The organism is Dendronalium sp. ChiSLP03b (assembly GCF_034531165.2).
GTDB classification, from domain to species: domain Bacteria; phylum Cyanobacteriota; class Cyanobacteriia; order Cyanobacteriales; family Nostocaceae; genus Dendronalium; species Dendronalium minutum.
The window spans coordinates 1-57,671 of sequence record NZ_JAVRBR020000013.1; the positions used below are offsets into that span (position 1 = coordinate 1).

A 57,671-nucleotide genomic window follows, 5' to 3' on the forward strand; every position below is an offset into this window, starting at 1 on the left:
AGGGTGCGTTGTGCTTTGCGACAACGCACCCTACTGGCATGGCAAGGCTAAAATGTTGCATTAAAAATCTCTGAAAAATTGAAGTTTAGACACATAATCGAATTTTTCTATTGCACTACTTTAGCCTTGACACGCCACTACTGGCTAAATTAAAGCAACTACATTATGGTCAAATTTACTATATATAAAGCCAAAATTGGGCATAAATTACCATATTGATTAATTGAGATATACTATTACTTACAATTAACTTTGTTGATAAAAAATTACATTGCGATATGCAATCTCAATTGATTGAAATAAAGCTTGCTAATATAAGTCCTAGTTTTAAGGATACCAATACTCAAATAATTCGTGAGTTTTGGGAAGACGCAATTAAGGTATTGTCGGCATCAAACTTGATTATAATGCCGTACAAGACGGCTCAACAAAATTACTTGATTGAAATTGATGCCTCAGATGTAATTTCGTATCTAAAAGCAGTAGAGGTTTGTGAACACGATCCAGCAGTTTTCTGCCAACGCATGAGCGAGCAAATGGAGCTAGGATATCATATGCTTAACAGCATACTTAAACTTCAATTGAAATATGAGCAAGGCAATGAAACAGAACAAGACAGACTCCATGTTGTTGTGAGCAAATTTTTACAACAGCTTTTTCTTGCAATGAATCTCGCTCTTCCAGGTAGTATTACAGTTCACTCAGCAGAATATTTAGAGCCTAATGCTCTTGAACCCAATTTTTCTTCTTTATTATCTAGTACACCAGGTATCCAGCTTAATGTGCTTAAGCCTCCTGAAATGAGTGGATCTAGCCTAGAGTCTGCATTCATTCATGCTTTAAATAGAGGCTGGCCTCCACTAGCACAAATTCCTTTTCAAACTGTATGGAGTTGGTTATCAGAAGAATTACCATACTCTTTAGATTTAGCAGAAAAACCACATCATAAAGCTCTGTTTACGCTTCTTAGAATTACGAGTACTCAAACAAATGAAACAGACACTATTTTGCTAATTGCACAAGCACTTGAAGCACTTTTTGTTGATGGCAAAGAAGGAATTGGTAGTACTTTAAAACAACGTCTAGAGCTAGTCCTAGGAACACCTAAATCTCATAAAAATTGGTTTAGTAAGTTTTATAGCCGCAGAAGTCAAATTGCTCATGGTAGTATGCCTATTTTGCGCCCTAATAATTTATATGATTGGGATGAGCCATCCATTGAGGAGTTTATTCAAGAATTTTATGAGCCGATAGATGAAGCAGTTGCAGTTCTCCTCGCTGTTTTACAAGATTTGATACGCAATAATGCTAGAGAATACTGCTTTATGCAAGAGGTTTTTAGACCTAATCGATACAACCAACAAGCAGAAGAAACAAAAAATAATGAAATTTGAGAAAGCTTATTATACCCATAGAGGACGATCGCCCCATTTAATCTAAAAAATTGTCATTTAAAATAGTCTTTTGCTTTACAGTTTTTCTTTGAGCAAAATGCGTTTCAAATCTCAAAACTAGACTCAATAAGAGTTATATTATCTGAAGCATCAAAAAAGATTGTTACTGAATAACCCTAAAACTCGCATTTAGGCTAAAAATTGACTCTTTTTTCTACTGCTAGATTAAAAAACTTGCCTGACTTGAGTTTGAAGTGCGATCGCTAGGTTCGGAGTAATCCCAAGAGTGCATTTGACGGAAGGGTAGACCCATCTTTTGGAAGACGTACTTCTCTTTCACACCAGAAGCAATTAAGTCTGGCTTGAGTGCTTTGACAAATTCCTCAAATTCGTAAGCAGTTACGTCGTCGTAAACGATGGTGCCGTTTTCGATGTAGTGGGTGGTACGTTTGTAATCGTCGTTATGAGCGAACTCATAACCTGTACCAACCATCTTCATACCCAAATCTTGGAAAGCGGGTACAACGTGACGAGGACGCAGACCACCAACCATCATGGCGACAGTCTTACCTTCCAAACGGGGGCGATACTTAGAAACGATCGCATCCATTGTTGGCTGATACTTAGCGATAATCTTCTCAGCGTTTGCTTGGATTGTCTCGTCAAACTTAGAAGCGATTTCCCGTAAAGACTCAGCAATCTTGGTGGGGCCGAAGAAGTTGTATTCTAACCAGGGAATACCGTAAGCTTCTTCCATGTGACGACTGATGTAATTCATCGAACGGTAGCAGTGAATCAAGTTCATCTTCACGTTCGGTGTCATCAACATTTCGTTGATGGTGCCATCACCAGACCACTGAGCAACTACGCGCAAGCCCAGTTCTTCTAACAGAATCCGGCTAGCCCAAGCATCACCACCGATGTTGTAGTCACCGATGATTGCTACATCGTATGGAGTAGACTCAAATTGTAACTTACCTTCTTTCTTCTCTTTGTCGGCTCTGGTAAACACCCAGTCGCGTACCATATCGTTAGCAATGTGGTGACCCAAGGATTGAGAAACACCCCGGAAGCCTTCGCAACGCACGGGAACAACTGGCTTGCCAATTTCTTTCGATGTGTTCCGAGCTACTGCTTCGATGTCATCCCCGATTAGACCGATGGGACATTCAGATTGAATAGATACACCACGGTTAAGGGGGAAGAGTACTTCCAATTCTTGAATTAGCTTGGTGAGCTTTTTGTCACCACCGAAAACGATGTCCCGTTCTTGGAAGTCAGAGGTGAAGTGCATTGTACCAAAGGTATCAACACCTGTGGTACCAATATAATAGTTACGACGACCCGACCAAGACCAGTAACCGCAACCTACAGGGCCGTGGCTGATGTGGATCATGTCCTTAATAGGACCCCAAACCACACCTTTGGAACCTGCGTAAGCGCAACCACGAGCGGTCATTACACCAGGAAGAGATTTGATATTGGATTTAACGCCGCAATCGCTCTTACCTTCTTCGTATACATTTAGGTGCTTTTCCCGTTTTTTCGCTGCTTTTTCGGGATAAGCACTTAGGACTTCCTTAATTAGTTCTTTTCTTTCTTCGATGATGTTCTGGTTTTCTGGAGGAGTCATTTTGCCTCTCTAGCTCCTAAGGAACGGGGTAGGGAAGGGGAGGGCTATGCAATAGCCCATCGTCCCCTGTAGGGTTGGGGACTTACAGTCCCCGTGGGGGATACAGGTAATCGGTAGAAAGAAGGTAAAAGGTAAATTATGCAATTGTTTCCTTTGCCTTTTCCTACATCAGTGCTTACTTAACAGGTGCTTCAGCAGCAGTCTTACCGATGATTTCTGCGTGCTTGGTATCGTCATCAAGGATACCGAATTCAACCAACAACGCTTCTAGCTCGTCCATTTCGATTGGTGTAGGGATTGTGAGCTTGTCGTTGTTGATGATCTTCTTAGCTAGTGCGCGGTATTCGTTACCTTGATCGCTATCAGGTGCGTACTCGTTAACAGTCATCCGGCGCAATTCTGCGTGTTGCACGATGTTGTCGCGAGGTACGAAGTGAATCATTTGGGTGTTCAAGCGTTCTGCCAGGGTTTCGATCAGTTCGATTTCCCGGTCAACTTTACGGCTGTTACAAATCAAACCACCCAAACGCACACCACCAGAGTGAGCGTACTTGAGAATACCACGAGCGATGTTGTTAGCAGCGTACATCGCCATCATTTCACCAGAGGTAACGATGTAGATTTCTTGTGCTTTACCTTCACGGATAGGCATAGCGAAACCACCGCACACAACGTCACCCAATACGTCGTAAGATACGAAGTCTAGGTCTTGGTAAGCACCAGCTTCTTCCAAGAAGTTGATGGCGGTGATGATACCACGACCGGCGCAACCTACACCAGGTTCTGGACCACCAGACTCCACGCACTTAACACCACGGAAACCGGTGAGCATCACTTCTTCGAGTTCGAGGTCTTCTACTGCACCGCGTTCAGCAGCGAGGTGAAGCACTGTGGTTTGAGCTTTGCTGTGTAGCATCAAACGGGTGGAGTCAGCTTTGGGGTCGCAACCCACAATCATGATGCGCTGACCCATTTCTGCCATAGCTGCCAGGGTGTTTTGGGAGGTGGTAGATTTACCGATACCACCCTTACCGTAAAAAGCTATCTGTCTAATATTTTCGTCAGTCATGGTTCTTGTTTTCCTGCAATTGGTTGGTTGGTTTGGTGGGTCTGTTCGTCTCTCACGCCTGTTGAGCTACGGCAGTGAGCGCATGTAGAACGTCGCTGGTGGCGATCGCTCCACAACAAAATTGGTGAGCATTGGTGTCATAATGATTCGGAGTTAAATTTTTATTTAGCCTTTGTCATTTGTTGTTGATATGGCAAATGACAAAGGAATTACACACTTTACAAATACGCCATAATTTTGGGAAGCTGGAAACACCAAGTAGGACTTGACCTAGTTATTCCTCAACAATCAATGCGTAATACCCAATTGGAATAGATAGTAGTGTTAGATATTCCTGGAAAAGCCTTGGAATCCAAAATCTAAAATCCAAAATTGGTATAAGTCCTATTACTTGTTCAAAATCGCGCCTTTCACATTTGAAACGCGAGCTATTGCAGCGCTAATATCATCAGCTGCAACTCCAATTGTAGCCATTGCTTCACTGAGGTGTTTGGCAACTGCATCGAAGTGTTGGGGCTGTACACTCATACCTGCGTGTGTTTTGTCCATTGGGCGACCTGCGTATTGCTTTGGCCCCTCAAGTAACTGAGATAAGAAAGCAATAAAATGACCGCGCTGCTTTGCCATATCTGTCTTAGCAAAAAACTGATTGACGCTACCGTCTGCTAAGATGCGTTTGTGCAAATCATCAACTACCTTCTCAATTGTCGGCTGTCCGCCAATTTTGTCGTACAATGTTGCGCTCATATCCTCATTCCTTTGAAGCGAGTTGGATTCTGGAATTCGCAATTAGGCGTTTAATACTTGCCTATGTGCTTTGCTGTCTGTTGTTAGTAGGACTGGAGCATTGACTGGAAAACAATTGTGTCGGTCAAATCCTACTTTCTGTTTTTGGCTATTGCACATTAGGGTGTATTTGTGCTGTGCGTAAATCTTTCAGCTATGGCTCAACTGCTTCGACTATCAGGTTTTTGCTGACGCGATCCTGTAACCTGGCTTCAATGGCTATCTTCAGAGTTGCTGTACTGCTGGAGCAGGAACCGCAAGCACCTTGAAGTAAAACTTTCACACGATCGCCATCTACATCATATAGTTCTACGTCTCCCCCGTCGGCAATCAACACGGGTCGAACTTCTTCATCAAGTACTTTTTGAATGAGGGCAATTTTTTGGACGTTGGTCAGCGGTCGTTGCTTAGAGTTAGCTATATCTGTAGCGACTTTTACGCCATAATTGTTGAGGGATGGTGCAGCGGCTTCTTGCTGTACAGATTTAATAATATCATCAATATTTGCCAGACAGGAACCGCATCCACCGCCAGCTTTCACATAGTTTGTTACCTGCTCCGCATCAGTGAGATTATTTTCTACAATCACGCGGCGAATCTTGGACTCGCTGATACCGAAGCAACTGCAAACTAACGCACCTTCATCATCGTCATCATGGCTAGCTAGGGGAATGCCTCGATAATTATAAATAGCAGCTTCTAGTGCTTCTTGCCCCATGACTGAGCAATGCATTTTGGCTTCTGGCAAGCCGCCAAGGTAGTTGGCAATGTCCTTATTGGAGACTTTTAGGGCTTCATCTAAAGTTAAACCTTTAACCATTTCGGTTAATGCACTAGAAGAAGCGATCGCACTGGTACAGCCAAAGGTTTGAAAGCGAGCATCCAATATTTTATCGGATTCTACTTCAACTTTCAGGTGGAGTCTTAAAGCATCACCGCAAGCAATGCTACCTATTTCTCCCGTTGCAACTTTAACTCCAGGTTCGCCCGTTTCTTCAATAGCTCCCTGATTCTTAGGATCGTAAAACAGTTCTAATACTTTATCTGTGTAGTCCCACATGGCATATTTTGGATTTTAGATTTTAGATTTTGGATTGGAATTGGTGATTGGGGAGAATGAAGAAGATTACCTAGTCCCTAATCCCCAGCCTCTAGTCACCAGTCCCTAGCGATGTGCCAGTGCTTGCTCTTGTTCTTGCAGCCAACCTGCATCATCATTTTTGAAGGGTGAAAGAGCGCGCAAACGTTCTACAATACCGGGCATTACTGCTATTACTTGGTCGATTTCGGCTTCTGTGGTGTAGCGACAAAGACTGAAGCGAATGGAACCGTGTAAGGTTGTGTAGGGTAAACCCATTGCCCGTAAGACATGAGAAGGTTCCAGTGAGCCAGAGGTACAAGCAGAACCAGAAGATGCACAGATGCCGTGTTTGTTTAGGGAAAGCAGAATAGCTTCACCTTCAATATATTTGAAGCCAATGTTGGTAGTGTTTGGCAATCTCTGCGTCGGATCGCCGTTAACTTCACAATGGGGAATAGTAGCGAGTAAAGTTTGTTCGAGGCGATCGCGCAACTTTCTTTCTCTCTTAGTCGCCTCTTCTAAATGTAACAGTTCTAGTTCCGCTGCTTTGCCCAGACCAATAATTCCTGACATATTTTCTGTTCCGGCGCGACGACCGCGTTCTTGGTGTCCCCCAATCAATAAGGGACGGAACCTGACACCGCGTCGCACATATAAAGCGCCGATACCTTTGGGTGCGTGGATTTTGTGACCAGACATAGTTAACATGTCTATGGTGCTGGTCTTCATATTCAAGGGGAGTTTACCCACTGCTTGCACCGCATCTACATGAAACAAAGCACCATGTTCTTTGACTCGCAACCCAATTTGTTCGATGGGGAAAATCGTGCCTGTTTCGTTGTTGGCGTACATAATCGTCACCAACGCGGTGTTTCCTGTCAGCGAGGCTTCTAGTTCATTTAAATCTAATTGGCCCTGACTGTTTACCGAAAGATAGGTAACGTTATAACCTTGGGTTTCCAACTGTTTGCAGACATTCAACACCGCTGGATGTTCTACTTGGGTGGTGATGATGTGTCGCTTTTCTGGTTGCGCTAACAATGCGGCGCGAATGGCGGCGTTATCTCCCTCAGTTCCGCAACTAGTGAAAACAATTTCTGATTCATCAGAACCGAGTAAGGCTGCAACTCGTTCTCTGGCTGTTTTCACTCCTTTAGCAAGTTGTCCGCCAAAGGTATGCATACTAGAGGGATTGCCGTAATAATCGGTCAGGTAAGGCAGCATCGCCTCTAAAACTTCTGGGTCTACCTTAGTGGTAGCGTTATTGTCGAGATAGATGCAATTCTTTTGCATAGATTCTAATTTGAAGAATGAAGGATGAAATGTGTAGTGTGAACTGAAGTCTAAGTTTTATCTTTAAATCCTTCAGTCTTTAACCTTCTTTACGCTTCTAATACTTGCTGTTGACGCTTTTGCAACTGTTCAGAAAACTTCTGAGAATAACAGTTAAACCAACGTTCCCAGTAATCTTGTTTATTGGTTAATTTTGCTAATACATGATTATATTTAGTAAACCAGCCTTCCCAATAATCGCTAGGCTGTTTAACGCAACCATCGCAGGTGGGACAACCAGCTTTACACTGAGGTACGGTATAAACAGTTCCAATACAGTTTGTACAAAGTTCCGAGTCAATCCAGTGCTGACCGTCAACTACCTTAACTGCACCTGTGGGGCATATAGATAGACAGAGATTGCAGGAAATACACTGGCTAGTGATTTTGTAAGCCATGATTATTCTCCTTTTTCGAGATTTTGGAAGAGAAAAGTATGAAGGATGATGGATGAAGTGTGAAGTATATATTTCTATCTTCATCCTTCAGCCTTGAGCTTTTATCCTTCAGTAGTCCCTAGTTCTTTTACGTATTGCTCGTAAAACTCTAAAGCAACCTTCTCAATTACGTCGTAAGCTTCGACAGTCTCTATGCCCGCTTCATGCAATTTTTCTTTAGGACAGTTCCCAATCTTGGACACTAAAACTGCTTTGCAATCGGCGATCGCTTTTATGATATTCTCAGAAGTGGCTTCTTCACCGTATCCACCTTGACAATATTGGTCAATCTTACGATGACCGACAAAGCGAGCTTCGATCCCATCAACTTCGTAAATCTGGAATTCTTTCGCATGACCAAAGTGTTGGTTAACTAATCCACTACCTTTGGTTGCGACTGCAACTAAGACCTTAGGATTGTTTTGTGGTAGAGACGCGATTAATCGCGTCTCTACAGCTTTTTGTTTGGCTAGTTTAATTTCTTCTTTGAATTTCTCAATACCTTCGTGAACGCTGGCGCGTTGTTCGAGGTCATATTCGGGAGCCATTTCTAAGAATTTATCTTTGGTAAATTCCTGGCTGCGGTCTTCTCCCAATAATCCGACGGCATCGGCTCGGCACTGGCGGCAATGACGCATCATTTTCATGTTGCCAGCGCAGTTGTCTTGGACTTCTTTGACTTCTTTGGGTGTGGGGCCGCGTTGACCGATTAAGCCAAAGTGTGTGCCGTGTTCTGGTGCAGAAATCAGCGGCATGATGTTGTGCAGGAATGCGCCATTCTCACGAATGAATTTATTCACTTCGACCAAATGCTGGTCGTTAATTCCCGGAATCATCACGGAGTTGACTTTGCACAAGATGTCAGCTTCTTTGAGAGCTTGCAATCCTTCCATCTGCTTTTCGAGCAGAATCTTAGCTCCTTCAATACCTCTGTAACGCCGACGCTTGTAGTGAACCCAAGAATAAATCTGTGCGCCGATTTCTGGGTCAATTGTGTTAAAGGTGACTGTAACGTGATCGATGTTTAATTGTTTGATGCGATCGATGTGTTCGCTCAACATTAAACCGTTGGTTGAGAGGCAAAGCTTGATATCTGGTGCTTTGTCCGCAATCAATTCAAAGGTGCGGAATGTCTTTTCTGGGTTCGCTAAAGGATCGCCAGGCCCAGCAATTCCCACGACTGTCATTTGGGGAATCTTGCCTGCAATCACCAAAGCTTTGTGTGCAGCTTCTTCTGGTGTGAGTAATTCGCTAACTACTCCAGGACGGCTTTCGTTCGCGCAGTCATATTTCCGATTGCAATAGTTGCATTGAATGTTACAAGCTGGTGCAACTGCAACGTGCATCCTGGCGTAATGGTGATGTGCGTCTTCGCTGTAGCAGGGATGTTTAGCAATCCGTTCTTGGAGCTTTTCGTCCATTTCCACGGTGGCGCTGCTTTTGCTATCGCATCCGCAACCACCCGATTTTGCTTGGGTTACTGCTGGTTCCTGATGAGAGTTAAGGATTCCTGTAGCCGGTAGTGTCATTGAATTTCGCAAAAAAGGTCGGTGGACAGGCTGCCGCTGTGGGAGATGCCGTTGCTACTCCCTATGCCTAGGAATTGAAGTCGCTTGTTGTACCCACCCTGCCGACCCTGTAGCGGTAGTGTCAACGCCCCATGAGGGCAGCTGTTTCCAGGGTAAGGCAGGCGATAAAATCCTTGAGTTCGGCTGGTGTGTGTCAACGCTTGGTTCTTGGGTAGAATTTGTGGGTACAGCCGCGACTTCTATTCATAGAGGCATGGTGCTATCTCATCCCTCCACTCACTTTTCGTTTCTCTTTTGTGTAGAACCGTTAAGTGATTGGCGATATAAGATTTATAGCAGCTATCCCCAGGCTAGACGGCGCATCTATCCGGATAGAATTTATTGGATTTATTAAGTTTGTACTCAAATCTTAAAACCCTAATTGCTAGGGCATTATAAAGAATTAAAAATTTTTTTCGGGTAGGGGTTCTAGTATTTTCTGGTTGGGGTTCGGGTATTTAGAAATAGGGGTTCAGGATTTCTTTGTACTCAACCATAACTCAAGACCAGCAAGGACTTTAGCCTATTTTTAACTGGTTTTAGGTTACCAAAATGTGTACTCAAACTTCCCTCAAATTTTGACAAAAGCAGCCAGTACAAGGGATTTGAGGGGAAAAACTGGAGTAGGCTACGTCGTACTACTCCAGATACGTGCGAAATTCAATTCTGTATCCAACATATCATTTTTTTTGAGATAAAAATGCAGTTTATTTTTTTTTAATTTTTGCTTTGCTAAAGATATTCAATTGTGTCTCTAAGTCTTATCTAATAAGCTATAGAGGCTCCTGACAGAAGATGCCTTAATACGGTTTTATTGCAAAAAAATTAACTTTCATAAAAATTTATTTTCCCCATTTCCTACTCCCTCACGCCACTTAACGGCAGTTGCTCCTCCCTACTTCTAACTGCCTATTTTAAGTGAATTGGTATCAGTTCTTGCTACTAATGGCAGACTTTGTGTTTGATGGAAACAACAAACTAAAATCTAACATGTTTGGACGATCGCAATGGATTATCATAATAGTTTATTACGAACCTGGGCGATCGCTACTCTGTAGAAAGTTTCGTAGAAGATAGTTTCAATGACTTGGCGATAGTGGTTCAATTGGGTGCGATCCATTGTTTAAGTCTTAGATTTGGTATTTCTATTTAAGGAAATCTTTCAGAACGCCTATCCTGAACTCTGTCTGCCACAAGTGTTGTAACAACTCTACTAAATGTTATGCGATCGCTACACTGGATTCATGACTAACTATTATGCTGTGTGAGTTTTGTGAGTAAAACAGGGTAGCAGGAGGAATTATGAAAGCAGTCGTTATCCGTGAGTACGGGCCAGCTGAGGTGTTACAGTACGAAGACGTAGAGCAGCCACAAATCAAGCCTGACCAATTACTTATAAAAATCCATGCCAGTAGTGTCAATGGCATTGATTGGAAAATCCGCAAGGGAATGATGAAATTTATCACGGGTAATAAATTCCCAAAGATTCTGGGGTTTGATTTGGCGGGAGAAGTGGTAGAAGTTGGCTCTGGAGTTACCCGCTTTAAACCAGGTGATTCCGTCTATGGCAGTACTAACTTCCCCGGAGGCGCTTATGCAGAGTATGCAGCTGTTCTAGAAAACTTGGTGGCGCTCAAACCAACGAACTTAAGTTATGAAGAAGCCGCCACTGTGCCCCTAGTAGCGCTCACGGCTCTGCAAGCCTTGCGAAATCAGGGTAATATCCAATCAGGACAAGCTGTATTGATTAACGGCGCTTCAGGCGGCGTGGGCAGTTTTGCGGTACAAATCGCTAAGGCTTTAGGCGCAGAAGTCACGGGAGTTTGCAGTACAAAAAACCTAGATTTGGTAAAATCGCTGGGTGCAGACCGTGTTATTGACTATAAGCAACAAGACTTCACCGAAGATACAGCCAAGTACTGGCGTGTCAAGGCTAAAGTAGTGCAATAGAAAAATTCGATTATGTGTCTAAACTTCAATTTTTCAGAGATTTTTAATGCAACATTTTAGCCTTGCCATGCCAGTACGATATTATCTTCGATGCAGTCGGCAAGCGATCGCTCTCTGCCACTAAAAAAGTCCTCAAACCCAAGGGAATTTATGTCACAACGCTTCCCAGTCCTGAAGTTTTGGTGCAGGTTGCCTTAACAGCGTTCCTTCCCGGTCAAAAAGCCAAATTGGTGTTTGAGAAAGCCAACGCCGAAGACTTGGATTACCTGAAAAAATTAATTGAAGCTGGTAAAATCCGCACGGTAATTGACCGCACCTATCCCTTACAAGAACTAGCTGCGGCTCATGCTTATAGCGAAAGCGAACGTGCTGTCGGGAAAATTGCGATCGCGATCGCTAACTGAATAGATTTTGATTCATATTTCTAACGGGTGCGTTAGTCAAAAGTAACGCACCTTATTTACCTATCTAGCAAACTAACATCCAAATTCTTCTCTGAGTCTGCGTTTCAAGTCACCAGAGATAGGCAATCCATTGATTTCTCTGCAAATATTAACCCTAGATTCCCCATTTTGTAGCCGCTGCCTATAAATCGCTATTAGCAAAGCTTCAAGACCAAACTTAGACAGCATATCTGCTGCCAAGCCTGTAATTCCAAGCAAAATTATGCCGCCTATCATGCCTCCAGGCCCCAATAGTGCCAAAGCTGCTGTAATGGCAGCAGCTCCTGTCAAGCCCGTAGTTGCCATTGTAATTAGGAGTATAATCGCTGGCAATCCAACTCCAGCAGCTTTTCTCACGAATTCATCCATATAGTCATCCTGCAAAGAAAAGTATAAATTTACTCAGAGAATACTCATTTGTCTGAATGGATTAAAAGATTCCAAAAGTATCTAAAGTTAGAATTCCCTAAAAGCAAAAAATATACCAATATTGATTTCAGCATTTATCGTAAGGTGCGTTGTGCCCAAAGTTAATGCACCAATATTGCAGCAGTTTGCATGAGTTCAGACGACAATCTCTAGCGTTCTTCTTTGTGAATTTTCGCCTTGACGTGAAACAAAATTCATCCCATAAATTAGCAACGCTCTATTTTATTTTAGGAATGACAGTTCTAATTCCACTTTTAGCACCGACAGCATCCCCTTTATAACGAGGGATGATATGAATACTAGCGTGCATAATATTTTGACCAGCTTCTCGATTGACGTTCATTCCTACATTAAAACCATCAGGTTCAAATTCGGTTTTGAGAATTTCTTGTACTTTATTCACCATAAACCAGCAAGCAGATTGCTCTTTAAATGGCAGTTCAAAATAATTGCTTGTATGACGTTTAGGAATAACTAAAACATGTCCTTTATTTATAGGATAGCCATCGAAAATAGCATATGCAGTAGCTGATTCAGTTAATAATTTTAGATTTTTATGGGGATTGCAAAATATACAATAATTAGATGAATTACGCTGGTGATTATAATGAGTATACTGATAGAGTTCACGACGATCGTCTAAATATATTGAATGAAATGGGAGTTTCACAATACATTGATATGTGGGCTTTTTATGCACATAATGTTCTCTGAAACCTTCTTTTTTAATATCTCTTCTCACAACATAATAAGCTTTACCCCCTGGTTTTAATAAGTGCGATACTTCCATAAGCACATCAGCTTGTTCTTCTGCAAATAAAACATTTAAAACATAAGAGCAAATTATTGTATCGAATTTATCTTGAGGATATTGAGGGAAATAATAAGGGTCATAGCCTGTAATATCACAATTTTTTTGACGCAATAATTTAACATCATTACCAAAGCCACAACCAAAATCTAGTATTTTGCCTTGAAGCAGGTTTTGATTTAATAAAAATTGTGCGGGGAATGACAGGTAAGTTCTTTCAATTGCCGTGAGATGGCTGAATTGATTTTTTTGCTGTTTCATGAAGTTTAGATATTCGTATCTTTCCTGTCTTAGCACAAGCGATCGCAGGCTACTAAACTTTTGATTCTGTATAGACTGCGATTTCAACAATTATTCCGGCGTAACCAGAGAATGGCTTTATTGGTATGATGAATTTGAAAAACGCTATCCTACACCGCAGTTTGAGCAAAACATTGTGCCATCAGGATTCGGCGGATTGTGGCAAGCTGGATTCAGGCAGCAGGTTATAAACTGTGCTTCTGTGTGGAAATGTATTTATTATCGCTTAAGCACAACCCACTCTTTGTAACTCTTGATAACTCAGAGTTACTTATCTTTAACTTTGTAATTAACTCTTATTGTCTTTATCGCGATCGCCTACCTCTAAATATTTCGCATCAATTACTCAAACTACTATCTCTACTTCACAGACTTTTATTCTTTTGTAAACAAAGATGTAACTAATGCATAGCAACAAACATCATATTATCAACACCATTACTGCTACAAAATATTTCTGTGCCTGCTGTTAATTCAATCAAGTTACTAAATTCCATTTAAATCGTTTTACGTAATTTTACTATAACTTCATCATAACTTTATAAAAAGTATTTATATTACTTAAGTAATTATTTAAACTGATTTTTACGGATAACAAATACGTAATGCTAACTGAGTTTTTATGACTATTTCTATAGTTTGGAAAAAGCTATCGATAGCTACTGGCAAAGCAGCATATTTTCTAAAAGGAATAGGCTGTGTATCGGCTACTGGTACTGTTTTAGTCGCATTCAGTACATTAACTGCTCAAGCTGCTGTAATTAGTAACGGTGAGTTAAGCGTCGAGATCCGTAATGATAATGGTGCTATAAACTCTTTATTGTTTGGTAGGAAGGAATTTTATCGAAAAGGTACTTTTGTTTCTGACTTTGGTTTTCAAGTTGGAAGCGATACAAGCACTTTTGTACTCAACAGTGCCTTAAAAAATATAGGTCAACCAGTAACTGTCAGCAAGAATAATAACTCTGTATCTGTTACTGGAAGATATACTCAGGGAGGATCTGCGATTGATTTCACTCGCACTTACTCCTTAGTTCCCAACCATAATGTGTTACGAATTACAACTAATTTTATTAATAGTGGTGCAGATACCCTTTTGAGCTATTTCGACACATTCGATCCCGATCAAGGTATTGCTCAAAGAAATGGCTATGGTACTTATAATGATGTGTTCTCAATTGCGACAGGCAATGGAATAGCAAAAGTAGGTCAAGCTACAGATATTAGTAAATTGTCAGTAGTTATTGCTTCCTTAGATCCTGATGTTACCGTTGCCTCTGGTTTTCCTTTTAAAATCGGTGACGGTAAGACTTTAAATAACTTCTTTAATTCTCCTTTTGATGGAAATGGCAGTTATGTTGATAATGGAACTCATATTGGTTTGCGAAAGCTTTTGACTGCTGGTAACTCATTCAGCTTTACTTTCGATCAAGGATTTGGAAATACATCTATTAAAGCTCAACAAGAGTTTCTGGCAGTAAATGGTGGTGGTACACCTGTTGGTGGCGAAGTTGGGGGTAAACCCGTTCCCGAACCTCTAACTATTTTTGGTTCAGTTACGGCTGTGGGATTTGGGATAATGTTTCGCAAAATGCGCTTAAAGAAATTTCGCAAGAGTCTAACACAAGGCAAAAACTCGTAATCAATGCGTTGCTTGGCTCGATTAATTTCTTCTCTACCACAATAGCTTTGCCAAAAAAACAGGTAGTCTAGCTTTTGCCGAAATAACTTAACACAAGAGCGTGCTTGATTTTTAGGCAAAATGTAAAATCCAGTTCAGACGGACAATTGCCAACCTCAGGCTCCGATTTCAATGATGACGATCGCCATCGACTAGGAGCGCTTGTTTCTATTTCAGATATGGTAAGCTTTTGGCGATCGCACGATCGATGCATCTCCTCCTAGCACAAGCTCTAAAGTCAAAGCTACTCAGTACTCAAGTTGTATTGGCAAATTAGAGGTATTACACCTAGCTGTAATAGACGGTAGGCATTTTTGACCTGGTGGTGCTTCAACTGATGCAAGTCTAAATAAGTTTAATACTCAGCTTGGTTTCAACGCCAGTCAAACAATTTGGGAATTTTTTCAACGCCACAGTTTTTCTTAAGTTGAGAAATTTAGCCAGGATTTCTATATATTTTGAAACGTATACATACATACAGACAGCAAACCCTAAAACAAAATTAAAAAACCTGTTATTTACTCAGCAAAATAATAAGATAGTAATCGTAACTAGAGATACAGATATTTGATTAGTTGCTCTTTTACCCTTCGGGTTCGCAGTCGCCTGCGGAGGGAGACCCTCCCGCAGCGCTGGCTCACCTCATCTTTGCGAGCAGGTGAGTACAACTTAATATATCGCAAAATATCTTGTCTAAATCGCCTGCAAACTCTTACAGGCAAAGTCATTTCTAGTGAGTACAAAAACTCTTAACCCCCCATCTCAAAAACACTAGTACCCCCATCCTGAAACACTAGCACCCCTACCCCAAGATAAATTTTAAATTTCCCTTAAATCTGGGTTTGAGGTGTGTGAGTACAACCTTAATTAATCCAATAAATCCAATCCAACTTAGATGTACTGTCCTGTTGTGAGCTACCTGCTATAAGCATAAAAATAGCACATGGCTCTTTCAACCAGACAGTAACGATGCAACAGTCATTAGACAGTATCAAGAAGATCGAGACTCCAAAAACAACCAATTCTACAAATACATACTTGCTGAAAAATTTACTCTCTGGCGTTTTTTTTGAGCCGTTATTGAGTGATTTTCGCATCATCTTTGAACGCGATCCAGCAGCACGTAATTGGCTAGAAGTAGTGTTTTGCTACCCTGGATTGCACGCACTTTGTTTGCATCGTCTCGCCCACTGGTTGCATTGTCGAGGAATAGGTTTCATCCCTCGGCTAATTTCTCACTGGGGTCGGTTTTTGACAGGGATTGAAATTCATCCAGGCGCAGAGATTGGTAAAGGCGTATTTATCGACCACGGTATGGGCGTTGTCATTGGTGAAACTGCGATCGTGGGAGACTATACATTGATTTACCAGGGTGTCACCCTTGGCGGAACTGGAAAAGACAATGGCAAGCGCCATCCTACCTTGGGCAAAAACGTTGTAGTGGGTGCAGGTGCGAAAGTTTTGGGAAATCTGCAAATCGGCGATCGCGTCCGTATTGGCGCAGGTTCAATAGTCTTGCGCGATGTTCCCAGCGATTGCACAGTTGTAGGCGTTCCCGGTCGAATTATTTCTCGTAAAGGAAGCGCAAACCTTTCTCCCCTAGACCATGGAAAACTTCCCGATGTTGAAGCAAGCGTGATTCGCTCTTTACTTTTCCGCATTGAGCAACTCGAACAAAAACTCAATAATCAACAGTCATTAGTTTTAGACAAAGGACAACAGACAAATGACTAATGACATTTTAGGCGCTCAAGTTTTGCAGATTCCTCTAAGCGATCGCTGGCTAATTTATCATCGTTTACAAGAGTTGATGATTTCCTGTTCCTGTCCCGCTGATGGTTCCTTACGGGTACAAGTAAATAATTTACTAGAAGCAGTTCTAATCCGCAGTACCGTTATGCAATTTCTTGCTTCTCGCCACGAATTAATTGAGTGGCTAGAGCGTTGCTGGGATTACAGTGCTGAGTAAAAAACAAACAAAAAACAAAACAGCCTGTAGCAAGCTGTTTAAAGTGTGTCTTAATTACGAATTACGAATTACGAATTACGAATTACTATGACGACCCGTAAAAGCGAGAAAAAATTTATTAATTTTTTACATAATGAACTCGCACTTTCTAATGCAGATATTGCTGTAGCGCTACGACATCGTGAGTTTGATAATGGGCCGTTACCAATGCTTCTCTGGCAGTATGGACTGGTTAACTTAGAACAGCTAGAGCGGATTTTAGATTGGTTAGATGAGGAATATTCATAGATTCGCCAGACTACTTTGCACTACACATGTTTGTATTCCAACAGACAAACGAATTTTCAATTATACGAGGTTGCCACCATGATTTCTACTTTAATTGCTGGATTTGGGATCTTACTTTCTCTAGGTATTGCTAACAGCTACTTTAGCTATCTACTACTCGAAAAAACTTTACATAGCAATAGTAAAAATGATTCTTAAATTATACCTGTTTTTGGTTTTCTGTCATACAGATGTGATGTTGGTAGTCGGCTAATATTAAAGAATCATGAAGATGAATTATTAGTTGTAATATTTTATAGCATTTACCATTCATCCTTCAGCATTTGTATTAGGTATTCACCACTACCAGGAATTGCAGAAAAATAGGTTCACAATCCAGAAAGGATATTAAGAGAAATTCCTAAGAGGGATGTTTGAGATGAATGAAATCCTAATTAATGACACTACATTACGTGATGGCGAACAAGCGGCAGGTGTTGCTTTTACTTTAGAAGAAAAAGTAGCGATCGCCAAATTTCTGGATGCCATTGGTGTTCCGGAATTAGAAGTCGGAATACCAGCAATGGGTGAGGAAGAAACTCGCGCCATCTCAGCAATTGCTGACTTGGGTTTGCAAGCAAAACTCTTGGGGTGGAACCGTGCTGTCATATCGGATATCAAAGCTTCCATCGCCTGTGGCATGAAGCGAGTGCATATTGCCATTCCCGTTTCTGGAATCCAAATAGCTGCTAAATTTCATGGTCAGTGGCGAGTCAGCTTGCAAAGACTCAAAGATTGTATCAGCTTCGCCAGCGATCGCGGTCTTTGGGTGGCAGTTGGCGGAGAAGATTCCTCTAGAGCAGATGATAACTTTCTTTTAGATGTAGCACTTTATGCTCAAGAATGGGGTGCATCAAGATTTCGCTTTTGTGACACTGTAGGAGTTCTCGACCCCTTCAGCACATTTGCAAAAGTCAAACGGCTGGTTTCAGCTTTGTCAATTCCTGTAGAAATCCACACTCACAATGATTTCGGTTTGGCAACTGCCAACGCTCTTGCTGGTATTAAAGCTGGAGCCTCATCCGTGAATACCACAGTCAACGGCTTAGGTGAAAGGGCTGGAAATGCCGCTTTAGAAGAAGTTGTCATGTCAATCAAACGCATCTATGGCATTGATTTGGGTATTGACACTCCCCGTTTATTGGAACTGTCGCAACTTGTAGCTTCGGCATCAAATTCCAACGTACCGCCTTGGAAAGCAATTGTTGGTGAAAATACCTTTGCTCACGAATCTGGAATTCACGCTCATGGTGTACTGCAAAACCCCATCACTTACGAACCATTTGCTCCCGAAGAAGTAGGTTGGGAACGACGTTTAGTAATAGGTAAACATTCTGGTCGGCATTTAGTTTCAAACTTGCTACAGCAGTACGGTATCTTTCTCAACCCAGAAGAAACTCAGTCTGTTTTAGATGCAGTTCGCCAACAGTCGGTACAGAAAAAACGCAGTCTTACAACCGAAGAACTTTTGAATTTGGTCAGAGAACAGAGGTATTCTCATGCAACGCGATGAATTAGAGCTAGACTTGCCACCCGCTTTTGAAATTGGTGAAAAAGTCAGAGTTCGCAAACTCCTCAAAAACGATGGTACATTTCCCGGTCAAGAAATCGGGGCAGTTTTAGCGAAAAAGGGAGATATTGGCTACGTAGCGAGTATAGGCACTTATTTGCAGAGTTCTTATATTTATGCCGTGCATTTTTTGAATACAGGGTTCGTCGTCGGTTGTAAGAAAAAAGAACTAGAATCTGTTGAGGAAACTAATGAAAGTAATGCTCCGCGTGAATGATGCCGGCAATTTGGTTGTCTACGTTGCTAAAAAAGACTTAGAAGAAGAAGTAGTTAAACAAACAGAAGGCAATGATGGCAAGATTCTCACTCTAGCAAATGGCTGGGAATTGGAATTTCGGGATTTACCCGCTCCAGAAAATTTACCCCAAACTGTAGAAGCTAAACGCCTTACCTAAAAATAGTACTGAGTTTGGAGTAAGGAGTGATGAATTAGCAAAAGTTGTTTATTCAAAACTCCTGCCTCCTGCCCTTCGGGTTCGCCAGTTGCCCCTCTCGGCAGAAGCCAAGATGGGGACTGGACTCACCTCCTGCCTTCTGCCTCCTAACTCCTAACTTTTAATCGAACATGGGTGACAAATTTTTGCAGTTATCAGAAGTAAACCTTGAGGGACAATTCCTGGGTTTTGTTGGTGATGTACCACGTAAATCTAAATACTTGCGATTAGCAATTCCTTCTGGGGATGTGCTAGTCAAAATTCCTAAAGAGTTACGTAATCCCCTAAGTTTATCTTTAGAGCCTGGCGAACAAATTCATGTTTATGGATTTAGTAAGTTAGACAAACACACAGGCAAGATTAAACTTAAAGCTTATCAAGTATCACCAGTTGATGTTTGTCCAAACCACAATATGCCACCTCAAAATCAAGCGAGGATTATGGTATGTCAAAAGTCCGGTTGCCTGAAGCGGGGTGGTAAAGGCTTATTATCAGAGTTAGAAAAGACTTTGTGCGATCGCGGTCTATTAGATAAAGTTCAAATTGAGCATACTGGCTGCCAAAAACGTTGCAGCAGCGCACCCAATTGCGTATTACAGCTTGGTAAAAAGAAATACAAGAAAGTTCATCCAGAAGCGATCGCATCGCTGTTAGAAAGTCACTTAAATAATTTGGGTCTTGGCTAATAAGGCACAAAGTTCATAACAGCCTTCTTTCTCATCCAAAGTTGCGTTCCGAGTATCGTAGGCCAGGTTTTTGCCTGGCCTACTTTTCATGTTTGAATGCAGCTTTCAAAAACCATTAGCCGTCAGGCTCAAATTTTGACTAATTAATAGAACCAATGTACTATTTTCAGTAAGACTCCATAATAGGGAGCGATCGCCACTGAGGTTGGCAAAAATTCGCATATTCACATAAATTTATTGTGAATCCCATTACCAATCTAGAGGTAAGGTGTCATGGCAAGTAATCACAATCAAACTTGGAATCTCCAAGAGCGTTTGCAGAAGTATCCAGGCTATAGAGCTGAACACACAACTTTATTTGCGAATCGGCAAGTAACAGACTATAACCCAGAAATTGGCATCAGCAATCCTGTAGGTACTGCCTACGCCTTGAGATGTGATTATGATGAGGACGAAAAAGCTACAGACAAACTGATGCAGCTGCAACAAGATCCCCAAGTTGACAAGTTAGAAGCTTTAGTTATTGGAACATGGGAAGGAGAGATGGCTGGTGGTAGTTCCAGTTTTCTCATTGAGGCGCTGGTTGGTGCAAAAGATTGGTTTCCCAGTCTGAAAGCGCTATTTATTGGAGATATTCACTACAGTGAATGTGAAATTTCTTGGATTGTGCAGAGTGATATCAGCCCGATTCTAGAAGCTTATCCCAACTTAGAGATATTGCAAGTTCGGGGTGGTGACGGTTTAGCATTCACTCCCTTTGTGGGACACGAGAATTTAAAAGCACTGATTGTCGAGACTGGAGGGTTGAGTAGTGCAACTATTGCTCAAATTTGCGCTCTCGACTTGCCTAAATTACAGCATTTAGAATTGTGGCTGGGTTCAGATAATTACGGCGGAAATTCCTCAATTGCAGACTTTAACCCGATTTTAGTTGAGCGGAAGTTCCCGAATTTGATTTATTTGGGACTACGAAATAGCGAATATTCTGACGATATCGCAGAAGCTGTAGTGCGCTCGCCTCTCCTCAACACTATCAGAATACTCGACTTATCAATGGGAACGCTGAGCGATGCAGGCGCTGAACTTTTGCTCAAAAATCCAGTTGTGCAGCAATTGGATACTTTCAATATTGCCGAAAATTACCTATCTGATGAAATACTTGCATTTGTAGAAGAACAACAGGCTAATTTCCCAGTTCAAATCATCATAGATGGGCAGAAAAAAGATGAGTATGAGGATGAAGAGTATCGTTACTGCTCTGTTGCTGAGTAAATAATGATGCTCAACTTTGTCGTCATTGCCAACCCCGAAAATCGCCGGGTTGGTTTGTTGCAACAGGCGCTCTTCAATTTTGATTTAGCACCTGCAACAGTAGTGGCTTACGCAGACTTAATTGCAGGTAAAGAAACACTGGAAAGATTCAACGCACCGAATACCATTATCCGGTTTGAGTCTCCTGAAAAGAACTTTCGGGTGGAGAAAGCTATTATTGCTGCGGGTGCGGAAGTACCAGATGCAGGTAATCAACAGCGTATTAATGCTAGCGCTACTGCTGAATTAACCTTCGATAAAGGGCGGATTCTTTACCCCCGACAATGGTATTTAGGTTGGCGATATTTACTGCACAGATGGGAAAAGCAACTTCAATGCCCAACCATGAATCATCCGCATGATATCACCGTGATGTTTGATAAGCCATTGTGTTGCGATCGCTTCCTGCGTCACAACATTCCAGTCCCGCGTTCTATCGGTGTGATTTACAACTACGACCACTTAAGAGAACAGATGGAATTGCAGAAGTGCGATCGCGTCTTTATCAAACTCGCCCACAGTTCTGCTGCCTCTGGAATCGTTGCCTACCGTACCAATTCCCACAGAGAATCTGCCATCACCACCGTCGAACGAGTCCGACAAGGCGGGCAAACTTTCCTCTACAACTCCCGTAAAATTCGTCACTATACTAAACGCGAAGAAATTGCTGATATTATTAACCTCTTGACTGCTGAAGGCGTTCAAGTAGAAGAATGGCTTCCCAAAGCCCAAATGCAAGGCTGTCAGTTTGATGTGCGTGTAGTCGTCATCAATGGTGAGGCACAGCACATCGTTATCAGATTAGGAAAAAGTCCTATGACCAATTTACACCTAGGCAACGAGCGAGGAGATACAGAAGAATTCCTAGCAAAAGTTGGATACGAAAACTGGGAAGTAATGAAACAAACCTGCCAAGCCGCAGCAGCCTTATTTCCCAATAGTTTATACTGCGGCATCGATTTACTAATTCTTCCCAATTTCCGCAATCACGTCATCTTGGAAATTAATGCCTTTGGTGATTTATTACCAGGAATTACTTGGAATGGTATAGATACGTATACAAGTGAAGTGCGGGCAGTATTAAAGGGGGAAAAATGCTTGACATGAATCAAATCGTCGGTAAATCCGACATAATCTTCATTACTCTAGATACTTTGCGCTATGACGTAGCCAGAGACTTGCTCGCACAAGGACGCACCCCTAACTTAGCAGCAGTTCTACCAGAAGGCGGCTGGGAAGAACGCCATTCTCCAGGAAACTTCACTTACGCTGCTCATCATGCCTTTTTTGCAGGCTTTCTGCCTACACCTGTTACACCAGGAATACACCCGCGATTATTTGCTTTAGGGTTTGAGGGCAGTACCACCACTACCAAGTATACTTGTGTGTTGAAGGGTTCCAATATTATCCGTGGATTCGCTGCCAAAGGTTACTATACAGTTTGTATTGGTGGTGTCGGCTTTTTTAACAAACGCAACCCTTTAGGCAACGTTTTTCCCTCTCTATTTGCTGAAAGTCATTGGAGTCCAGAGTTAGGTGTGACCAACCCTAACTCTACAGAAAATCAAGTAGCATTAGCCCAAAAAATTCTCACGCAAACCCCCAAGAATCAACGTCTATTCTTATTCATTAATATTTCAGCTTTGCATCAACCCAATTACTTTTATCTCTCTGATGCTAAAACTGACACCTTGGCATCTCACGCCGCAGCTTTGGAGTATGTTGACAAGCAGTTAGCCAAACTCTGGGATGCCTTCCGACAACGCGCTTCAACCTTTTGTATCCTCTGCTCAGACCACGGAACAACCTACGGCGAAGATGGTTATACAGGGCATCGTCTCAGTCATCCTTTAGTCTGGACTGTTCCCTACGCCGAGTTTATTTTGAAGAGTGAGAATTAGAGAAATTTGTCATACTACTGAATTGATGTTAGAACTTCGCTTGGCACGTTTTTGCTGATACATCAACTCATCTGTCTGCAATACCAGTTTTTCCAATGAAACATCTTTATTTATAAGGCATTGTTGAAATCCAACACTCATTGATAGATGATAACTTCTACCTCGATTCTGATTAAAGGAATTAACGTTCGCTTGCAGGCGATCGCTAATTGCATTCGTACGATCTGAACATTCAGGAATGAATATGACAAACTCATCACCCCCCCATCGGGCAACGATGTCAGAATCTCGACAGGTTTGTCTTAGTAGCTCTGCTGTATCAGCAATTACACGATCTCCAACTTCATGTCCAAATGTATCATTGATTTGCTTCAATCCATCTACATCTACAAATAAGAGGCAACAAGACGTTTGTCGCCGATGGGTAAGCTTTAATTGCTGCTCTGCAAGTAGAAAAAAGCCTCGTCGATTGTACAGTCCAGTTAATTCATCCGTTAGAGATAAGCGCCTGACTTCTGCCTCAACTTTTTGACGCTCCTCCATTTCTTTTTCTAGTGCAGAGGTTCGCTCGCGGACTCTTTGTTCTAATTCACTATAAATCTGCACATTTTCTATCGCGACAGCCGTTGTGTCCGCCAATGCCTGTAATAGCTTTACTTCTTCTACCGTTGGCTGATATAACGTTGCCCAATATGTTCCAATTGCACCGATGGGGTTACACATTCGGATTGGCACCATTGCCAAGCTTTTAACAAAAGTCGGTTGGTAAGCTGCAAATGGAATCCGTTCATCTCTATAAATATCGCTAATTACAACAGGCTGACAGTTTTGCATTGTATATCCACTAATGCAAATGCTCATTGGGAAACGTTGCCCTTTCCATAAGGGAGCGATCGCATCTTCATCTGCGTAATAACATTGATCTCCATCTCGTAGCACAAAACTAGCTCCATCTGCCCCAGTCAACTTACGCGCAGACTTTCGCACAATCGCCATGATTTGCTCTAGCGTTCGTGCTAGTGACAATGCTTGAACAACCTCTATTAAATGCTCTATCGCCTGAACATAAAGTATTTCAGCTTTGACATCATTAGAATCAGAAATGATGCCAGGTGAAGCAGAGCTTTGAAAATTCATGCGCTGACACCGAGAAAAAAGATAAAAAATCATTTTAGGCTGCGAGCGGGATCGCAATATCCTGATTCTAAAAAACTTCCTATTTTTTTGTATTAGAGATGTTACGGATTTATTAAATCATATATCTAAAGAATGATTGCAAAGCTGTCTTAATATGTTAAATGGAGAGTCAGCTTGCACAAAATTAATCAAGAAGACGCTACAACGGGAAGTCCGTCCGCTGGGTGTCTTTGCAACGCGCTGCGGCGTTGTTGCAGTTAGTTTTTCTATAACTTTGTGTAATTCCCAGATTAATTTTTAACAAAAATATTTCACATTTTATGATTAGAACTAAACTCACAAATCTCAAATCTTTACTTCAACGATCGCCATACCAAACTTACGTCTACTCATATCCTCATAAGACAGCATATCGTCCTCTGAATCCAACTGTGTCTCTCGCAGATTTGTGGTCAAAGCAGGATAGAAAAGCATTGTTTCTCTACATTCACATTCCATTTTGTGAAATGCGTTGTGGATTTTGTAACCTGTTTACCACCGTTACTCACAATGAGGACTTTGTTAGTCAATATGTCCGCACCGTTCAGCGACAAGCACGACGAGTAAAAGCAGCTTTGGGAGAAGCGTCTTTTGCAAGATTTGCTCTTGGTGGCGGTACACCAACTCAGTTACCTATCCACCAATTGGAAACAATTCTGAATGTGGCTGAAAAGACTATGGGCGCTAGCTTGCAGGATATTCCTGTTTCTGTGGAGATGTCACCAGAAACAGCAGAAAAAGATAAATTACAGCTATTGCGCGATCGCGGCGTTGACCGTGCTAGTATTGGCGTTCAAAGCTTCATTGAATCGGAAGTACTAGCTACGCAACGCCGCCAAGCTACCGCACAAGTGGAAGCTGCACTCACCAGAATGCGAGAAGCTGGCTTTCCCACGATTAATATTGACTTAATTTATGGGCTACCCGGACAGACTGTAAGTAGCTGGTTGCAATCGATACGTGCTGCCCTCAACTTTCAGCCAGAAGAAATTTACCTATATCCATTGTATGTACGACCGCTTACAGGTTTGGGACGTACTGACAAAGAATGGGATGATATTCGTTTGGCATGTTACCGCGAAGGGCGATCGCTCCTGTTATCTTCTGGGTATACTCAAGTTTCCATGCGGATGTTCCGACAGGAAAGACAAGAGGGACAAGGAGGACAAGGGGGACAAGGAAGAATTGCTACCTTGTCTCCTCCTTCTCCCGTCTACTGCTGTCAGGCAGATGGGATGGTTGGTCTAGGCTGTGGCGCACGTTCCTACACAGACACTTTGCACTACTCGAATGAATATGCTGTGGGTTCTAAAGAAATTCGCGATATTCTGCAAGCTTATATCCAGACACCCAATGAAGCTTTCGACTACGCTAGCTATGGTTTTCAACTGGATAACGAAGAACGCCGTCGCCGCTATATTTTGCTATCTCTTCTCTCTGATGAAGGGTTGAATTTTGTTATTTATCGGCATCGATTTGGGACAGATGTAATGGTAGATTTTCCAGAACTCACCGAATTACTATCCCTGAATCTGGCGACGCAAAACGAACAAATTTTATGTTTAACTGATGCAGGTATTGAGCGTTCTGACACAATTGGTGCTTGGTTATTTTCTGATAGGGTGCGGCAACTAAGCCAGACTTATGAGTTGAAATAAGTTTTAGCTACTGAGAAAGAACAAACTAGATTTTTCGCTTTTATTAAAACTCAAAACACTCCATGCACCTCACTATCCTCTATCGCGGGCCAATTATTAGTTGCAACTATGGCTGTGAATACTGTCCCTTTGCCAAACGACAGCAGTCAGCAGCAGAATTAGCAGTTGATAGACAAGCACTAGAACAGTTTGTTAATTGGGTTGCCCAACATTCACAGCACCAATTCTCAATCTTATTTACCCCTTGGGGGGAAGCACTTATCCATAACTGGTATCAACAGGCGCTAGTGCAATTAACCCAAATTCCTCACGTTCATAAAGCGGCAATTCAAACCAATCTTTCTTGTCAACTAGATTGGGTAGAAGAATGCAACAAAGACCGATTAGCCTTGTGGGCAACCTTTCATCCGGAATGGGTATCGCGCGATCGCTTCCTCTCTAAATGCCTCGAATTAGATCGGCGGGGTGTCCGCTTTAGTGCGGGAGTTGTCGGCTTTCCTAAATACAAAGACGAGATTGCTAATTTACGTCAGGAGTTACCAAACCATATCTACTTATGGATTAATGCTGTAAAGAAAGAACTGCCTAATTTATCAAATCAAGACCGAGATTTCTTTCAGTCTATCGACCCATTATATGAATTGAACACTCAGCATTATCCTAGCTTTGGTCGTGCTTGTCGTGCTGGTGAATCGGTGATTTCTGTTGATGGTGACGGTAAAATGCGACGTTGCCATTTTATCAAAGAACCGATTGGGAATATTTACGATCGTGACTGGGAAACTGCTTTGTGCGATCGCCTCTGCACTAACCAAACCTGTCACTGTCATATCGGTTACGTTCACCTCGATTACTTAGAATTAGACAAGGTGTTCGGGTCTGGAATTTTAGAACGCATTCCTAATAATTGGGTATTGCAAAGATTAAGATAAAAAATAAACCTATATACCCTTATTTTTCATGAGCTTCACTACTGCTAAACGCTTCACCATAGCTGAATATCACCGTCTGGCAGAACTCGGCTTTTTTAGGGAAGATGACCGAGTTGAACTAATCAAAGGAGAAATTTACCAGATGGCAGCCAAAGGTACACCGCACTCGGTTTGTAACACCCGCTTGTATCGGGAGTTATTTAAGCTTGTTGCGGAACGGGCGACTCTTAGAGGACAAGAACCGATTATTCTTTCGGAGAACAGCGAACCAGAACCCGATCTAGTCGTTGCACAAAATCGTCCTGATGACTACCTGGCAGTTCATCCTAGTCCAATCGATGTATTGTTAGCAATTGAGATTGCTGATTCCTCTTTGAAATATGACCAAGAGGTAAAATTACTTATTTATGCAGAAGCGGGTATTACTGATTATTGGATATTTAATTTAATAGATAATTATTTGGAGTGCTACAGTGAGCCTTATCAAGATTTGCAAGGTAAATTTGGTTATCGCCACAAGTTGATTTTTCTGCCTCATGAATCTGTTAATTTACCATTCTTCCCTGATTTAGTTCTGGATTTATCTAAGGTGTTTCCAGGGTAATACATCATGTATGATGAATGAAGATGCGATCGCTTAATTTTACATAGCATAACCTTAGACTATATAGCATTTATATAGTCGGTATTGTCCTTGATTTTGAAGACCTATTCAGTACACCACTTCTGTAGTTAATCAACTCGATGGCATAGTGACGCACAATCCTGAAGATTATACAAATGTCACTTTGAGAATTTTCACACCCACAGGTTGATTCAATAACTTGGAATATTACCCTGATAATCAAATCAAACTTTCCATCGCCTGTTGTAAATCATTCGTCAAATCAGCAACAGCTTGCCTTGCTCCTAAGCGACTCTCTTTATAAGCTGGGTAATGCTCCGATACTGATATCGGTTCACCAATGGTAATTTTTACTTGTTGCTTACCCAATTGCGGACGACGAAAAGATTTTTCGCCTCTAATCTTAGCGATCATCTGCCATAAAATTAAAGTTGTTTCAGCAAACCTTTCTACTGTCGGTTTTTCGCGGATATAGTTACCAGAAACTGCTACAAAACTTTCTACTAACCGCATGTGCCACATCCGAGCATTCGCCTCTTCAGCAACGCGATCGCCTAAAGCTTTTTCGACAGCAGATAATCCTTTCACTTCCTTATATTCTTCTCTAAAGATATAGTTCCAACCTGCTTGTTCTACCCGCCGACAGCGGTCATTCAATTGTCCTTTTGGCTGCAAGTCAAAATATTGCTCTGATATTTGTAGTGCTGCATTCAATAAAGCTAGTAAACGCACTGCTAGCGCTTCATTTCTATCTTTAATTTCCTCAGATATCTTTTGGGCATCTGGCAGCTTTTGATGATAAAACCGCGTGTAAAATTGTTCCATCAGGGACAATAAATGTTCTGCCAAAGTCAATAAGCGTGGATAAAGCAACTCCATCGAGGCCACATTAGCTTTTCCTCCTGGATTCACAGGTAAACCACTAGCCGCTTCCAATTCACTTAAAAGTTGAGCGATCGCACCCCAAGGAGCGGCAACATAACTATATTTAATCCCAACTGGTACAATTAGAACCTCCTCGGAGCGTCCTGCCTTGTGCAAATCTTCAGCACACCAAAAGCCTAATTGGGCAATACCTGGTTCTAGTGGGCTGATAATCTCAGATAAACCATTAGTAGCTCCTTCTGGCGCAGCAGCCATTGGGAATTGCCCATTGGCAAATAACTCACGCGCCGAACGCAACCCCGTCCAGTCAGCCTTACCTCGCTGAATGGGAGTCCCACCCAAACGAGAAGCAATCCAGCCGACGTAGGAACCTGCCCATAGAGGAATGCCGCGATCGTAGATAAAATGAGCATGAATTGGAGGTTGTAGTGCTTTGCCCTGCTCTCGTGCTACCCTTGGCACGAGTTGAGAAAACAAATAGGTCAAACAAAATGGATCGTCTGTTTTGGGATGGCGAAATGCCAGTAAAAAACGAATCTTGCCCTCTTGAAATTGGCGATACAGATCCACCAAAACCTCTACATTGTCTGCTTCAATTTGGGTAATAGCTGTTTGCCAATTAATCCAACTTGGTAGCAACAGATGAACGGCTTGTAGCAACAAGGGATTGAACTTTGGGGATATAAATTCTAAGGGTGGCTGCGCTTGATAAATTACATTTGACAAGGTAGTTGTCTCCTTAAAGAGTGAAGTAGGGGAGCAAGAGAGCAGGGGGAGCAGGGGGACAGTAGAGGGGTAGAGGAGCAGAGGGGAGAATAATTCTTAACTTTTGTACAGACGCGATTAATCGCGTCTCTACTCAGCACTACTGACCACTGACCACTGACAAAAGAAATAACACTTTATACTTCATAGTTCATACTTCATCCTTGATACTTCATACTTTATTAGTGATTCTGGAAAGGGAACTAAACGATGCGACTGTCACAAATGTTATTCGTTACACTCCGGGACGATCCAGCTGATGCTGAGATTCCTAGCCATAAATTATTACTCCGTGCAGGTTATATTCGTCGCATCGGTAGTGGTATTTATGCATATCTCCCGTTGATGTGGCGGGTATTGCAAAAAGTTTCCCAAATTGTCCGCCAAGAGATGAATGCTACAGGCGCACAAGAATGTCTTCTCCCGCAATTACAACCAGCCGACTTATGGAAGGAATCAGGACGCTGGGACACCTACACCAAAGCTGAGGGAATTATGTTTTCCCTAATTGACCGCCGCGAGCAACAATTGGGATTAGGCCCAACTCATGAGGAAGTCATAACAACGATCGCTCGTGATATGATTCGCTCTTACCGTCAGCTACCGCTGCATCTCTATCAACTGCAAACTAAATTTCGGGATGAAATTCGTCCCCGCTTTGGTTTGATGCGCGGACGGGAATTCATCATGAAGGACGGTTACTCGTTCCATGTTGATGAAAACAGCCTCAAAGAAACTTACCAAGATATGTACCAAGCCTATAGCAATATGCTGCGGCGTTCCGGTTTAGCTTTTCGGGCAGTAGAGGCTGATTCTGGGGCAATTGGTGGTTCTGGTTCTACAGAATTTATGGTGTTAGCGGAAGCTGGTGAAGACGAAGTTCTGTTCACCGAGGATGGCAAATATGCTGCCAACGTCGAAAAAGCTGTTTCTTTACCAGCTGATGCTGAACCCTCACGGTTTACAACCTATGAGAAACGCGATACACCTGGAACAGAGACGATTGACAAGCTCTGTCAATTCCTCAAGTGTTCTCCCACCCAAGTGGTAAAAAACCTTCTGTATAAGGTGGTTTATGCTAACGATAATACTTTACTCGTTCTAGTGAGTATTCGTGGCGATCAGGAAATAAACGAAGTTAAACTTCTCAACGAATTAACAAAAAAACGAGATCAGTATGGTCGTACTTCAACAGTTTTATCTTTAACTGTTTCTGACATAAGCGATCAGAAGATATGGGCAACCAAATCCTTACCTATTGGCTATATTGCTCCTGATTTATCTAGTGATTATATTGCTACTCGTAACTTTACAAGGCAAGAGCTTCAAGAGGAATTGAAATTGGAAATTGATGAAATTATCAAAGATTTACCATTATCTCCATCCTATAGCTTGCTTGACATAAAAGAAGCGGTTAAGAACAAATGTAATGCTTCTAATCTTTCTCAACAGGAAAATCTATTCAATGCACTTAAAAAAATACGAGAACTGCAATTAAAGTATCCAATTGCTATGGAGCGGTATATTGATAAAACAGCTGTTGAGTTAAAAAATTTTGTTACAGGTGCAAATGAGACTGGCTATCACGTAGTTGGCGCTAATTGGGGCGAGCAATTTCAACTATCAGAAAATGTTGTGGATGTACGGAAAGCTAGACCAGGCGATCGCGCCCTTCATAACCCAGAACAAACTTTACAAAGTGCTAGAGGAATTGAAGTCGGTCATATCTTCCAATTGGGTACTAAATATTCCCTAAGCATGGGAGCAAGTTATACAAATGAACAGGGTGAAGAAAAGCCACTATTCATGGGTTGCTATGGGGTAGGCGTATCACGATTGGCGCAATCAGCGGTAGAGCAATCTTACGACAAAGACGGGATTATTTGGCCGGTAGCGATCGCACCTTATCACGCAATTGTGACAATACCTAACATTAATGATGCTCAACAAGTTGAGATTGCCGAAAAACTTTACACTGAACTCAATCAAGCCGGAATTGAAACTTTACTAGATGACCGCGATGAACGGGCTGGAGTAAAATTCAAAGACGCTGATTTAATTGGCATCCCTTACAGAATTGTCACCGGACGGGCGATCGCTAATGGTAAAGTCGAAGTTGTAGAAAGAGCAACGCGTAAATCTCAAGAAATTGTTATTGATGAGGTTAAATCTACACTCAAACAATGGATTGCAGCAGCAATAGAGGTTAAAAATTAAACGCCAAAACCGCTAATTACTACGCAGAAAAAACTTAACAGTTGTTAAACTTATATGGGTTCGCAGAGAAGCAAATACTTTGCGAATCCATAGCATTTCCGAACAGCATAAGCGGCGCAAGAGACTTTTCTGTGCATTTGTAATTGTTAACAATCTCAAGAAAAGATTGAGATTTACAGATTTACATAATTTGGCAGGTGACGGATTACAAGTGTAAATTCTAGAATTGGAGATGAAATGCCTAGAATAAGCAACTCCACTATTTGGATATATAGCAATCCTAAATGATTTGTAAATATTCTGTTTTGTCAGTCGATCGTTAACCGTCAGCAATCAACAGCCTCCACAAATTTCTCACAACTCACATGGAATTGCTATATAAAGCCTTTAGGTTTTTGGAAACTCTCCACTTGTAAGCATCGTCCTTAACCAGGCTGCTCTGCCACAAAGATCGTCTCAGCCCTTATTCAGGAAGGTTCTAAATATGACAGACCAACAAGGATCTAAACGTATTTCTTCAGGTGTGATTGCAGCCGTCTCAGCAGCGGTTGTAGCGGTAAGTGGTGGCGTGGCTTGGATGACTTGGAATAACAATCCTCCTACACAGTCCACACCGCCGAATACCTCTCAAGGAATCACCAAGTCACAAGGCCCAGTAACTGCACAGCCAGGTAATGAGCAAACCGCTAATATTTATTGGCTCAGACCAAAAGAAAAAACTGTTGATTTGGTTCCCCAACCAGTTCAAATAGCTGCCACACAACCTAACCAAGTTTTAGAAAAAGCTTTTCAAACTTTGTTAGAAGGCCCATCAGAAGGAACAGATTCTACCACTATTCCCAAAGGAACTAAATTGTTGGGACTGAAAGTAGAAAATGATGAGGTTCATGTTAATTTATCTGAGGATTTTACCAAGGGTGGTGGTAGTACTTCAATGGTCGGTCGCGTGGGACAAGTTATTTACACTGCTACAACTTTAAATCCCAATGCCAAGGTGTACATTGACGTGAACGGCAAACAATTAGATGTTTTAGGTGGCGAAGGCGTGGAATTGCAACAGCCACTAACTCGTGAAAGCTTTAAACAAAACTATCCACTTTAGTCAAAAGGAGACAGTGCTGTGGTGTTAGCGAAGCGGTAGCGAGTCATCGAGCGTCGGCAGTCCGATCTTGAGGAGCTACTGCGTTGGACGGGTGTCCCGGCTTGAAGCAAGTGGCGTGGTTTCCCCCATAAGGAACTGCCGATCTTCGCAGCATTAGCGAGTCCTCGCCCAAGGGGAGCCACTGCGGTCTTGGGGTTTCCGTTTCGTTGTAGGCAGAACGCCTTACCGCAGGGTAGGAAGTGTCGTTAGCGCAGCGAAGCGCAAGGAACGAACGTCATCCGAAGGGGGGTTACCCCGTTGAAGCAAGTAGCGTGCAACTGTCGTTCAAAAGTCAACAGTCAATAGTCAAGAATTTCACTTTAGAGTGTGGACTAATGACTCTTGACTCAGAGTTTGGTATTCAACACACGAAAGCTACGGGCTTGCTGTTCTAACCTTGTGGCGAGGCGATCGCAAACCCGATTGCACAATTCAAAAATCATTTGATCCTCCACCCTGTAGTAAGCGCAAGTTCCTTCACTGCGGCGGCTAAGGATTCCTGCTTGCCACATAACCTTCAGGTGTTTGGACACATTTGCCTGTGAAGTCTGTGTTGCCTCTACCAATTCTTGCACGCATTTTTCTTCATCCCGTAGTAAATGCAACAGCCGTAGGCGCATCGGCTCACTTAATAGGCTAAAGTATTCGGCTACTTGTTGCACCACTTCCGGCGGTACAGGCAACGCTTGTTTCATCAGGATTGACCCGCAGAACTGACTGTTTTACCAATGACTCATTTGCTATCAATGATTCACTTGATATATAGATTAATACTTAATCAGGGTTAATTCTCATCAAAGGTTGACCATATTCCACAGGTTCGCCATTTTGGACGAGAATCTCCATAACTTGTCCAGATATCTCAGCCTCAATTTCATTCATCAGCTTCATTGCTTCGATGATACAGACTGTTTGACCGCTGCGGACGCGATCGCCCACTTCCACAAATACTGGTTCACTAGGTGCGGGGGCACGATAAAACGTTCCTACCATTGGAGAAGGCACTTCTACCAATCTCTTATCAATCTTTGGAGGAGAATTTACTGACACTTGCACTCCAGAACTTGCTACAGCAGTTTCCGTGACGCGACTTGTCCCTACTTCCGGCATCAAAGGTGGTGCTGTCTGTGTTCCAATTGGTGGAACTGATGTCAATCCCGAACCAACCACACTACTTAACGCTGCTTGACCAACCGACACAAGATGATTGCTAACGCTAGTGGTTTTACGTACCGTTAGTTCAAAGTTCTCACTTTTGAGTGTTACTTCAGCAATATCTGTTTGTGCGATAGTTGCCAGCAGTTGGCGGATTTCATTAAAGTCCAATGGCACAGTTTTTATTACCTCGACCTGTCCGTAAATTAAGAATTTTCAGTGTGGCAGGGATTTAATCCCTATACAGGGATTGAAATCGGAATTTACTCTGGGATGAGATGAAACCTATTCCCTGCCTAGATATTTATCATCACGTGTATCAATTTTAATGCGTTCTCCTTGGGAAATAAACAAGGGAACCATTACAGTTGCACCAGTTTCCAAAGTAGCTGGTTTAGTCCCACCCGTAGCAGTGTCACCCTTTACACCTGGATCTGTTTGCACTACTTCTAACACTACAGAGTTGGGCAGTTCCACTTCTAGCACTTGTTCGCCCCAACGAATGACGTTCGCTTCCATGCCTTCTTTGAGGTATTTTACGCGATCGCCAATTTGGGCTGCGCTCAATCTGCCTTCTTCATAGGTTTCCATATCCATAAAGACGAACTCATCGCCCTCTTTATAGGTATGCTGCATCGTGCTTTTTTCCAGAGTAGCTTGCGGTACTGTTTCCCCAGCGCGGAACGTTCTTTCCACAACGCTCCCACTCTGGACATTTTTCAGTTTTGTCCGCACAAAAGCGGAACCTTTACCAGGCTTAACGTGGAGGAACTCTACCACTCGCCATACAGACCCATCTAAGACAATTGAGACACCGGGTCGAAAGTCGTTACTGGAGATCATGAAGCTTTCAAATTTTGGAAGACAATCGGCATTTATTGTACCCTTCAAGCGGAGTGTTTAGTCATTAGTCATTAAGTAATTAGTCAAGAGACTGAGTATTGGGTACTGGTGAAGAATCTTTTTAATCCTAATCTCTAGTCCCTAATCCCCAGTCCCTAATACTGTGGGAAGATGATTGATGGGTTACGCCTAGTCAACAATTTGATGCTGCATCTGAGCCATCTCATGTTTAACTTTTTAAGATCCTGGCTGAAGAACAGCCTAATGGCAATACTGTTGGTAACAATATTTTTAGGCATAAATACAGCTGGCTGGACTCCCTCGAGTAACGCCGCCCTGCCATCTGGAAATGCAATTACCGATGGCAAAGCTTTGTTAAGGTATGCACTCCCGATAGATAACAAGCCTGTGCGGGAACTGCAAGCCAGTTTAGAAGATATCTCTAACCAATTGCGGGCAAATAAGCGCTGGGGTGCTATTTCCAAAGACCTCAGCAAAGCATCCCGCGTTCTAGATAAACCTTCCCAAATCCTAGCAGCCGTTCCCGAAGACCGCCAGTCCCAAGCTCAAGCTTGGCTAGATGAATTGAAGTCTGGCGTGGATGCACTACAAGAATCGGTAAAAGTCAAAGACAAAGAACAAATTCTCCAAGGAAGAAACAAACTACTAAATCTCGTTACCCAATTAGAAGAATCAATGGTGAAGGGATTTCCCTTTGAAGTGCCTGCTGAGTATAGTAATCTACCCCAACTTAAAGGTCGTTCTACTATAGCAATTAAAACCAACAAAGGCGACCTAACTGTTGTAGTAGATGGTTACAGTGCCCCAGTTACAGCAGGTAATTTTGTAGATTTGGTGCAACGGGGTTTTTATAACGGTTTGGAATTCACTCGTTCGGAAGAATCTTATGTACTGCAAACTGGAGATCCACCAGGAAAAGATGTAGGTTTTATTGACCCACAAACGGGCAAATACCGCGCTATTCCTTTAGAAGTGTTAGTTGAAGGTGATAAAAAGCCCACTTACGGCATTACACTCGAAGATGCTGGTCGATATCTCGATATGCCAGTTTTGCCATTCTCTGCCTTTGGTGCATTAGCTATGGCACGTCCTGAAACTCAAGTCAATGGAGGTTCATCGCAAGTTTTCTTCTTTCTTTTTGAGCCAGAACTCACCCCCGCAGGACGTAACCTATTAGATGGTCGTTATGCAGTTTTTGGATATCTTACCGAAGGCAAAGAAGTTTTGGATAAACTCAAAGCAGGTGACAAAATTGAATCCGCAACTGTCGTCCAAGGAATAGAGAACTTGGTTGAGCCACAAGCAGCATAATCAATTTTGGATTTTGCAGAAAGTTGCCATAGCGAAGCGCGAGTCTTCTCCCAAGGGGAGACGCTACTCGACCGAGCGTCGGAGGGTTTCCCTCCGCAGCAAACTTTCCAAGACGGATTTTGGATTTTGGATTAATTCTAAAATCTTAAATCTTACTAACCCAGATTACCTGCATCAAACACCCACTCAACAGCGATCGCCAATTCTGGAAAAGTCCGCGATACAATCTTTTGGTTAGCAGTAAACACTGTTTCTTCGTACAATCCTTCTTCCAGCAATAACAGCGAAATCTTATTCTCTATTGGGTCTACAATCCAATACTCAGGCACTTCCAAAGCTGCATATTCAGACCGCTTATAGCGATAATCCCGTTTCACGGACTCTGGACTCACTACCTCTATAATTAATAAGGGAGGTGACTGAAATACAGCAGATAAATTAATCAATTCCCTTGCTTGTTCTAATGTCACCACACACAAATCAGTCAATCGAGACTTATTTCTCCCCGTTCTCACCCCGCTTTCCCGAAAACACAGCCAAGGTAAGCTCAAACGTTTGATTTCTGCATCTAGCGCTTGTTCGAGAAATTTAGCAATCAGGAAATGTTCAATCGTGGGTGGGTTCATTAGTTCTAATCTGCCATCCACCAATTCATAATGAAAACCATTGCCATCATCATAAGTTAAATACTCCTCAAATGTGACGTTAGTTATTGGTGTAGTGAGCATTTTAGCTAACTCCTAAACGATACCCTTATCCTAACTTTAGCTAGTTCTGAGTGAGTCAGAGGAAGCGAGAGACGCGGGGACGTAAAGGCAAAGAGAATAACTTTAGTCTTCTAAACTACTGACCACTGACTAGTGACTACTGACTAATGACTCAACAAGTTAGAGATATTGGAGAACAAGGTCTTTTAGAAAGATTACAGCGTTTTTGTCCCCCTGAAATTATTGGGGATGACGCGGCGGTGCTGATAACCGCACCAGAGCAATCTTTGGTAGTGACAACAGACTTATTGATTGATGGCGTGCATTTTAGTCATGTCACCACTTCCCCAGAAGATGCTGGTTGGCGAGCTGCTGCTGCCAATTTATCAGATTTGGCGGCAATGGGTGCTTTCCCTATTGGCATCACCGTCGGACTGGGACTCCCTGGCGATGTGAGCGTGAACTGGGTGGAGCTTTTATACCAAGGGATGACTGAATGCCTACAAAAATACAATACCCTGATTGTGGGCGGTGATGTAGTGCGATCGCCTGTGACTACTCTGGCAATTACCGCTTTTGGTCAAGCCGATCCTCATCGAATTATCCGCCGTTCGGCTGCTGTTGTGGGGGATGCGATCGTCGTTACAGGTGTTCACGGAAACTCTCACGCTGGCTTACAATTGCTCTTGCATCCAGAATTGAGACAAAACCTCAACGATGCGGAATATAATACTCTCATCAAAGCCCACCAGCGTCCACAACCGCGATTAGATGTCTTACCAATTTTATGGGAAATTGTAGAGACATTACATGTAACGTCTCTTCACCCCGTCGCTGGGATGGACAGCAGCGATGGCTTAGCAGACGCCATTTTACAAATCTGTCGCGCTAGTGGTGTTGGCGCTGTCCTAGAACACAGGCAAATTCCCTTTCCAAAAACTTTTGACAGCTGGCTGACAGAAGAACAAGCGTTGGAATATGCACTTTATGGTGGCGAAGACTTTGAATTAGTCCTATGCTTACCTAAAGAACTTGCAGATGTATTAGTGCAACACCTTGGCCAAGGCGCAGCTATTGTCGGAACTATCACAGTGGGATCAAAAGTACTCTTACACGATAAACATCAAAAATTCCCTGACCGAGTTCTGAGTCTCAGCCAGGGATTTCAACATTTCAGTCAATAGTCCATAGTCAAAAGATTAGTTTTCAGAGCTTAACTATTCTCTATTGACTAATGACCATTGATAAAGGACAAATTATTGCCACTTTTCAGCTACTAGTTCAGCCAAATCCAAGACTCGCTGGCTGTAGCCCCATTCGTTGTCGTACCATGCCATGACTTTCACTAGGTCACTGCCCATAACCAAAGTCAAGCTGGCATCAACAATTGAAGAAGCGTCAGTACCTTGATAATCTGACGATACCAGTTGTAGTTCGCTGTAGTCCAAAATCCCTTTCAGTGGGCCTTCAGAGGCATCTTTGAGAGCTTGATTAACTTCTTCAGTAATAGTACGCTTCTCAACCTGAACCACGAAATCTACCATTGAAACGTTCGGGGTAGGTACGCGCAAGGCAACACCATTCAACTTGCCTTTGAGGTCTGGGATTACCAGCGCCACTGCTTTTGCCGCACCGGTGGAGGTGGGCACAATGTTAATGGCTGCTGCCCTGGCCCGTCGTAAATCCCGGTGAGAAGCGTCTAGCAAGCGCTGGTCACCGGTGTAGCTATGGGTGGTCGTCATCGTGCCTTTGATGATCCCGAATTTATCGTTCAACACCTTGGCGATGGGAGCTAAGCAGTTGGTTGTACAGCTAGCATTGCTAATAATGTGATGTTTGTTGTGGTCATAATCGTGATGATTCACGCCAACCACAAAAGTACCATCCTCATTTTTACCAGGAGCGGTGATTAGAACCTTCTTGGCTCCAGCATTCACGTGCTTTAATGCACCTTCCTTGCTGGTAAACACACCCGTTGCTTCGATAATCAGGTCAATTTCCCAATCTTTCCAGGGCAAGTTTTCTGGATTGCGGTCAGATACGCACTTAACGGTCTTACCGTTAATGATGATAGAGTTATCATCGGCAGTAATGTCAACATCCTTTAACTTCCCTAGCATCGAGTCATACTTCAGGAGGTGAGCATTCGTTCTAGGGTCTGATGTGTCATTAATAGCGACAAGATCGATATTGCTATTTTCTCTGCCCACCCAGCAGCGTGCAAAGTTACGCCCGATGCGCCCGAAACCGTTGATTGCGACTCTAATCACAGTGTCTTGCCCTCTGTATTTATGCCTATAAGTTGATATCTTTGACCCCAATCATATCGCAAAGGGGGATTATTATTAACCATAAAGTGCTGGATCTATAAAAAAACACACATTTTATTCAGGATTATCTGAGTAGAGGTTGTGGGCGGTGATGTAGACTCTAACTGGTTCTGGGACTAAATAACGAATGGCGTTGATGGAGTCATCGCGGCAAAGTTGACGAATTAGACTTGACGAAACTCCTAGTAAGGGTATATTCAGGAATTGCCAGTGAATAGAGTATGACTTTTCTCTCAGTTGTTGCTCTATTTGCTTGCAGATGAACTCGCTTTGAGTTATATTCTCACCACCGAGCAGTCGGGGTGCGATTAACCAATCACACATTTGTGCTAGTTCGTGTCCCCGATACCAACGGGGTAAGGTTTGGAAGGTATCCAAACCCACGATCCAGTACCAATGAGTATTTGGGTAAACAGCAGATAAGTCGATCAAAGTGTCGATCGCATAAGAATTCCCACGATTTTCCTCCAATAGTGAGACCGTAAACCCTGGGTTTTCTCTTGTAGCTAGTTGTAGCATTTCCACCCGATGCTCAAACAAAGCTGCTTTCTTGTGAGGAGGATTTCGTGATGGCACCCAAATGACCTTTTCTAAGGGTACTTGGTGCAAAGCTCTTTGGGCTACGAACAGGTGTCCCCAATGAACAGGATCGAATGTGCCGCCAAAAATTGCTAATTGTTGCATCCAGTTATGCCCTGGCTTTATGCAATTGAGAAATAGTTGCACTACCAAAGTACTATAGTACGCAATTCATGCCTTGGCTTGATGAAATTTAAAAGCAGTTTTGCTAAGAATTTACTATTGTAACCGATACTAGTGAGGAATCCCAAAAGATGTATTTCACATTACAAGAATTTCTTTCCCGATGTAGCGAAAATTTTCAGAATAATCTTAAAAACAGTTCAAAAATAGCAAAAACCTCCAACCAAGGTAAAATCATTCTCAACCAGCGAAACAACTGTAAAAAATCAACTCTCTAGCAAGAATAAACATGATACAGGAGCAGTTACGGTAAAAATCAAATTCCTGTTATGATACGCGTGTCATTTGTGATTTATGGTGTGGTGTGGTGTAAGAGGAGTAATAAATGAGTAATTCTGTAGATTTTGGCGGCAGACCATTTCATTTTATCGGGATCGGCGGCATAGGCATGTCTGCTCTGGCTTATTTACTGGTAAAGCGCAATCTACCAGTTTCCGGATCGGATATTCGTCCTAATCACATTACCCGACATTTAGAAGCGATTGGATCTCATATTTTTGCTAAACAAGAAGCTAGCAATTTTGATTTCTTTCGCTCAAAAGTAGCTACTCATGGAGTAGGATTAAATACTAAAGTAGAATTAACTGCGACAGAACAGGCAAAACTGCCGCAAGTAATTTGTTCAACAGCAATTAACAAAAGTAATTTGGAGTACGAAGCAGCTATAGAATTAGGCTGTCCAATTTTCCATCGTTCAGATGTTCTAGCTGCTTTAATTGCTGATTATCATAGCATCGCAGTAGCAGGCACTCATGGCAAAACCACCACGAGTTGCATGATTGGTTACATGCTACTGCAAGCTGGTTTAGACCCGACGATTCTTGTAGGTGGCGAAGTAAATGCTTGGGAAGGCAATGCTCGCTCAGGGAAAAGTCGGTATTTGGTAGCTGAGGCAGATGAATCAGATGGTTCTTTGGTAAAACATGCACCTGAGATTGGCATTATTACTAATATCGAACTGGATCATCCCGACCACTACGACACATTAGAGGAAGTTGTTGACACGTTCCAACAATTTGCTGCTGGTTGTAAAACCTTAATAGGTAGCATTGATTGTGCAACAGTACGCGATCGGCTAAAACCAACAATCAGCTATAGCCTACACTCAGACACTGATGCTGACTACACTGTTACTAATGTTGACTATCGAGCTGATGGGACAACAGCTCTGGTTTGGGAACATGGCAAAGCCTTGGGCGTATTGAAACTACGGCTGCTTAGTCGGCATAATCTGAGTAATGCTCTAGCAGCAGTAGCTGTTGGTCGGGTCTTAGGTTTAGAATTTGGAGAAATTGCCAAAGGCATTGCTACTTTTGAAGGAGCAAGAAGGCGCTTTGAGTTCCGGGGTGAAGTTGCTGGCATTACTTTCATTGATGACTACGCTCACCATCCGAGTGAGATTCGCGCTACTCTCGCTGCTGCACGCTTACAAGCAAGACCAGGGCAAAGAGTGGTAGCTATCTTCCAACCTCATCGTTATAGCCGTACACTGACCTTTTTAGAAGAGTTTGCCGAATCTTTTGCACATGCCGATCTAGTTGTGCTGACTGACATTTATAGTGCAGGCGAACCAAATTTGGGTCAAATTAGCGGCGAACAGTTGGCGATAGAAATTGCCAAACAGCACTCACAGGTAGTTTATCAGCCAACTTTACCTTTGGTAAGCGAGTTCTTGCTACAAACGCTAAGCTCTGGAGACTTAGCGCTGTTTCTGGGTGCTGGGAATTTAAATCAGGTAATTCCGGAAGTAATTACAACACTTTGTGAACCTGAACCTGCTACAGCCACATCTTAATTGAAGACATTAACAGAGGTTGATTCTCTCAACCAAATGACAATCTGGCCATAGTTTTATCGATTCACACCATTGCTGTATTTTTACGGCAGATAAATGTAAAATTTCACAAATCGACGTAAAAATGAAAATCTCCCAGGCAGATGGAAACGTCTGCACAGTTTCGACTACACATAAACACAAAACAGTTAATTCAGGCGAAAGTAAAATAATTTACTTAGAAGGCACTGATTGTGCAATCAAGTCCCAGGCTTCATTATCCGCATATACTTCATATAGAGTTGGGGGAGCAGCGGAATGGTACGTTGCTCCCCGCAATTTAGAAGCTCTGCAAGCAAGCCTTGAGTATGCAAAAGAACATGAATTGCCAGTAACAACACTAGGAGCAGGCTCTAACCTGTTGGTCAGCGATCGCGGTATAGCAGGCTTAGTCATCTCGACTCGGCATCTGCGTCATAGCTATTTTGACCCACAAACGGGTCAATTGACCGTCGCTGCCGGAGAATCAATTCCCAGCTTAGCATGGGAAGCAGCACAACTAGGATGGGAAGGATTGGAGTGGGCTGTTGGTATCCCCGGAACAGTTGGGGGTGCTGTCGTGATGAATGCGGGGGCACACAATAGCTGTATCGCAGATATGTTAGTTAGCGCCCAGCTACTTTTACCCGACGGTACACTAACAACCCTCACCCCTGCCGAGATAGGTTACAGCTACCGGACTTCATCACTACAAGGCAGCGATCGCATCGTCACCCAAGCTACCTTTCAGCTACAACCAGGTGCCGATCCAGCCCAAGTTTTGGCGGCAACCAAACAACACAAACAGCATCGGCTAACTACTCAACCCTACAATTTCCCCAGTTGCGGCAGTGTTTTCCGTAATCCTAAGCCTTATGCTGCTGGATGGTTGATCGAACAAACTGGTCTAAAAGGCTACCAAATTGGTGGCGCGCAAGTTGCACAACTTCACGCCAATTTTATCGTCAACCGTGGTGGAGCTAAGGCTAGTGATATCTTCTGTCTTATCCGTCATATTCAGCACCAAGTACAAGAAAATTGGTCGATTTTATTAGAGCCAGAAGTCAAAATGCTCGGAGAGTTTCAAGCAGCGTGTTAAATGACTGGGGACTGAGGACTAGGGACTGGGAGTGGGAAAATCTTTCCCCATACTTAGTATCCAGTACCCAATACCCAGTCCCCATACCTCGCATTAATTATTGGTAATAAAACAGGCAAATTACCGACCGCATCTATAATTGAATTTGACTTGTTATTCAACGCAAACACGGACAATCAATTATGACAGGAAAAGGACAAGGATTTGGCTTTGGTTTAGGAAAAATGAAAGAACTAGCCGAAGCTTTCAAAAAAGCTCAGCAAGTTCAAGAAGGCGCAAAGCGACTCCAAGAAGAATTAGAGCAAATGGAGATTCAGGGAGAGTCCGGTGGTGGTCTAGTTAAGGTGATTGTTAGCGGGAACCAAGAACCGAAGCGAGTGGAAATTTCTCCAGAAGCCCTAGCACAAGGAGCAGAAATACTTTCGGATCTTGTGACAGCGGCAATGAAAAATGCCTATGAAAAGTCTACAGCAACAATGCGGGAACGTATGGAAGACTTAACCAGTGGACTGGAACTGCCTGGATTTTAGTCAATAGTCAATAGTCAATAGTCAAAAACCATTAGACTATGGACTGTGGACTGTGGACTATTGACTTTTGACAAGTTTAAAAAATATTTATGCCTTACAAGCTGCTGTTTGTCTGCCTGGGAAACATCTGCCGCTCACCATCGGCAGAAAACATTATGAATCATCTAATTGACCAGGCTGGCTTGAGCGAACATATCCTCTGTGACTCTGCTGGTACATCTAGCTATCACATTGATAGCCCACCCGATCAACGGATGAGTGCTGCGGCTACTACAAAGTTAGGAATTAAACTGCGTGGTCGTGCCCGCCAGTTTCAAAAATCAGACTTTCAGAGCTTTGATGTGATTTTGGCGATGGATCTAGAGAATTTTGAGGATATCCTTGCTCTTGACCCAACAGGGCAACATCACGACAAAGTTTTCTTAATGTGTGAATTTTGCTCTCGACACACCCTTAAGGAAGTTCCAGACCCCTACTACGGTGGCGTAGAAGGTTTTAATCAAGTGATTGACTTGCTTATTGATGCTTGTGAAGGTCTACTCCAACATATTACCAGTCAGCAATCAATAGCTTAAATTCAAGAGTTATGAGCAATCTTTTCTCACACTAATTTCTATACAGGCGCTGCGGCCTTGTGGTTTTCCAAAATCCTAACTTTTTATTTTTATTCTACTAGACCATGCTTCATTGCAAAACGCACTAGTTCTGCTCGGTTGCTAGTTTCGGTCTTCCTCAATAAACTACTAACGTACTTTTCTACTGTTCGCGGACTCAAGTGTAGCTGTTGACCCATTTCAGCGTTAGACAGACCGTGAGTCAAAAGTTCTAGGACTTCCTGTTCTCTGGAAGTCAGAGATGACAGCAGTTGAGATTTCTGAACATGAGTGAATAAAGATTGATGAGCATCTACGGCTTTTGTTGGGGTGGCACTGCCCACACGATCTTTATGAGAAAAGCGGTACTCAGATTGAATGATTTGCGCTCGTTCTAGAAGATTGCGAATTGCTGCTGCTAACTCTTCTAATTCAAATGGCTTAGGCAAATATAAATCGCAGCCTGACTGATAGCCCAGAATTCTTTCCTGAGTCTTGGTGCGTGCTGTTAATAAAATTACAGGTAACAACCGGAACGCTGGTTGTTGACGTACCCGGCGTACCAGTTCATAGCCGTTCATTCGTGGCATAACAATATCCGTAACAATTAAATCAGGATGATACTCATCCACCATCACCAAAGCCTCTTGACCATCATTAGCTGTGATTACCGAGTAGCCAGACAACTCAAGATAATCGCTAATAGATAGACGAGTGCCCAGATCGTCATCCACTACAAGGATCGTCAAGGGCATGGACAATACACCCCTAGCATTTTTTTTACTCAGAAATTTGCTTCTACAAGCTCCACTAGTGAACACAGGCAATAAATAGTGTTCTTATGTTTCATACTATGACAGGATTACCGACTAATGACTGCCTGAGGGTGAATTTATAAAGAAAATCTTAAATCTTTAGGAAGGGTTCACGAAGTTTATTGTACCTTCGATTTCTAGTACTGGGAAGGTACATAGAGTTTTGTAATTTTTAACAACCTACCAATAATACAGAGCCATTACTCACCCTAATATAAATTAATATTTCTTTAATAAATAATCTTCTAGGGACTAAAGTTGCTGGCAAACTTTCAATTGAGAACTGGGAAAAGCTAAATTAATAGGATAACACTGATATGTAGTTAAGCATTTATAGTGGTTAAATATCCCTCTATAAGTTCACAACCTAGTCCCAACGATTTTTTAAGCAAATTTAACGCAAGCAAAATTCTCAATGAGTGACAAGAGCGAAAGTTATAAAGTTATTAGCGACAACCGTCAAGCCCGTTATTTGTATGAAATCCTGGAAACTTATGAAGTTGGAATTCAGTTGACAGGAACTGAAGTCAAGTCAATCCGAGCGGGTAAAGTTAATCTTCAAGATGGTTATGCTTTGATTCGCGATGGTGAAGCATGGCTGATCAACGTGCATATCTCTCCTTATAACGCCAGTGGACAATATTTTAATCATGAACCGCGCCGCACGCGAAAGCTGTTGCTGCATCGCCAGGAAATCCGTAAGCTCACTGGCAAGGTGGAACAGCAGGGTTTAACATTAATACCTTTGAAGATGTACCTCAAGCGAGGCTGGGTAAAGGTGAGTATAGCTTTGGGCAAAGGCAAAAAGCTTCACGACAAGCGAGAAGACCTTAAACGACGGCAAGATCAGCGTGATATTCAACGGGCAATGAAAAATTATTGAGTATAAGTGTGACTCAACTACCACAACAGAGTGAGGAATTGACTGAAGTAGAAACCATGTTGTATATCTTCAGCGTGAGTTGAGAAATCCGGGTTTATAGCCGCAGATTGATTTGGCTCATTTTGGGACTCGTTACAGTGGTGAATAGCTTTGCAAGGGATGAGGAACTTTCACCATGACACGTAATTTTACAGCATCTGTTGGCGCTGCTGTTCTCACCTTGAGTATGGCAATGCCGTTGACACTACCTGCGAAAGCTCAAGTTACTAATCCATCTAGAACCGACACTGTTCCGAGGACAACAACTTACGATCGCCGTGATAATTTTGATTGGGGTTGGTTGGGATTAATTGGTCTATTAGGTTTAGCTGGTTTATCAGGTAGAAAACGTAACGATGAACCTACCCGTTATCGTGACCCCAATGCTCCTGGGGCCACTACTTACAGAGACTAAGCAATTCAAAATTGACACCTTGAAAGTGTCAATTTCCACGGATGAAATTGGAAGTTACCGTCACAGTGCTTGGGCACTTGACGGTGATTGTCCACTTAATTCACCGACTTTAGTTTGCCGCAGGCTGTGGGTCTGGTGAATTTTGTTCTGGAGATTGGTTTTGATTCAAAGGTGTCCAGTAACTGGCAATTAAGGCAACCATGAACCACCAGAGAGTATTGACCTCGGGGCGAAACCAGATAGTATCCACTGTGCCGTGAGCCAGCATACCGAGTAAAGTGGCAAACGCTCCAATTAACCAAAATCCCTCTACGTTTCTCGATTGTCGCAATCTTCGTAGTTGCAGCAATGCACTATTAAAAGTCACAATTATCAGCCAAAGGAAACAAGCTAAACCAACAAAGCCAGTTTCTACAGCTACCTCTAGAAAAATCGAATAGGCACTCAAAGCAGTATAACGAGGATGTTGGTAAAGCGGGTAGACTTTATTAAAAGCGCTGTGACCAGGACCAATACCAATAATAGGGCGATCGCGAATCATTTCGAAGACAGCTTCCCAGACATTCCTACGAAAATTATTACTGCTATCTTGGCGATCGGCAAAAATGCTGAAAACCCGTAGGCGTACTGGCTCTACAAATATCACGGCTAGCACTAGTATCCCCAGCAAACCTCCCAAGATAATTGGTAGCGACCAAGTGCGCCAAAAAGGAGGCATTTGCACACTCCACCAATAAACTAGCAATGCCATCACAGTTAAAATTGCCACTAATAGCCCAATCCAACCACCACGACTAAAAGTCAAAACCAAGCAGGCACTATTAACAATTACCATTGTCAATGCTAAAGCTTTCTTAATCCAGCTTTGCCATACAAAAACTGCGACGAAGCTTAAAACTACAGCTGGTACTAGATATCCAGCCAATAAGTTGGGATTACCTAAATAACTGTAAACCCTTGTTGTCTTAGACAGAGGAGATTCAGGGTCTACCCAAGTTGCCAGTGCTGTGGCTCCAAAAAACCACTGGCGCAAGCCATATATACTCACAATTAGCGACACATGAAGGTAGAGAGTAATAATCCAAGACCGTAGGCGGGGCGACCTCAGTACTCTGGCACAAAGGGCAAATAACAGCAAATATAGGGTCAAAGTTAGGAAATCGCTCAATGCTGCCTTTTTCACTGGTGACAATGCTGTGGCTATAGCGGCGATTCCCCAGTAGAGAAATACTAGCAGGTGAATAGGGGTGAATAAGGGAGCATATGCTGGCGCTGGTTCATCAGACAAAGTCAACAGCAGCCAAAATCCTACACAAGCTACCAACAAAACTCCTACAAGAGAACTGGAAACAAAAGGGGCAAGAGCATACACCAAGCTCAGTAAAGCAGTCGCTATTATATCCCCCGACTGTATGAAGAAACTGCTTTGCCGCCAAGAGTGTAACAACCCAACCAAACGGTGCAGGTAGCTAGTAGCAAGATATGCTTTGAGCGGTAAATAAGATAAGGTAAATCGTTGCCAGACTAAATTCATAAAACACGCTGTGAACAATTAGCACGCCCGCGCAGAACCTGGACTTAATCATAATGCGGGTAATGATAAAAGTAATAGCGCAGATTGCAAATTAATAATTGGTAGTTGGACAAAGGTACGAGGCAGAAAGCAGGAGTTAGGAGGTAGCCTCAATGAACTTCATACACCAGCAAGCATGAAAATGCCAAGTGAGTTTTATCTATATAGATACTCATCGAAGAAGTATTTTCAAGGGAGATACCCATGGGCACTTGCCCCCAATGAGGCCATAAAAATATCTCCTACCCAGTCAACATTCATCCGTCATCCGTCCCCATTTTCAAGATAGAAAGCAATTGCTTAAACGCAACGGCACTTCCTACCCTTCGGGTTCTCTGTTCGCGCTAGCGGCGACCTAGGACAAGGAGTACGGGAAGTAGCCTAACGGAGTGCCTTAGAAACCTGTGCAACGCAACATCTCCCCAACGCAGTGGCTCCAAAATCTCAAATTCAAAATTCCTATCAGATATCGCTTTCTGGCGAGGCAGTAGCAACTTGTAGTGGCAAAGAAAGTACATAGCGATGTCCAGATTCTGGCGAACCTTGAATCGAAATTTGTCCCCCATGTAACTCTGCTAGATGACAGCTAAGCAACAGACCCAAGCGTTCGCGTGACAAATTATCGTTGTACTTAGCTAAATCCATATCAGTAGATATAGTAAACGCATCTGAGTCGGAAACACCCAAGTTTTGTGACTTCTCTAATGCGATTGGCCAGATATTTGAGTCTTCTTGATTTTCTGAACGAGTAGTGCAGGTTGCTGTTTCACCTGTAAGCTCAAGCAGGGATAAGGGATTAAGCCGGAAATATGGGTCAACCTCTGTTATGCCATCTCCTAGCCAGGGATGGGAAACCCAAATAGTAATATTGAGCGTATTTTCCTTATAAGAGACATGAATGCGAACAATGCTGCCTGTAGCAGAAAGTTGAATTACGCTGAAAACCAAATGATATAGAATTTGCCGCACTTTGTCTTTATCCAAGGGCCAAATTCGACTGCGTCCTGGTTCTATGGACAAGCGGATGTCTTGCTCGCGGCGGTTAGCAGCTTCTTCTAGCGTATTGATAGCTTGTTGACACAGCATTTCAATATCTACAGGAACTAAATTCAGCACAGCTGCGTTTTCATCTATTGCTCCTAGTTCGGTAATTTCGTTGACTAAAGAGAGTAAATATCGGCCACTATGTTGGATAATTTCTAAATATTCTCTTTGTTTAGTTGTCAACGGCCCATATATCTCACGTCCTAAGACACTAGCCATACCCAACACAGATGTTAAGGGTGTACGTAACTCCTGAGTAAGCTGCTCCAAAAGTTCTAGTTTCAGTTGCTTAGTAGAAACAGATTCTTTTTCCAAAGCAGGTGGGGTAACTTTAATGTCGCTATGATGGCTATCACTGAGTGTCAAGGCAGGAGCGCTCTTGAAAGTGGTTGTTTCCGCTCTACCTTGCAACAGTCGGTTGCGCTCAAATTCACTCATGCTCCAACGAGCTATTATTTGCAAAAACTCAATGTCCCGAGTTGTGAAGTTGCGCGGCACTAAATCCATTACTGCTAATGCACCTAAGCAATGCCCTGAAGCATCAATCAGTGGCGCTCCTAAGTAAGCGCGGATGCCATATTCCTGTACTAACTTGCTAGTAGCGAGTATTGGATCTGTAAGTTTTTGCGTATCATTAATGACAACTATTTGAAAATTCTCTACTACCTGCGCGCAAAAAGATTCCCGGCGTAATAGTTGACGGCTTTGCGCCAGATGATTCATTAACCCTAACCTAGATAAACCTACTGCTGACTTGAACCAGTGGCGTTCTTGATCTACAAATCCCAAGATGGAAATCGGCGCTTCCAAAAAATGGGCAGCAGTTTGAGTGGCTTCTTCAAAGACTGGTATTGTTTCTGCTTGCCGCAAACCTAACTCGGAGAGTACTTTGAGGCGTTGCTGTTCTCTTGTTTCCTGGGAAGCCCAACCATCCTTTAGGGAAAATAATTTGTTTTCAGGCTCTACCATTGCCACCGCTACCTTGATAATTGCTCGATATTGTAATTTTTATAACCGCTGTTTCCGGGTTATGATTTTCTATCTTTAAGCATTCCCCAATTTAGCTACCGACAAACAATTTTGGAACAAAAATTTTGTATTACTTCCCTAAATAGGGGGTGCGATCGCTTACTAGTTCTTAGTCACTGGTGCTGAAGCTCTTACTTAAGCCTAGTGTAACCAATATTGCCTAAGGTTTTACTACTATACAAAGTTAGTTTCAAATGCGACTAGGGTACTATAACGCTAATGATAGATTAAAAAGCTTATGTCATTCTCCGGTTATGTAACAAATAAGAATTTTTGGTCTGTACGCTTAATCTTGACTTGCTTAAAATTACTGTATAACTCCAAAAATAAAGTATTTTATTTTTAAGTATAAAAACTGAGGTTCTTTTTTATAAAGGCTGGCTCGATTTAATTAATTTTTACTTCAAATTAAATATTTACTAACAAAATTAATGGACATTTTAATTGATTATCAGATTGCATTTTCAATAATTAAAGTCATTTAGAACTCATTAAAATTATATAAGCACCTATGAAGTAAATTTATTTTTCAGGATATTATTCATTTTTGTTGCATAAAAATAGTTTATTGGAGAACCAAGATGATACTCCATAAAATTATAATTCTTGCTAAAAAAATAACAATCACTAATTAAAAATGCTTTGTTTAAGCGTTTGATAACTATTTAAAAAAATCATAATTAGAAAAATATCAAAAATTCATTAATATTTCATATTTAGTATTTGTATAAATTTTATTGTTAAGTCATAAATGGATTGTGATGGTAGTAAACAAAGTTTTAATATATAATCCCGAGGCTAACTGGCAATGAATCAAATGACTGTGAGAATTCCTTTTGTAGACCTTAAGTCACAGCACCAGCCAATTCAAACTCAACTAAAAGAAGCAATTCATGCCATATTGGAACAGGGAGATTTTATTTTAGGGCGGGCACTTTCAGATTTTGAAGCAGCATTTGCAGCTGCCTCTGGCACAAAATATGGTGTGGGTGTTGCTTCTGGTACTGATGCGATCGCCCTCGGTTTGCAAGCCTGCAATATTGGTTCTGGCGATGAAGTGATTTTACCAGCTAATACTTTTGTCGCAACATTAATTGGGGTGCTACGTGCTGGGGCAAAGCCTATTCTTGTAGATTGCGATCCCCAAACAGCTTTAATTGACTTAGAGGCAGCCGCCAAGGCAATTACGCCTCAGACCAAAGCAATTATTCCTGTCCATTTATATGGTCAAATGGTATCGCCACGACAGTTATTAGACTTTGCCAATACCTATAAATTGTTAATTTTTGAAGATGCGGCACAGGCACACCTAGCCGAAAGAGATGGATATCGAGCTGGTTCAGTGGGAATAGCAGCAGCTTTTAGTTTTTATCCCAGCAAGAATTTAGGGGCATTTGGTGATGGCGGGATGCTATTGACGCGAGATTCAGATGTAGCCCAGAAGATGGTGCGCTTGCGAAATTACGGTGCATCCCAAAAGTATTTTCATGTTGAATCAGGTACGAACAGTCGTTTGGATACATTACAAGCGGCAGTTTTACTAGAAAAATTACCATATTTGCCAGAGTGGAATCGCGATCGCCTGACTATCGCCCAGCAGTACGATAATGAGTTAGCACCTTTAGCATCTGCTGGCATTATCCCCGTACAAAACCACAGCGGCTCAGGACATGTTTATCATCTTTATGTCATTAAAGTTGATGAATCTTGTTTCATAGAACGCCAGCAAATCCAAGATAAATTAGCAGCAGAGGGAATTCAAACGGGCATTCACTACCCAATTCCCTGTCATCTTCAGCCAGCATTCACCTACTTAGGCTATCAACAAGGAGACTTTCCCCACTCAGAAAAGCTGGCAAAGCAAATATTATCTTTACCGATGTATCCTGGTTTGAGCAGTAGCCAAACCAAAGAAGTTGCATTGGCGATCGCTAGTGTAGTCTCAACTAGTTTACGCTCAGAGAGCCAGTCTTCTGCCCCAATTGGGAGTAAGGCAGCATGAATTAAAGACTAGCCCTTTCAAGAGAGAAAAAAAGAGATTTTTCGATTCACCTTGAAAGGACTAGAGTTAAAGACTTATGCTACAGACCAATCGCATTCGCCCTTAGAAGCGAACAACAGTTGTTGTGTACTGTAATTTACATTACAGTCTTTAATTAAGTTAGGTCAACATTAAAAAACATCAAACCGACACCAGGAATTCAGGAGCAAAGAGACAGAATAAAGGTTTTTCCTACTGACTTCTGACTCCTGACTTCTGACTTTTGACTAACCCTGGAAATTATGGCACTTCAGCAACAGCTTAGAAACAGAAATGCGGCACAATTATTGAGCATAGCCATTTTAGGCGTTTTGGTGCTGCTCTATGCTCCTATCTTGCTCCACTGGCTGGATGGTTGGCTGCACAAAAGTATCAGTATAGAACACGAATATTTTAGTCACGGTATTATCGGCTTACCGTTTGCCGCTTATTTAATCTGGCTTAACCGGAAAAAGTGGCAACGTCTACCAGATAACACCCATCCTTTGGGCGGTATTTTACTCTTTGTAGGGGGAATTTTTTATCTTAGCGGTGTCCCAGAGTGGGTTAACGTTTCTTTCCCCACCATACTGGCAGGATTATGCTTATGGTTTAAGGGCTTACCGGGCTTCCGATTACAAGGATTTCCGCTGCTGCTAGTATTTCTAGCAACCCCAACAGCAGTACCTTACCTGATTGCTCCCTATACCTTGCCTCTACAAAACTTCATCGCAGGTACGGCAGGCTTCATCCTAAATCAGTTTGGCATGGAAGTAACTGTCGATGAGATGAACATATACGTTGGCGGACGGATTGTAGAAGTTGCGCCCTATTGTGCAGGGCTAAAAATGTTGTTTACAACTCTCTACGTCAGCTTAATGTTACTTTATTGGACTAGTGCTTTATCTTCACGCCGTACCACTGCTTGGTTTTTATCTATTGCCGTCGTCATTAGCGTTAGTGCAAATATTGTTCGTAACACTTTACTGACTTTCTTTCACGGCACAGGTCAAGAAACCGCTTTTAAATGGCTGCATGAGGGATGGGGTGGCGATCTCTACTCTGCTTGTATGCTGCTGTTATTAGTACCTCTGCTAAATCGAATTAATAGTCATTTCTCAGTAGTTTCAGAAGAAACTCAACAAGAGTCAGGAGTGAGGAGTAAGGAGTAAGGGACTTCCAAATAAAAAATATCCGATCGCTTTTGAAACTGAGGAGGCTGGGGGAGAAGAATTTCAATAGTAGTGTTGCATACAGGAATTGGATAATTTATTTTTTGGAGTCCCCTTAGTTGTCAGTTGTCATTTATTATTAGTCTTCCTCATCTCCCTCTGCTCTCCCTGCTCCTTCATGCCTCTACCAAAACATGTAGTATAAGGATAGATTGTCAATATTACTGAACTCAGGGTGTTATTCTTTCAAGTAAAATTTTGCGTAAATATTGCAATTTTTACTAATGATTTCCTTATCTAAGTTTCTCAAGGAAAAGCAATGGACTTATGTGGCAGTGCTTTTGTTATTGCTACTACTGTTGATAATAGGAGGGGTTCCTGGATATCTGACAGGGCGTTGGCAATGGAAACAACCGCCACCTGTGACCAGCCTTAAGGAATTGAAACAGATACGTAAAACTGGATTAACTCTTCCTGGTTGGCAAACTATTGAACAAGCAGAACAACCAATTGGCGAACACAAATGGTCGTTACAAATACTTAAGAAAGCAGATTCGCAAAACCAAGCAATACTGCTTTTGTTACCACAAAACGGGCCGATGGATCAACCTGAGGTGGAGTGGACTGAGGTTAACGGTTGGGGAAAGTCTCGCTGGGGAAAATGGGACATAGCTCAATATCGTTCTGCTGGATTAACTGTTAAATACCCATCATCGGGGCCAAGTGTTGAAACTAAAGTAGAAGCTAGGTTTTTTCGCGTTTCTACAAGACAGGAAACCTTTGCTGCCTTGCAATGGTATGCGCTACCAGACGGCGGACATACATCACCTATACGCTGGTTCTTGGCAGATCAAGTGGCACAATGGCATAAGCATCGTACTCCTTGGGTAGCCGTGAGTATTCTCATTCCCATGGAGCCTTTAGGCCAGGTGGAAACTGCTTGGCCTTTAGCTCAGTCTCTTGGTGAAACAGTGCAAGCTACATTGATGGCAGGCCCTTTAGCAAGCACTTCAAGAGTGCATTGAAATACAGAGAATATCACGAAAATACAAAGGCGATCGCAAATATGCTGTGTGAGTTGGAAGTTAGCTTCATCCTCAAGTGCAAAGTTAAAAGCGGCACAACAAAAAGAGACATTAAAGATACTTCCAAAGTAAAATAACGATTCGGCGGGTTAAATTCTGAATTCAGCTTTACTGCATTGATGTTTATATTTTCCAGTTTTCATATGCGTGTATTCAGCGCCCTGTGTTTTCTCAGTTTTCAGGTAGGTGTTTTCTTGACAGCTACTGCCCAAACTGTTATTGCTCAGCCTCTACCATCTTCAGGAGCGCCACAACCCTCTTCATTCCCGCCAAGTGTTTTCCCAGAGCAATCTCCAGGGCAAATACCTTCACCCCCAGCAATTACCAACGTTGTATCTCCAGATGTCAATGAAGAATCTCCCCAACTCAACCGCTATCTCTTAGGGCCAGGAGATGTCATTGGTGTTGTATTTCAACGCTCTACTGGTGCTTACCGTTTAGGATCGGGAGACATCATCACCGTTACGGTTCAACGGTTTCCAGACTTAAGTTTTCAAGCTCAAGTTAATCCAGAAGGCAACATTACTGCGCCACTACTTGGCACAGTGTCGCTGCAAGGTTTAACTTTGCAAGCAGCACAAGAAAAAATTCGCTTGTTGCTTAATCGTTATGTAATCGATCCCATAATAGTTTTATCTCTCACAGGGCAGCGTCCTGATTTGAGTTTTCAAGCTCAAATTGACCCAGAAGGCAATATTGTCGTGCCGCAAGTAGGAACGGTGTCCTTGAAAGGTTTGAGTTTGGAAGAAGCACAAGAAAAAATTCGCTTAAGTTTAAGTAGCGTCATGGTCGAGCCGATGTTCGCAGTGTCACTTGTATCGCCACGACCAGTTCAAGTGACAATTACTGGAGAAGTATTTAGACCAGGAATTTATCCTGTTTCCTCGGCAACACCCCGCGTCGCTGATGCTTTGCTCTCAGCTGGTGGCTCTACGATGACCGCAGATTTGCGGCAAGTGCAAGTGCGGCGGAAGTTGATGGATGGTTCTGTGATTTCACAAAATCTCGATCTGTATACAGCATTGCAAAATGGCGGTTCACAGCCTAATTTACGCCTGCAAGACGGCGATGCAATAGTTGTACCACGTCGTGAAGTTGGTACTGATGACAGTTATGACCGCAATCTAGTAGCGCGTTCATCCTTGGCTGTACCACAGATTAGAGTCCGAGTTTTAAACTACGCTGCGGGCGGAATTATTGTTCAAGCGCTGCCCAATGGTAGTACTTTCGTAGATGCTTTAGGAGGAATCAATTTAGATTCTGCTAACCTCCGCGATATTGCCTTGGTTCGCTTCGATCCGGAACGAGGTCGAGCCGTGACTCAGAAACTAGATGCCAAAAAAGCTCTTTCAGGTGATGCAACTCAAAATGTAGCACTCCAAGATAATGATGTTATTGTTGTTGGTCGGAACCTGATTACCAGAATTACTAATCTCTTCAGTACTATTACTCGACCTTTCTTCGATGTCCAAAGCTTTATCCGCTTCTTTGAATTCTTTGGCGGAGAAAGGTAGACGCGGTGAGACAGCGCTGCGGGAGGGTTTCCCTCCACAGGCGACTGCGAATCCGAAGGGGGACAAGAAGAATAAATACTAACAACTAACAACTGACAACTGACAACTGACTATCGTTTATATGTGCCTCTGCCATGACCCCACCAATTGTTAAGCGCTATCTTATTGCTTTTGAAAAGTATAAATGGATTGGATTAGCCAGCTTTGCTTTAGTTGTAGCAGGGTCAACGGTGGTGGCTATACAGCCAGAACCACCAGCTAGCTACATAGCTGATGGCGCACTTACCTACAATCGTCCACCAGTTTCTTTCTCAGCAACAGGTAGTGAAATTCAGCAACAAGGGCAAGAATTAAGCGAGCAAGTTTTGCTATCAGACCAGATCGTCGAAGCTGTATCAACAAAGGTCAATGTCAAACCAAAAACCATTGGTACAAATGTTGCTCTAAAACTACCGGAAAGAGCCAAGCCCGGGGAAGCAGCATCCACAATCATCGATTTGAAATATAAAGATACTGACCCTAAGCGTGCCCAACAGGTATTGCAGGAATTAATGCAAGCCATGATTCAGCTGAGTAGTGAGATTAATACAGGGCGATTAAAAGCAATTATTCAAAAAATTAATGAGCGTTTGCCGCAGGTGAAGTCAGAACTGCAAGCGGCTGAGAAAAAGCTAGAACAGTACGATCGCATCCAGCGACCAGCTATATTGGCAGCCGAAAATGGTAGTTTGCTGGGTGCTGTGACTGCAAGCCAAAATCAGCAACGGCAAATTCAATTTACGATTTCTGGAATTGATGCCCAAATTCGCAGTTTGCAAGAGAAGTTGGGTTTAAATGTCAACCAAGCTTATGTTTCTTCTGCTTTAAGCGCCGATCCAATTTTGGCGGAATTGCGCGGGCAAATCTACCAAACTGAAGCGCAAATTGCTTTACTGCGTAAAGATTTGCGACCCGAACACCCGACGATGATTCAGTTACAACGTCAAAAACAAGCTACCGAGGAATTATTGCAACAACGGGCTGCTGAGGTGGTAGGGGGTGGTGGTACCGCAGCACCTCTGGCTAACAACGTTACTGGTATTCGCGCCCAAAGTAGCTTAGATCCAGCGCGGCAGTCGTTAGCTAACCAGATGGTGGCTTTGCAAACCCAACGAGAGACGCTGCAACAACAATTAGCCGAGCAAATTCGCGATGAAGGAAGATTGCGATTCGAGTATTCTCAGATACCAAATAAGCAACTAGAGCGATCGCGTTTGGAACAGGAAGTTGGACTGAAAAAAGCTGTCTATGACCAAATGCAGGCAAAGCTTACCGATGCTCAGACAGCAGAAGCAGAAACCGTTAGTAGCCTCAGTGTTGCTAGAGTTCCTACTGTCATCCTTGATGCCAAAAAACCCAAGAGTGTCCCTGTCACTTTGGGGGTTGGTGGTTTCTTAGGATTGATAGTTGGTGGTGGTGTGGTATTTTTGTTGGGGTCGCTAGAAGGTACATTCAAAACCAAGGAAGATATCCGCGACAGCCTCAAGCAGCGGGAAGTTGTTCTGTTGGGAGAAATACCTTTAATGCCAGTCGATGATTTAGATGAAGAAACAGTGCCAGTGGTATTTTCTCCAGATTCTCTCTATTTAGAGTTTTATGAGAAGTTCCGCAGTAATTTGCGCCGAATGGGTGGTAATAATTTGAAGGTGTTATTGATTAGTAGCACTGGCAGCCAAGAAGGTAAGACAACGAGTGCTTATAACTTGGGTGTGGCTGCTGCGCGTGCTGGCAAAAGAACCTTAATTATTGAAACAGATTTGCGATCGCCTTCTTGTTCTTCTTCTCTAAAAGTTACTCCTGACCCTGAGGCTACCATCGAACCCCTGCGCTATTACGCCAGGTTGAGTGAGTGTATTCATTTAGTTCCTGATGTAGAAAATTTATACATCATTCCCAGTCCTGGCCCCGTGCGTCAATCCGCTGCTATTTTGGAATCCAGCGAAATGCGACGACTCATGGAGGATGTTCGCGAACGTTATGATTTAGTTCTATTAGATACTCATCCTCTAAGTTTATCTAACGATCCTTTATTGATTCAACCCTACAGCGACGGCATTGTGTTAGTAGCGCGACCGAACTATACCCAAGAAAATATGTTAGGTGAAGCGATCGATCAATTAGTTGAATCGGAATTAGGGTTGTTGGGAGTTATTATCAATGGTGCTGATATTATTGTTGCTGCGCCTCCGTCGGTTGAATCTTCAGCAAATTCATCTAAGGCAAAATCGGAAATTGAACAAGACTCAGAAGAAGTTTCGGCTAGTGCTAGTAACAACTAAATAGGAAGTCGTTTGATATAAAGTCCGCCTCATTTCTAAAACTCTCTATGTCTCTGCGCGACGGACACTTTCTTCAACAAAGGAAACCC

At 42.6% G+C, this 57,671-nt stretch carries 53 protein-coding genes and 1 pseudogene; 31 read left to right on the forward strand and 23 right to left on the reverse strand.

Annotated features, from left to right (window positions below):
• Positions 1–278: 278 nt before the first annotated feature.
• Positions 279–1,394: a hypothetical protein gene (locus RMY31_RS02425; RefSeq protein ID WP_409877141.1), complete on the forward strand. Its 1,116-nt coding sequence runs from the start codon at positions 279–281 to the stop codon at positions 1,392–1,394.
• Positions 1,395–1,614: 220 nt separating this feature from the next.
• On the opposite strand, the gene nifD is transcribed toward RMY31_RS02425, so the two are convergent.
• From nifD to nifB, 7 genes are all read right to left on the reverse strand, one after another.
• On the reverse strand, positions 1,615–3,027 hold the full coding sequence (gene nifD, locus RMY31_RS02430; RefSeq protein ID WP_409877143.1) for a nitrogenase molybdenum-iron protein alpha chain: 1,413 nt from the start codon (positions 3,025–3,027) through the stop codon (positions 1,615–1,617).
• Positions 3,028–3,202: 175 nt separating this feature from the next.
• Positions 3,203–4,096: a nitrogenase iron protein gene (nifH, locus tag RMY31_RS02435; RefSeq protein WP_190882698.1), complete on the reverse strand. Its 894-nt coding sequence runs from the start codon at positions 4,094–4,096 to the stop codon at positions 3,203–3,205.
• Between the two features lie 387 nt (positions 4,097–4,483).
• Positions 4,484–4,843, reverse strand: coding sequence for a group 1 truncated hemoglobin (locus RMY31_RS02440; protein WP_322666407.1), 360 nt, complete (start codon positions 4,841–4,843; stop codon positions 4,484–4,486).
• A 193-nt stretch (positions 4,844–5,036) separates the two neighbouring features.
• Complete coding sequence (nifU, locus tag RMY31_RS02445) at positions 5,037–5,942, reverse strand: Fe-S cluster assembly protein NifU (protein ID WP_322666405.1); 906 nt, start codon at positions 5,940–5,942, stop codon at positions 5,037–5,039.
• Positions 5,943–6,047: 105 nt separating this feature from the next.
• Complete coding sequence (gene nifS / locus RMY31_RS02450; protein ID WP_322666403.1) at positions 6,048–7,256, reverse strand: cysteine desulfurase NifS; 1,209 nt, start codon at positions 7,254–7,256, stop codon at positions 6,048–6,050.
• 89 nt (positions 7,257–7,345) lie between these two features.
• Positions 7,346–7,693: a DUF362 domain-containing protein gene (locus tag RMY31_RS02455; protein ID WP_322666400.1), complete on the reverse strand. Its 348-nt coding sequence runs from the start codon at positions 7,691–7,693 to the stop codon at positions 7,346–7,348.
• 101 nt (positions 7,694–7,794) lie between these two features.
• Complete coding sequence (gene nifB, locus RMY31_RS02460; protein ID WP_322666398.1) at positions 7,795–9,261, reverse strand: nitrogenase cofactor biosynthesis protein NifB; 1,467 nt, start codon at positions 9,259–9,261, stop codon at positions 7,795–7,797.
• 1,341 nt (positions 9,262–10,602) lie between these two features.
• On the opposite strand from nifB, the pseudogene RMY31_RS02465 reads away from it, so the two are divergent.
• Positions 10,603–11,654, forward strand: a pseudogene (locus RMY31_RS02465) (NAD(P)-dependent alcohol dehydrogenase).
• A gap of 72 nt (positions 11,655–11,726) precedes the next feature.
• Here RMY31_RS02465 and RMY31_RS02470 read toward each other — a convergent pair.
• The 3 genes from RMY31_RS02470 to RMY31_RS02480 form a co-directional block, all read right to left on the reverse strand.
• Positions 11,727–12,062 (reverse strand): hypothetical protein, encoded by a 336-nt coding sequence (locus RMY31_RS02470; protein ID WP_322666396.1) that lies wholly within the window; start codon positions 12,060–12,062, stop codon positions 11,727–11,729.
• 277 nt (positions 12,063–12,339) lie between these two features.
• Entirely contained in the window at positions 12,340–13,194 is an 855-nt protein-coding gene (locus RMY31_RS02475) for a bifunctional class I SAM-dependent methyltransferase/HIT family protein (protein ID WP_322666394.1), read from the reverse strand.
• 144 nt (positions 13,195–13,338) lie between these two features.
• Entirely contained in the window at positions 13,339–13,449 is a 111-nt protein-coding gene (locus RMY31_RS02480) for a 4-Cys prefix domain-containing protein (RefSeq protein WP_409877181.1), read from the reverse strand.
• Positions 13,450–13,855: 406 nt separating this feature from the next.
• Between RMY31_RS02480 and RMY31_RS02485 the strand changes: the two genes are divergently transcribed.
• From RMY31_RS02485 to RMY31_RS02520, 8 genes are all read left to right on the forward strand, one after another.
• Positions 13,856–14,875, forward strand: a complete 1,020-nt coding sequence (locus RMY31_RS02485; protein WP_322666393.1) for a PEP-CTERM sorting domain-containing protein — start codon at positions 13,856–13,858, stop codon at positions 14,873–14,875.
• A gap of 1,008 nt (positions 14,876–15,883) precedes the next feature.
• On the forward strand, positions 15,884–16,648 hold the full coding sequence (gene cysE / locus RMY31_RS02490) for a serine O-acetyltransferase (protein WP_322666391.1): 765 nt from the start codon (positions 15,884–15,886) through the stop codon (positions 16,646–16,648).
• A complete protein-coding gene (locus RMY31_RS02495; RefSeq protein ID WP_322666388.1) occupies positions 16,641–16,883 on the forward strand; it encodes an Asr1405/Asl0597 family protein in 243 nt (80 codons plus the stop codon). The genes cysE and RMY31_RS02495 overlap by 8 nt, the downstream gene beginning before the upstream one ends.
• Positions 16,884–16,970: 87 nt before the next feature.
• Positions 16,971–17,171 carry a DUF2949 domain-containing protein gene (locus RMY31_RS02500; protein WP_322666385.1) on the forward strand — a complete coding sequence of 67 codons (201 nt, stop codon included), beginning with the start codon at positions 16,971–16,973 and terminating at the stop codon, positions 17,169–17,171.
• Between the two features lie 418 nt (positions 17,172–17,589).
• Positions 17,590–18,723 carry a homocitrate synthase gene (gene nifV, locus RMY31_RS02505; RefSeq protein WP_322666383.1) on the forward strand — a complete coding sequence of 378 codons (1,134 nt, stop codon included), beginning with the start codon at positions 17,590–17,592 and terminating at the stop codon, positions 18,721–18,723.
• Positions 18,710–18,997 (forward strand): nitrogen fixation protein NifZ, encoded by a 288-nt coding sequence (locus RMY31_RS02510; protein ID WP_214433619.1) that lies wholly within the window; start codon positions 18,710–18,712, stop codon positions 18,995–18,997. The genes nifV and RMY31_RS02510 overlap by 14 nt, the downstream gene beginning before the upstream one ends.
• The gene (nifT, locus tag RMY31_RS02515) at positions 18,972–19,175 is read left to right on the forward strand and encodes a putative nitrogen fixation protein NifT (protein WP_322666381.1); all 204 of its coding nucleotides are present in this window, start codon (positions 18,972–18,974) and stop codon (positions 19,173–19,175) included. Before RMY31_RS02510 ends, nifT begins: the two co-directional genes overlap by 26 nt.
• A gap of 170 nt (positions 19,176–19,345) precedes the next feature.
• Positions 19,346–19,900 (forward strand): (2Fe-2S) ferredoxin domain-containing protein, encoded by a 555-nt coding sequence (locus RMY31_RS02520; RefSeq protein WP_322666379.1) that lies wholly within the window; start codon positions 19,346–19,348, stop codon positions 19,898–19,900.
• Between the two features lie 105 nt (positions 19,901–20,005).
• On the opposite strand, the gene RMY31_RS02525 is transcribed toward RMY31_RS02520, so the two are convergent.
• The gene (locus RMY31_RS02525) at positions 20,006–20,128 is read right to left on the reverse strand and encodes a hypothetical protein (RefSeq protein ID WP_409877150.1); all 123 of its coding nucleotides are present in this window, start codon (positions 20,126–20,128) and stop codon (positions 20,006–20,008) included.
• Between the two features lie 45 nt (positions 20,129–20,173).
• Between RMY31_RS02525 and RMY31_RS02530 the strand changes: the two genes are divergently transcribed.
• The 3 genes from RMY31_RS02530 to RMY31_RS02540 are packed head-to-tail and all read left to right on the forward strand — an operon-like array spanning position 20,174 to position 23,112.
• Positions 20,174–21,172, forward strand: coding sequence for an STM4015 family protein (locus RMY31_RS02530; protein ID WP_322666377.1), 999 nt, complete (start codon positions 20,174–20,176; stop codon positions 21,170–21,172).
• A 3-nt stretch (positions 21,173–21,175) separates the two neighbouring features.
• Positions 21,176–22,318: an STM4014 family protein gene (locus tag RMY31_RS02535; protein WP_322666374.1), complete on the forward strand. Its 1,143-nt coding sequence runs from the start codon at positions 21,176–21,178 to the stop codon at positions 22,316–22,318.
• Positions 22,315–23,112 (forward strand): STM4013/SEN3800 family hydrolase, encoded by a 798-nt coding sequence (locus RMY31_RS02540; protein WP_322666372.1) that lies wholly within the window; start codon positions 22,315–22,317, stop codon positions 23,110–23,112. The genes RMY31_RS02535 and RMY31_RS02540 overlap by 4 nt, the downstream gene beginning before the upstream one ends.
• A gap of 9 nt (positions 23,113–23,121) precedes the next feature.
• On the opposite strand, the gene RMY31_RS02545 is transcribed toward RMY31_RS02540, so the two are convergent.
• The gene (locus RMY31_RS02545; protein WP_409877153.1) at positions 23,122–24,249 is read right to left on the reverse strand and encodes a GGDEF domain-containing protein; all 1,128 of its coding nucleotides are present in this window, start codon (positions 24,247–24,249) and stop codon (positions 23,122–23,124) included.
• Between the two features lie 320 nt (positions 24,250–24,569).
• On the opposite strand from RMY31_RS02545, the gene RMY31_RS02550 reads away from it, so the two are divergent.
• From RMY31_RS02550 to RMY31_RS02560, 3 genes are all read left to right on the forward strand, one after another.
• On the forward strand, positions 24,570–25,946 hold the full coding sequence (locus RMY31_RS02550; RefSeq protein WP_322661592.1) for an STM4012 family radical SAM protein: 1,377 nt from the start codon (positions 24,570–24,572) through the stop codon (positions 25,944–25,946).
• Positions 25,947–26,008: 62 nt separating this feature from the next.
• Positions 26,009–26,878, forward strand: a complete 870-nt coding sequence (locus RMY31_RS02555) for an STM4011 family radical SAM protein (RefSeq protein WP_322661590.1) — start codon at positions 26,009–26,011, stop codon at positions 26,876–26,878.
• 28 nt (positions 26,879–26,906) lie between these two features.
• Positions 26,907–27,482 carry a Uma2 family endonuclease gene (locus RMY31_RS02560; RefSeq protein WP_322661588.1) on the forward strand — a complete coding sequence of 192 codons (576 nt, stop codon included), beginning with the start codon at positions 26,907–26,909 and terminating at the stop codon, positions 27,480–27,482.
• 240 nt (positions 27,483–27,722) lie between these two features.
• Here RMY31_RS02560 and RMY31_RS02565 read toward each other — a convergent pair whose 3' ends face one another.
• Complete coding sequence (locus RMY31_RS02565) at positions 27,723–29,114, reverse strand: 1-acyl-sn-glycerol-3-phosphate acyltransferase (RefSeq protein WP_322661586.1); 1,392 nt, start codon at positions 29,112–29,114, stop codon at positions 27,723–27,725.
• Positions 29,115–29,363: 249 nt separating this feature from the next.
• On the opposite strand from RMY31_RS02565, the gene RMY31_RS02570 reads away from it, so the two are divergent.
• Together RMY31_RS02570 and RMY31_RS02575 are read left to right on the forward strand one after the other, a co-directional pair.
• Positions 29,364–31,370 (forward strand): proline--tRNA ligase, encoded by a 2,007-nt coding sequence (locus RMY31_RS02570; protein WP_322661584.1) that lies wholly within the window; start codon positions 29,364–29,366, stop codon positions 31,368–31,370.
• A 484-nt stretch (positions 31,371–31,854) separates the two neighbouring features.
• Positions 31,855–32,472, forward strand: coding sequence for a GerMN domain-containing protein (locus RMY31_RS02575; RefSeq protein WP_322661582.1), 618 nt, complete (start codon positions 31,855–31,857; stop codon positions 32,470–32,472).
• On the opposite strand, the gene RMY31_RS02580 is transcribed toward RMY31_RS02575, so the two are convergent.
• From RMY31_RS02580 to efp, 4 genes are all read right to left on the reverse strand, one after another.
• Entirely contained in the window at positions 32,469–32,654 is a 186-nt protein-coding gene (locus tag RMY31_RS02580) for a hypothetical protein (RefSeq protein WP_409877157.1), read from the reverse strand. The genes RMY31_RS02575 and RMY31_RS02580 overlap by 4 nt on opposite strands.
• A gap of 204 nt (positions 32,655–32,858) precedes the next feature.
• Entirely contained in the window at positions 32,859–33,206 is a 348-nt protein-coding gene (locus tag RMY31_RS02585) for an ArsR/SmtB family transcription factor (protein ID WP_322661580.1), read from the reverse strand.
• Between the two features lie 79 nt (positions 33,207–33,285).
• Complete coding sequence (gene accB / locus RMY31_RS02590; RefSeq protein WP_322661577.1) at positions 33,286–33,843, reverse strand: acetyl-CoA carboxylase biotin carboxyl carrier protein; 558 nt, start codon at positions 33,841–33,843, stop codon at positions 33,286–33,288.
• A gap of 108 nt (positions 33,844–33,951) precedes the next feature.
• A complete protein-coding gene (gene efp, locus RMY31_RS02595) occupies positions 33,952–34,509 on the reverse strand; it encodes an elongation factor P (protein WP_322661575.1) in 558 nt (185 codons plus the stop codon).
• A gap of 225 nt (positions 34,510–34,734) precedes the next feature.
• Between efp and RMY31_RS02600 the strand changes: the two genes are divergently transcribed.
• Complete coding sequence (locus RMY31_RS02600; protein ID WP_322661594.1) at positions 34,735–35,841, forward strand: peptidylprolyl isomerase; 1,107 nt, start codon at positions 34,735–34,737, stop codon at positions 35,839–35,841.
• 155 nt (positions 35,842–35,996) lie between these two features.
• Here the strand turns inward: RMY31_RS02600 and RMY31_RS02605 are convergent, their stop codons facing one another.
• Entirely contained in the window at positions 35,997–36,569 is a 573-nt protein-coding gene (locus RMY31_RS02605; protein ID WP_322661573.1) for a Uma2 family endonuclease, read from the reverse strand.
• Positions 36,570–36,715: 146 nt separating this feature from the next.
• Here RMY31_RS02605 and thiL point away from each other — a divergent pair, with 146 nt between their 5' ends.
• On the forward strand, positions 36,716–37,732 hold the full coding sequence (thiL, locus tag RMY31_RS02610) for a thiamine-phosphate kinase (protein WP_322661571.1): 1,017 nt from the start codon (positions 36,716–36,718) through the stop codon (positions 37,730–37,732).
• 72 nt (positions 37,733–37,804) lie between these two features.
• Here the strand turns inward: thiL and RMY31_RS02615 are convergent, their stop codons facing one another.
• Together RMY31_RS02615 and nadD are read right to left on the reverse strand one after the other, a co-directional pair.
• Positions 37,805–38,818, reverse strand: coding sequence for a type I glyceraldehyde-3-phosphate dehydrogenase (locus RMY31_RS02615; RefSeq protein ID WP_322661569.1), 1,014 nt, complete (start codon positions 38,816–38,818; stop codon positions 37,805–37,807).
• Between the two features lie 114 nt (positions 38,819–38,932).
• Entirely contained in the window at positions 38,933–39,562 is a 630-nt protein-coding gene (gene nadD / locus RMY31_RS02620) for a nicotinate (nicotinamide) nucleotide adenylyltransferase (protein WP_322661567.1), read from the reverse strand.
• 403 nt (positions 39,563–39,965) lie between these two features.
• Here nadD and murC point away from each other — a divergent pair, with 403 nt between their 5' ends.
• The 4 genes from murC (at position 39,966) to RMY31_RS02640 (ending at position 43,657) form a co-directional block, all read left to right on the forward strand.
• Complete coding sequence (murC, locus tag RMY31_RS02625; protein WP_322661565.1) at positions 39,966–41,435, forward strand: UDP-N-acetylmuramate--L-alanine ligase; 1,470 nt, start codon at positions 39,966–39,968, stop codon at positions 41,433–41,435.
• Positions 41,436–41,559: 124 nt separating this feature from the next.
• Positions 41,560–42,552 (forward strand): UDP-N-acetylmuramate dehydrogenase, encoded by a 993-nt coding sequence (gene murB, locus RMY31_RS02630; protein ID WP_322661563.1) that lies wholly within the window; start codon positions 41,560–41,562, stop codon positions 42,550–42,552.
• 182 nt (positions 42,553–42,734) lie between these two features.
• The gene (locus tag RMY31_RS02635; protein WP_322661561.1) at positions 42,735–43,082 is read left to right on the forward strand and encodes a YbaB/EbfC family nucleoid-associated protein; all 348 of its coding nucleotides are present in this window, start codon (positions 42,735–42,737) and stop codon (positions 43,080–43,082) included.
• Positions 43,083–43,237: 155 nt separating this feature from the next.
• Positions 43,238–43,657 carry a low molecular weight protein-tyrosine-phosphatase gene (locus RMY31_RS02640; RefSeq protein WP_409877162.1) on the forward strand — a complete coding sequence of 140 codons (420 nt, stop codon included), beginning with the start codon at positions 43,238–43,240 and terminating at the stop codon, positions 43,655–43,657.
• Between the two features lie 89 nt (positions 43,658–43,746).
• Here the strand turns inward: RMY31_RS02640 and RMY31_RS02645 are convergent, their stop codons facing one another.
• Positions 43,747–44,430, reverse strand: a complete 684-nt coding sequence (locus RMY31_RS02645; RefSeq protein ID WP_322661557.1) for a response regulator transcription factor — start codon at positions 44,428–44,430, stop codon at positions 43,747–43,749.
• 475 nt (positions 44,431–44,905) lie between these two features.
• On the opposite strand from RMY31_RS02645, the gene smpB reads away from it, so the two are divergent.
• Both smpB and RMY31_RS02655 read left to right on the forward strand, forming a co-directional pair.
• A complete protein-coding gene (gene smpB / locus RMY31_RS02650) occupies positions 44,906–45,373 on the forward strand; it encodes an SsrA-binding protein SmpB (RefSeq protein WP_214431330.1) in 468 nt (155 codons plus the stop codon).
• Between the two features lie 175 nt (positions 45,374–45,548).
• The gene (locus tag RMY31_RS02655; protein ID WP_322661554.1) at positions 45,549–45,827 is read left to right on the forward strand and encodes a WGxxGxxG family protein; all 279 of its coding nucleotides are present in this window, start codon (positions 45,549–45,551) and stop codon (positions 45,825–45,827) included.
• Positions 45,828–45,936: 109 nt separating this feature from the next.
• Here the strand turns inward: RMY31_RS02655 and RMY31_RS02660 are convergent, their stop codons facing one another.
• A complete protein-coding gene (locus RMY31_RS02660; RefSeq protein WP_322661552.1) occupies positions 45,937–47,361 on the reverse strand; it encodes an IctB family putative bicarbonate transporter in 1,425 nt (474 codons plus the stop codon).
• A gap of 501 nt (positions 47,362–47,862) precedes the next feature.
• Entirely contained in the window at positions 47,863–49,413 is a 1,551-nt protein-coding gene (locus RMY31_RS02665; protein WP_322661550.1) for a GAF domain-containing sensor histidine kinase, read from the reverse strand.
• An 868-nt stretch (positions 49,414–50,281) separates the two neighbouring features.
• On the opposite strand from RMY31_RS02665, the gene RMY31_RS02670 reads away from it, so the two are divergent.
• The 5 genes from RMY31_RS02670 (at position 50,282) to RMY31_RS02690 (ending at position 57,582) form a co-directional block, all read left to right on the forward strand.
• The gene (locus RMY31_RS02670) at positions 50,282–51,475 is read left to right on the forward strand and encodes a DegT/DnrJ/EryC1/StrS family aminotransferase (RefSeq protein WP_322661548.1); all 1,194 of its coding nucleotides are present in this window, start codon (positions 50,282–50,284) and stop codon (positions 51,473–51,475) included.
• Positions 51,476–51,756: 281 nt separating this feature from the next.
• The gene (gene crtB, locus RMY31_RS02675) at positions 51,757–52,665 is read left to right on the forward strand and encodes a cyanoexosortase B (protein WP_322661546.1); all 909 of its coding nucleotides are present in this window, start codon (positions 51,757–51,759) and stop codon (positions 52,663–52,665) included.
• A 284-nt stretch (positions 52,666–52,949) separates the two neighbouring features.
• Positions 52,950–53,690: a cyanoexosortase B system-associated protein gene (locus RMY31_RS02680; protein ID WP_322661545.1), complete on the forward strand. Its 741-nt coding sequence runs from the start codon at positions 52,950–52,952 to the stop codon at positions 53,688–53,690.
• A gap of 179 nt (positions 53,691–53,869) precedes the next feature.
• Positions 53,870–55,264: a polysaccharide biosynthesis/export family protein gene (locus tag RMY31_RS02685; protein ID WP_322661542.1), complete on the forward strand. Its 1,395-nt coding sequence runs from the start codon at positions 53,870–53,872 to the stop codon at positions 55,262–55,264.
• 134 nt (positions 55,265–55,398) lie between these two features.
• Entirely contained in the window at positions 55,399–57,582 is a 2,184-nt protein-coding gene (locus RMY31_RS02690) for a polysaccharide biosynthesis tyrosine autokinase (protein ID WP_322661540.1), read from the forward strand.
• The last annotated feature ends 89 nt before the right edge of the window (positions 57,583–57,671 follow it).

What these genes read in the sequence shown, in the direction of transcription:
- RMY31_RS02440 (WP_322666407.1), bottom strand. Translation starts at nt 4,843, where the DNA reads ATGAGCGCAACATTGTACGACAAAATTGGCGGACAGCCGACAATTGAG.
- crtB (WP_322661546.1), top strand. Translation starts at nt 51,757, where the DNA reads ATGGCACTTCAGCAACAGCTTAGAAACAGAAATGCGGCACAATTATTG.
- RMY31_RS02570 (WP_322661584.1), top strand. Translation starts at nt 29,364, where the DNA reads ATGCGACTGTCACAAATGTTATTCGTTACACTCCGGGACGATCCAGCT.
- RMY31_RS02660 (WP_322661552.1), bottom strand. Translation starts at nt 47,361, where the DNA reads ATGAATTTAGTCTGGCAACGATTTACCTTATCTTATTTACCGCTCAAA.
- RMY31_RS02685 (WP_322661542.1), top strand. Translation starts at nt 53,870, where the DNA reads ATGTTTATATTTTCCAGTTTTCATATGCGTGTATTCAGCGCCCTGTGT.
- RMY31_RS02635 (WP_322661561.1), top strand. Translation starts at nt 42,735, where the DNA reads ATGACAGGAAAAGGACAAGGATTTGGCTTTGGTTTAGGAAAAATGAAA.
- RMY31_RS02535 (WP_322666374.1), top strand. Translation starts at nt 21,176, where the DNA reads ATGATGCTCAACTTTGTCGTCATTGCCAACCCCGAAAATCGCCGGGTT.
- RMY31_RS02690 (WP_322661540.1), top strand. Translation starts at nt 55,399, where the DNA reads ATGACCCCACCAATTGTTAAGCGCTATCTTATTGCTTTTGAAAAGTAT.
- nifU (WP_322666405.1), bottom strand. Translation starts at nt 5,942, where the DNA reads ATGTGGGACTACACAGATAAAGTATTAGAACTGTTTTACGATCCTAAG.
- efp (WP_322661575.1), bottom strand. Translation starts at nt 34,509, where the DNA reads ATGATCTCCAGTAACGACTTTCGACCCGGTGTCTCAATTGTCTTAGAT.
- RMY31_RS02545 (WP_409877153.1), bottom strand. Translation starts at nt 24,249, where the DNA reads ATGAATTTTCAAAGCTCTGCTTCACCTGGCATCATTTCTGATTCTAAT.
- nifB (WP_322666398.1), bottom strand. Translation starts at nt 9,261, where the DNA reads ATGACACTACCGGCTACAGGAATCCTTAACTCTCATCAGGAACCAGCA.
- murB (WP_322661563.1), top strand. Translation starts at nt 41,560, where the DNA reads ATGAAAATCTCCCAGGCAGATGGAAACGTCTGCACAGTTTCGACTACA.
- RMY31_RS02645 (WP_322661557.1), bottom strand. Translation starts at nt 44,430, where the DNA reads ATGCCCTTGACGATCCTTGTAGTGGATGACGATCTGGGCACTCGTCTA.
- RMY31_RS02530 (WP_322666377.1), top strand. Translation starts at nt 20,174, where the DNA reads ATGGCAAGTAATCACAATCAAACTTGGAATCTCCAAGAGCGTTTGCAG.
- RMY31_RS02605 (WP_322661573.1), bottom strand. Translation starts at nt 36,569, where the DNA reads ATGCTCACTACACCAATAACTAACGTCACATTTGAGGAGTATTTAACT.
- RMY31_RS02425 (WP_409877141.1), top strand. Translation starts at nt 279, where the DNA reads ATGCAATCTCAATTGATTGAAATAAAGCTTGCTAATATAAGTCCTAGT.
- RMY31_RS02555 (WP_322661590.1), top strand. Translation starts at nt 26,009, where the DNA reads ATGCACCTCACTATCCTCTATCGCGGGCCAATTATTAGTTGCAACTAT.
- RMY31_RS02510 (WP_214433619.1), top strand. Translation starts at nt 18,710, where the DNA reads ATGCAACGCGATGAATTAGAGCTAGACTTGCCACCCGCTTTTGAAATT.
- RMY31_RS02550 (WP_322661592.1), top strand. Translation starts at nt 24,570, where the DNA reads ATGATTAGAACTAAACTCACAAATCTCAAATCTTTACTTCAACGATCG.
- cysE (WP_322666391.1), top strand. Translation starts at nt 15,884, where the DNA reads ATGCAACAGTCATTAGACAGTATCAAGAAGATCGAGACTCCAAAAACA.
- RMY31_RS02640 (WP_409877162.1), top strand. Translation starts at nt 43,238, where the DNA reads ATGAATCATCTAATTGACCAGGCTGGCTTGAGCGAACATATCCTCTGT.
- murC (WP_322661565.1), top strand. Translation starts at nt 39,966, where the DNA reads ATGAGTAATTCTGTAGATTTTGGCGGCAGACCATTTCATTTTATCGGG.
- nifS (WP_322666403.1), bottom strand. Translation starts at nt 7,256, where the DNA reads ATGCAAAAGAATTGCATCTATCTCGACAATAACGCTACCACTAAGGTA.
- nifT (WP_322666381.1), top strand. Translation starts at nt 18,972, where the DNA reads ATGAAAGTAATGCTCCGCGTGAATGATGCCGGCAATTTGGTTGTCTAC.
- RMY31_RS02670 (WP_322661548.1), top strand. Translation starts at nt 50,282, where the DNA reads ATGAATCAAATGACTGTGAGAATTCCTTTTGTAGACCTTAAGTCACAG.
- RMY31_RS02680 (WP_322661545.1), top strand. Translation starts at nt 52,950, where the DNA reads ATGATTTCCTTATCTAAGTTTCTCAAGGAAAAGCAATGGACTTATGTG.
- RMY31_RS02600 (WP_322661594.1), top strand. Translation starts at nt 34,735, where the DNA reads ATGTTTAACTTTTTAAGATCCTGGCTGAAGAACAGCCTAATGGCAATA.
- RMY31_RS02585 (WP_322661580.1), bottom strand. Translation starts at nt 33,206, where the DNA reads ATGAAACAAGCGTTGCCTGTACCGCCGGAAGTGGTGCAACAAGTAGCC.
- RMY31_RS02560 (WP_322661588.1), top strand. Translation starts at nt 26,907, where the DNA reads ATGAGCTTCACTACTGCTAAACGCTTCACCATAGCTGAATATCACCGT.
- smpB (WP_214431330.1), top strand. Translation starts at nt 44,906, where the DNA reads ATGAGTGACAAGAGCGAAAGTTATAAAGTTATTAGCGACAACCGTCAA.
- nadD (WP_322661567.1), bottom strand. Translation starts at nt 39,562, where the DNA reads ATGCAACAATTAGCAATTTTTGGCGGCACATTCGATCCTGTTCATTGG.
- thiL (WP_322661571.1), top strand. Translation starts at nt 36,716, where the DNA reads ATGACTCAACAAGTTAGAGATATTGGAGAACAAGGTCTTTTAGAAAGA.
- RMY31_RS02665 (WP_322661550.1), bottom strand. Translation starts at nt 49,413, where the DNA reads ATGGTAGAGCCTGAAAACAAATTATTTTCCCTAAAGGATGGTTGGGCT.
- RMY31_RS02500 (WP_322666385.1), top strand. Translation starts at nt 16,971, where the DNA reads ATGACGACCCGTAAAAGCGAGAAAAAATTTATTAATTTTTTACATAAT.
- nifD (WP_409877143.1), bottom strand. Translation starts at nt 3,027, where the DNA reads ATGACTCCTCCAGAAAACCAGAACATCATCGAAGAAAGAAAAGAACTA.
- RMY31_RS02540 (WP_322666372.1), top strand. Translation starts at nt 22,315, where the DNA reads ATGAATCAAATCGTCGGTAAATCCGACATAATCTTCATTACTCTAGAT.
- RMY31_RS02575 (WP_322661582.1), top strand. Translation starts at nt 31,855, where the DNA reads ATGACAGACCAACAAGGATCTAAACGTATTTCTTCAGGTGTGATTGCA.
- RMY31_RS02655 (WP_322661554.1), top strand. Translation starts at nt 45,549, where the DNA reads ATGACACGTAATTTTACAGCATCTGTTGGCGCTGCTGTTCTCACCTTG.
- RMY31_RS02470 (WP_322666396.1), bottom strand. Translation starts at nt 12,062, where the DNA reads ATGGATGAATTCGTGAGAAAAGCTGCTGGAGTTGGATTGCCAGCGATT.
- RMY31_RS02455 (WP_322666400.1), bottom strand. Translation starts at nt 7,693, where the DNA reads ATGGCTTACAAAATCACTAGCCAGTGTATTTCCTGCAATCTCTGTCTA.
- RMY31_RS02495 (WP_322666388.1), top strand. Translation starts at nt 16,641, where the DNA reads ATGACTAATGACATTTTAGGCGCTCAAGTTTTGCAGATTCCTCTAAGC.
- RMY31_RS02475 (WP_322666394.1), bottom strand. Translation starts at nt 13,194, where the DNA reads ATGAAACAGCAAAAAAATCAATTCAGCCATCTCACGGCAATTGAAAGA.
- nifH (WP_190882698.1), bottom strand. Translation starts at nt 4,096, where the DNA reads ATGACTGACGAAAATATTAGACAGATAGCTTTTTACGGTAAGGGTGGT.
- RMY31_RS02485 (WP_322666393.1), top strand. Translation starts at nt 13,856, where the DNA reads ATGACTATTTCTATAGTTTGGAAAAAGCTATCGATAGCTACTGGCAAA.
- RMY31_RS02520 (WP_322666379.1), top strand. Translation starts at nt 19,346, where the DNA reads ATGGGTGACAAATTTTTGCAGTTATCAGAAGTAAACCTTGAGGGACAA.
- nifV (WP_322666383.1), top strand. Translation starts at nt 17,590, where the DNA reads ATGAATGAAATCCTAATTAATGACACTACATTACGTGATGGCGAACAA.